The 44,821-nt window shown below is 42.3% G+C and carries 42 protein-coding genes; 27 read left to right on the top strand and 15 right to left on the bottom strand.

The genetic code is table 11. From position 1 onward, the window contains the following. Positions 1-400 precede the first annotated feature (400 nt). Positions 401-1,390 carry a 3-dehydro-L-gulonate 2-dehydrogenase gene (yiaK, locus tag AC1DQW_RS23255; protein ID WP_477456235.1) on the bottom strand — a complete coding sequence of 330 codons (990 nt, stop codon included), beginning with the start codon at positions 1,388-1,390 and terminating at the stop codon, positions 401-403. Between the two features lie 217 nt (positions 1,391-1,607). Here yiaK and AC1DQW_RS23250 point away from each other — a divergent pair, with 217 nt between their 5' ends. Continuing rightward, positions 1,608-2,129 (top strand): lipocalin family protein, encoded by a 522-nt coding sequence (locus AC1DQW_RS23250; RefSeq protein WP_477456234.1) that lies wholly within the window; start codon positions 1,608-1,610, stop codon positions 2,127-2,129. Between the two features lie 113 nt (positions 2,130-2,242). After that, positions 2,243-2,821 (top strand): phosphoribosylglycinamide formyltransferase, encoded by a 579-nt coding sequence (gene purN, locus AC1DQW_RS23245; RefSeq protein WP_477456233.1) that lies wholly within the window; start codon positions 2,243-2,245, stop codon positions 2,819-2,821. Between the two features lie 232 nt (positions 2,822-3,053). Here purN and AC1DQW_RS23240 read toward each other — a convergent pair whose 3' ends face one another. Then, positions 3,054-3,617: a hypothetical protein gene (locus AC1DQW_RS23240; protein WP_477456232.1), complete on the bottom strand. Its 564-nt coding sequence runs from the start codon at positions 3,615-3,617 to the stop codon at positions 3,054-3,056. Between the two features lie 248 nt (positions 3,618-3,865). Beyond that, positions 3,866-4,774, bottom strand: a complete 909-nt coding sequence (locus AC1DQW_RS23235; RefSeq protein ID WP_477456231.1) for a serine hydrolase — start codon at positions 4,772-4,774, stop codon at positions 3,866-3,868. A 206-nt stretch (positions 4,775-4,980) separates the two neighbouring features. Here AC1DQW_RS23235 and lpxK point away from each other — a divergent pair, with 206 nt between their 5' ends. The 3 genes from lpxK to AC1DQW_RS23220 are packed head-to-tail and all read left to right on the top strand — an operon-like array spanning position 4,981 to position 8,919. Next, a complete protein-coding gene (gene lpxK, locus AC1DQW_RS23230) occupies positions 4,981-6,024 on the top strand; it encodes a tetraacyldisaccharide 4'-kinase (protein WP_477456230.1) in 1,044 nt (347 codons plus the stop codon). Beyond that, positions 6,008-6,823, top strand: coding sequence for a purine-nucleoside phosphorylase (locus AC1DQW_RS23225; protein ID WP_477456229.1), 816 nt, complete (start codon positions 6,008-6,010; stop codon positions 6,821-6,823). The genes lpxK and AC1DQW_RS23225 overlap by 17 nt, the downstream gene beginning before the upstream one ends. Then, positions 6,823-8,919, top strand: coding sequence for a putative porin (locus AC1DQW_RS23220; protein WP_477456228.1), 2,097 nt, complete (start codon positions 6,823-6,825; stop codon positions 8,917-8,919). Before AC1DQW_RS23225 ends, AC1DQW_RS23220 begins: the two co-directional genes overlap by 1 nt. A 159-nt stretch (positions 8,920-9,078) precedes the next feature. On the opposite strand, the gene AC1DQW_RS23215 is transcribed toward AC1DQW_RS23220, so the two are convergent. Continuing rightward, positions 9,079-10,260, bottom strand: a complete 1,182-nt coding sequence (locus tag AC1DQW_RS23215; RefSeq protein WP_477456227.1) for an asparagine synthetase B — start codon at positions 10,258-10,260, stop codon at positions 9,079-9,081. 10 nt (positions 10,261-10,270) lie between these two features. Here AC1DQW_RS23215 and AC1DQW_RS23210 point away from each other — a divergent pair, with 10 nt between their 5' ends. The 3 genes from AC1DQW_RS23210 (at position 10,271) to AC1DQW_RS23200 (ending at position 11,645) form a co-directional block, all read left to right on the top strand. Then, positions 10,271-10,498, top strand: a complete 228-nt coding sequence (locus tag AC1DQW_RS23210) for a hypothetical protein (protein ID WP_477456226.1) — start codon at positions 10,271-10,273, stop codon at positions 10,496-10,498. Between the two features lie 109 nt (positions 10,499-10,607). Continuing rightward, on the top strand, positions 10,608-11,045 hold the full coding sequence (locus AC1DQW_RS23205) for a peptidylprolyl isomerase (RefSeq protein WP_477400805.1): 438 nt from the start codon (positions 10,608-10,610) through the stop codon (positions 11,043-11,045). 84 nt (positions 11,046-11,129) lie between these two features. After that, positions 11,130-11,645 (top strand): DUF5606 family protein, encoded by a 516-nt coding sequence (locus tag AC1DQW_RS23200; protein WP_477456225.1) that lies wholly within the window; start codon positions 11,130-11,132, stop codon positions 11,643-11,645. A gap of 62 nt (positions 11,646-11,707) precedes the next feature. On the opposite strand, the gene AC1DQW_RS23195 is transcribed toward AC1DQW_RS23200, so the two are convergent. The 5 genes from AC1DQW_RS23195 to rlmH form a co-directional block, all read right to left on the bottom strand. Beyond that, entirely contained in the window at positions 11,708-12,823 is a 1,116-nt protein-coding gene (locus AC1DQW_RS23195; RefSeq protein WP_477456224.1) for a hypothetical protein, read from the bottom strand. A 27-nt stretch (positions 12,824-12,850) separates the two neighbouring features. Then, positions 12,851-13,264, bottom strand: coding sequence for a Dabb family protein (locus AC1DQW_RS23190; protein ID WP_477456223.1), 414 nt, complete (start codon positions 13,262-13,264; stop codon positions 12,851-12,853). An 87-nt stretch (positions 13,265-13,351) separates the two neighbouring features. Then, entirely contained in the window at positions 13,352-13,546 is a 195-nt protein-coding gene (locus AC1DQW_RS23185; protein WP_477456222.1) for a hypothetical protein, read from the bottom strand. 177 nt (positions 13,547-13,723) lie between these two features. Further along, positions 13,724-14,653: a cation diffusion facilitator family transporter gene (locus AC1DQW_RS23180; RefSeq protein WP_477456221.1), complete on the bottom strand. Its 930-nt coding sequence runs from the start codon at positions 14,651-14,653 to the stop codon at positions 13,724-13,726. Positions 14,654-14,801: 148 nt separating this feature from the next. Next, positions 14,802-15,275, bottom strand: a complete 474-nt coding sequence (rlmH, locus tag AC1DQW_RS23175) for a 23S rRNA (pseudouridine(1915)-N(3))-methyltransferase RlmH (RefSeq protein WP_477400811.1) — start codon at positions 15,273-15,275, stop codon at positions 14,802-14,804. A 67-nt stretch (positions 15,276-15,342) separates the two neighbouring features. On the opposite strand from rlmH, the gene AC1DQW_RS23170 reads away from it, so the two are divergent. Further along, positions 15,343-17,151 (top strand): MutS-related protein, encoded by a 1,809-nt coding sequence (locus AC1DQW_RS23170; RefSeq protein ID WP_477456220.1) that lies wholly within the window; start codon positions 15,343-15,345, stop codon positions 17,149-17,151. Between the two features lie 114 nt (positions 17,152-17,265). Here AC1DQW_RS23170 and AC1DQW_RS23165 read toward each other — a convergent pair whose 3' ends face one another. The 3 genes from AC1DQW_RS23165 to leuS all read right to left on the bottom strand — a co-directional run bounded on the left by AC1DQW_RS23165 (position 17,266) and on the right by leuS (position 24,007). Continuing rightward, positions 17,266-19,809 (bottom strand): TonB-dependent receptor, encoded by a 2,544-nt coding sequence (locus AC1DQW_RS23165; protein WP_477456219.1) that lies wholly within the window; start codon positions 19,807-19,809, stop codon positions 17,266-17,268. Between the two features lie 121 nt (positions 19,810-19,930). Continuing rightward, positions 19,931-20,878, bottom strand: coding sequence for an acyltransferase family protein (locus tag AC1DQW_RS23160; RefSeq protein ID WP_477456218.1), 948 nt, complete (start codon positions 20,876-20,878; stop codon positions 19,931-19,933). A 324-nt stretch (positions 20,879-21,202) separates the two neighbouring features. Continuing rightward, entirely contained in the window at positions 21,203-24,007 is a 2,805-nt protein-coding gene (leuS, locus tag AC1DQW_RS23155) for a leucine--tRNA ligase (protein ID WP_477456217.1), read from the bottom strand. Between the two features lie 264 nt (positions 24,008-24,271). Here leuS and AC1DQW_RS23150 point away from each other — a divergent pair, with 264 nt between their 5' ends. The 3 genes from AC1DQW_RS23150 (at position 24,272) to AC1DQW_RS23140 (ending at position 26,996) form a co-directional block, all read left to right on the top strand. Next, positions 24,272-25,057, top strand: a complete 786-nt coding sequence (locus AC1DQW_RS23150) for a hypothetical protein (RefSeq protein ID WP_477456216.1) — start codon at positions 24,272-24,274, stop codon at positions 25,055-25,057. Between the two features lie 285 nt (positions 25,058-25,342). Then, positions 25,343-26,569 (top strand): C4-dicarboxylate transporter DctA, encoded by a 1,227-nt coding sequence (dctA, locus tag AC1DQW_RS23145; RefSeq protein ID WP_477456215.1) that lies wholly within the window; start codon positions 25,343-25,345, stop codon positions 26,567-26,569. A 241-nt stretch (positions 26,570-26,810) separates the two neighbouring features. Further along, positions 26,811-26,996 carry a hypothetical protein gene (locus AC1DQW_RS23140; RefSeq protein ID WP_477456214.1) on the top strand — a complete coding sequence of 62 codons (186 nt, stop codon included), beginning with the start codon at positions 26,811-26,813 and terminating at the stop codon, positions 26,994-26,996. Between the two features lie 43 nt (positions 26,997-27,039). On the opposite strand, the gene AC1DQW_RS23135 is transcribed toward AC1DQW_RS23140, so the two are convergent. Both AC1DQW_RS23135 and AC1DQW_RS23130 read right to left on the bottom strand, forming a co-directional pair. Then, complete coding sequence (locus AC1DQW_RS23135) at positions 27,040-27,522, bottom strand: N-acetyltransferase family protein (RefSeq protein WP_477456213.1); 483 nt, start codon at positions 27,520-27,522, stop codon at positions 27,040-27,042. Positions 27,523-27,552: 30 nt separating this feature from the next. Beyond that, positions 27,553-28,554, bottom strand: a complete 1,002-nt coding sequence (locus AC1DQW_RS23130; RefSeq protein ID WP_477456212.1) for a hypothetical protein — start codon at positions 28,552-28,554, stop codon at positions 27,553-27,555. A gap of 295 nt (positions 28,555-28,849) precedes the next feature. On the opposite strand from AC1DQW_RS23130, the gene sucD reads away from it, so the two are divergent. The 9 genes from sucD (at position 28,850) to AC1DQW_RS23085 (ending at position 37,574) form a co-directional block, all read left to right on the top strand. Beyond that, positions 28,850-29,728 (top strand): succinate--CoA ligase subunit alpha, encoded by an 879-nt coding sequence (sucD, locus tag AC1DQW_RS23125; protein WP_477456211.1) that lies wholly within the window; start codon positions 28,850-28,852, stop codon positions 29,726-29,728. Positions 29,729-30,055: 327 nt separating this feature from the next. Then, entirely contained in the window at positions 30,056-30,292 is a 237-nt protein-coding gene (locus AC1DQW_RS23120; RefSeq protein ID WP_477456210.1) for a UPF0175 family protein, read from the top strand. A 114-nt stretch (positions 30,293-30,406) separates the two neighbouring features. Further along, a complete protein-coding gene (locus AC1DQW_RS23115; RefSeq protein WP_477456209.1) occupies positions 30,407-31,957 on the top strand; it encodes a serine hydrolase domain-containing protein in 1,551 nt (516 codons plus the stop codon). A 182-nt stretch (positions 31,958-32,139) separates the two neighbouring features. After that, entirely contained in the window at positions 32,140-32,508 is a 369-nt protein-coding gene (locus tag AC1DQW_RS23110; RefSeq protein WP_477456208.1) for a methionine-R-sulfoxide reductase, read from the top strand. 575 nt (positions 32,509-33,083) lie between these two features. Beyond that, complete coding sequence (locus AC1DQW_RS23105) at positions 33,084-34,055, top strand: ribonucleoside-diphosphate reductase small subunit (protein WP_477400829.1); 972 nt, start codon at positions 33,084-33,086, stop codon at positions 34,053-34,055. Between the two features lie 47 nt (positions 34,056-34,102). Then, positions 34,103-34,471: a four helix bundle protein gene (locus tag AC1DQW_RS23100; RefSeq protein ID WP_477456207.1), complete on the top strand. Its 369-nt coding sequence runs from the start codon at positions 34,103-34,105 to the stop codon at positions 34,469-34,471. A 39-nt stretch (positions 34,472-34,510) separates the two neighbouring features. Continuing rightward, positions 34,511-36,883: a ribonucleoside-diphosphate reductase subunit alpha gene (locus AC1DQW_RS23095; RefSeq protein ID WP_477456206.1), complete on the top strand. Its 2,373-nt coding sequence runs from the start codon at positions 34,511-34,513 to the stop codon at positions 36,881-36,883. Positions 36,884-37,110: 227 nt separating this feature from the next. After that, positions 37,111-37,320, top strand: a complete 210-nt coding sequence (locus AC1DQW_RS23090) for a cysteine-rich CWC family protein (RefSeq protein ID WP_477413511.1) — start codon at positions 37,111-37,113, stop codon at positions 37,318-37,320. 26 nt (positions 37,321-37,346) lie between these two features. Beyond that, on the top strand, positions 37,347-37,574 hold the full coding sequence (locus AC1DQW_RS23085; protein WP_477456205.1) for a hypothetical protein: 228 nt from the start codon (positions 37,347-37,349) through the stop codon (positions 37,572-37,574). Positions 37,575-37,901: 327 nt separating this feature from the next. On the opposite strand, the gene AC1DQW_RS23080 is transcribed toward AC1DQW_RS23085, so the two are convergent. Beyond that, complete coding sequence (locus AC1DQW_RS23080) at positions 37,902-39,656, bottom strand: DUF885 domain-containing protein (protein ID WP_477456204.1); 1,755 nt, start codon at positions 39,654-39,656, stop codon at positions 37,902-37,904. 143 nt (positions 39,657-39,799) lie between these two features. On the opposite strand from AC1DQW_RS23080, the gene AC1DQW_RS23075 reads away from it, so the two are divergent. The 6 genes from AC1DQW_RS23075 (at position 39,800) to rpsJ (ending at position 44,400) form a co-directional block, all read left to right on the top strand. Continuing rightward, positions 39,800-39,922: a hypothetical protein gene (locus AC1DQW_RS23075; RefSeq protein WP_477456203.1), complete on the top strand. Its 123-nt coding sequence runs from the start codon at positions 39,800-39,802 to the stop codon at positions 39,920-39,922. 140 nt (positions 39,923-40,062) lie between these two features. Next, positions 40,063-40,245: a hypothetical protein gene (locus AC1DQW_RS23070; protein WP_477456202.1), complete on the top strand. Its 183-nt coding sequence runs from the start codon at positions 40,063-40,065 to the stop codon at positions 40,243-40,245. Positions 40,246-40,779: 534 nt separating this feature from the next. Beyond that, a complete protein-coding gene (gene rpsL / locus AC1DQW_RS23065; protein ID WP_067190071.1) occupies positions 40,780-41,202 on the top strand; it encodes a 30S ribosomal protein S12 in 423 nt (140 codons plus the stop codon). 19 nt (positions 41,203-41,221) lie between these two features. Next, positions 41,222-41,689, top strand: coding sequence for a 30S ribosomal protein S7 (gene rpsG, locus AC1DQW_RS23060; RefSeq protein ID WP_076377343.1), 468 nt, complete (start codon positions 41,222-41,224; stop codon positions 41,687-41,689). Positions 41,690-41,838: 149 nt separating this feature from the next. After that, entirely contained in the window at positions 41,839-43,950 is a 2,112-nt protein-coding gene (fusA, locus tag AC1DQW_RS23055; protein ID WP_477405420.1) for an elongation factor G, read from the top strand. Positions 43,951-44,094: 144 nt separating this feature from the next. Next, on the top strand, positions 44,095-44,400 hold the full coding sequence (gene rpsJ, locus AC1DQW_RS23050) for a 30S ribosomal protein S10 (RefSeq protein WP_022830652.1): 306 nt from the start codon (positions 44,095-44,097) through the stop codon (positions 44,398-44,400). Positions 44,401-44,821 lie beyond the last annotated feature (421 nt).

The raw sequence follows: 44,821 nt of genomic DNA, 5'->3' as shown, positions 1-44,821 counted from the left end.
GGAATACTATATAGAAATTAATTAACAAAGAAAAAAGAAGTAAATCACTTTGCGTCTTAGCGTCTTTGCGCGAGATAAATTCAGATCTCGGCCTACAATCCGTCAGCTTGATTTTAATCACAAGTTAATACTGTGGCTTATAGTGTTGATTATCAGCCACATAAGCGTTCCACTCCTTGTTGATTTTTAAAAAGCTTAAGTTGTTGATAATCAGCCACAATGCGTTCCAAAGCGTTCGGGGTGTTCCACTGCACTCAAATGGAACACTTAATAAATCAAATTTAAACAGCTTCTAAGTATTTTCTTTGCTATAACTCTCAAAGCATTTTCTTTAAACAAATATAAATAAAAAGTTCCCGAATTGGGAATTTATTATTTTTATTGCGGCATTGAAATATTCTCACAACCCCTTCACTACTTCCCAAATCCGTTCATCCACCAAAACACCTTCACTTAAACTCTTTGCGCGGGTTTTAATAGTATTTTCTCCCGGATAGGATATTAATCCGTCTTCGTGCACGGGGGTGCTTGTTTTAGTATAAGCAATAATCTCTTCAATGAGTGCCGCGGTTTGTTCATCCCCGTTAGGTTTTATGCAGATAAAAACCTGCGATACGCCCGATTCTGCGCCGCTTTTGGTGATTTTAACCGTAGAATTACCCCCACTTAAAATTGTAGCCAAAAGATCGAGAACTAAAGACAGGCCAGATCCTTTCCAGAAACCAACCGGCAACAACCTTTCTGATTTAAGTATGGCCGCGGCATCTGTACTTAAGTTACCTTTGTTATCATAACCACCAGGCAGAGGCAGGGTTTCATTATTTGATTTGTACTGCTGTAATTTGCCTACAGCATATTGGGATATGGCCATATCCAGCACCACATGCCCCCCTTTACGCGGCACAGCTATAACGATTGGATTATTCCCTAAACGTGGGTCAAGGCCACCCCAGGGCGGCAGGTTGGCAATGGTATTGGTGAAGCAGATCCCGATACACCCCGCTTCGGCAGCCTGCCAGCCGTAGGTACCTCCGCGCATCCAGTGGTTAGTGTTTTTTATGGCTACGCAGCTTATTCCATTCTCATTTGCCAGGGTAATTGCCCTGTTCATACAAAAAACAGCGTTTAATATTCCTGGTCCGTAATTACCGTTCCATTGTTCTATCGCACCTAAACCACCCTCTGTTGTTGGTTCCAGATCCGGCTTTACCAAACCATCTTTTACATGCCCTACAAAAACCGGGAACCGGTTAAGTCCATGCGTATATACGCCATCCCGGCTATTACCCGCAAAAATGGCAGCACATTGTTCAGCCTTGTCATTCGTAAAATTCAGGCTTAGCAAAACACGGTTAAATTCGGCTTTGAGTTGGTGGAAAGGGATACGCATATTTTTAAATTAAAAAATCAAAAGTAAAAATCCTTTCGCATTAATGCCATTGCAATTCGCCCTAATCATACATCCATAATMTTCATTTACAAATTCAAATTTGTACCTTGCCCTGGCAGCATGTGGGGGTATGTAATATTTTTTTATTAAAACAGTTATAAATGAATCCTGATAGCCAACTAATAAGCAGGAATTTTTATTTTTGCGACGACGTTCAATGAAAAACAAGCTTCCATTACTTTTTATACTTGGTTTAGTTACGATTAACCTGCTCAGCAATTCATGTAAAAAGGAAAATAGCAGCAATATCCCCCACCTGCTCACTACCGGTGTTTGGCAACTGGCCTCTATACAGGTTTACAATTATGTTGGCAATGCGCAAACAGGCGATCCGGATACTTTAAATACCGACTGTGACAAAACACAGTTTTTTACCTTTAAATCAGACAACACCTGCTCATACACCAATTTTGATTGTCTTGATCAAACCTCAACCGGTACATGGACGCTTACCGAAAACAAGTTATATTTTAATTCGGATATGGTTTGCACCGATACAATTGCAGGTGGCGGTACCAGTACAGTTACGCCGTTTAAAAACACACAAATATCTAACCTGGGCACTTACTCGATGGTGTTGCAAACCGGTGATGTAGAGCCTAATTATTCGTCGACCAAAAGGCGGCAGATAGTACGATATGGATTTGTAAGGCAAAATGCAACAACAAATACTAATTAAAATGCGTAAAAATTTATATTTGGACTATAGATTGACCAGTTCATTACTTAATTACCGGGAACATAAAAATACTACCGGTACCTTCATAACCTTTTGAAAAAGCATAAACTTTAATGAAGAAACGAATTGCTATTTTTGCTTCAGGTTCAGGATCAAACGCTCAAAAGTTAATGGAGCATTTTAAACGCAATCCCGAAGCCGAAGTTGTTCTGATACTCACCAACAACCCGCAGGCCTACGTATTACAGCGTGCCGACAATTTTGAAGTGCCATCGCACATATTTACCCGCCATGAATTTTTTGAAACCGATGACGTAATCCGCCTGCTAAAAAACCTGCAGGTCGACCTCATTGTACTGGCTGGCTTTTTATGGCTGATACCCGGATCTTTACTTAAGGCATTCCCCAATAAAATCATCAACCTGCACCCCGCCCTGCTGCCCAAATACGGGGGGAAAGGCATGTATGGCGATCACGTGCATAAAGCCATTATGGAGGCAAAAGAAGAAGAAAGCGGTATCACCATCCATTTTGTGAACGAGCAGTTTGATGAAGGCGAAATTATTCATCAATCGAAATTTAAAATAGAGGCGGGCGATAACCTGGAGATGATAAAATTCAAAGGCCAGCAACTGGAACACTTACATTTCCCCAAGGTGGTTGAGGCATTATTGAAGAAGATGAAGAGCTAACACGATTTTCAGGATTGACAGGGGGTTTTTGCTGTTGCTTTCGCAACAGGTGAAACAGTGAAAAATTACATCTATCTGACAATCAATAAATTGCGAATTGTCATATTTTACAAACCGCAACAAAACCGCAACCGTAAAAGGCTAAGTCCAGGCTATCGGCGTAATTAAATTGATCTTTGTTCAGAAGTCTTCCCCGAATCAAGTCTTGATACTTGATACTAACTACTTGATACTAATTCAAATACTCCTTCGGTATGGGATTATCCTTCCGTTCCCCATCAAAAAACCAGGCAAGGATCCAGAAACGGGTGCCATCGTTAAATAGTTCGATACTGTTGATTCCGCGCTCAATCACTGGTCCGTTTTTAGTGTTGCGCGATTCGTAGGTGCTGAAAACGTGGTAGATGCTGCCAAATTTTTCAACTTTGCGGGATATTTCTCTTTCATCAAAACCATCGCGTGATAACGAAGCGTCCGACCGGCGGTGATACTCCTTCAGGGTCATGTAAGCAAACCTTTGTTTCCCCTGCTTATCAATATATCCCGAACCTACGCGGACATCGGCTATATGCAGCAGGCTATCGCGCTCATAGCTAATTTTTCCCCCTTTTTCCACCGTCACCACATCGTAATATGCCTTCATGATGCCATCAAGGGTACTTACGTTATCGCCATATTTGGTGGGTACCTGCGCCTGGGCTGATTGACTAACCAGGGTTAAAACAGCAAGGCTTATTATCAAATACACCTTTTGGACCGACGATGCTTTAGATTGTGTTAATACTTTGTGAATCATGATGATAGGTTTTAATAAATCACTCTAATTTATTAAAACTTATCCTATTTTAAAATCCTTGCTCCTTCTTCCCTTAAAAATTAGTATTCACAGATACCTCATAAGTACGCGGGTTACCAAAGTAAATTGCTCCAAAATCATAGGCGTAATCAATCGCTTTTTGCCGACATTACTTTCCCATAAAACAAGCCGATGTTTTGGTATAGATGCTAACCCACGCCTTAAAATTTACCCTATCAAAATGCAGTTTACTCGTTTAACATATACTTATCAACACCATCGGCAAGTTTCCAGTCGCTGCCAGGTTCATAGTAATACCACAGTAGTGCCGACACCTTTTTTATAAGTAAACCAGCTTCATTACCAGAGCCCCAGCTTTGGTCGGTATTATGATTGGTTATAATAGAAAATACATAGTCGCCATGCGGCGCGTTCACCAATACTGTTTCCGATCTTGATTCGTCAACTGCGCCTTGTTTGGATATGGTATGTACATATGGCGGAATCTGCGACAACGCGTGCTCATCCCAATAAATCCGGCCCATGTTGCGGTACATGCGTTCACTTGCTGCCTCACTAATTGCCCTGCCCTGCCTTATCATGGTAAACAGGCGGCACATTTCATAAGGTGTACTTACCCCCCAGCCATAAACTTTGCGAATGGCCTCGCGACCGGCTACCCTTGAATTTACACGCATCGCTTTAAAACCATTTTGCTGCAGCCAGTTATTGATATATTCGCCGCCAACCAGCTTTTGCAACCACAGGCTGGCAGTATTATCGCTCATGGTTATCATTAACATGGCTACCTTACTTAGCTGTATGGTATCCTTATCCTTAAAAGATCCCAAAATGTCTTCCCCGGCATATAAAAGTGAATCGCGGTAAGTTAGTTTCTGGTTATATTTTAATTCCCCCTTTTCTATTTTATCCATCAAACCACACTGAATGCTCACCTTAATCATACTGGCTGTAGGGAAAAGTGTATCGGCATTTATGGCAACCGTTTTACCGGTGTTAAGGTTTTGAACATAGACGCCAACCTGCCCGTGAAAGCCTTTTATTGCATCCTGCAATTGGGCGGTAAGTTTTTTATCTGTTTGGGCAAAGGTGGCGGTGGTAATGAATATGAAAAAAATGAGAAGTTTGAATTTCATGTGGAATGGTATGTTGAATTACTAAGTTATTAAAATGGTCTTTAAATATTTAGATTTGTTTTTTTATAAATACAAATGAATAAAGACGTCATTGCGAGGTACGAAGCAATCCCTTACTTACAGAGCCGGATTGTATGTCCTATCTGCATATCGGGGATTGCTTCATACCTCGCAATGACAGGCTGGAGAAAGGTTTGTAGTAATATATGAAATACCTGCGCTGGCTTCTATTCCCCTTCTCGCTCATTTATGGCCTTGTGGTTATCATTCGTAACTGGTGTTATGATGCAGGCATTTTCAAAAGCCGGGCGTTTAATTTGCCGGTTATTGTTGTAGGCAATCTTGATGTGGGTGGCGCAGGTAAAAGCCCGATGACAGAATACCTGATACGCCTGTTTAAGGATAAGTATAAACTGGCGACGCTTAGCAGGGGATATGGCCGTAAAACCCAGGGTTTTTTGATTGCAGATGCTATTCCTAACGCATCGGCAATTGGAGATGAACCTGCTCAATTCAAAAGTAAATTTCCCGATATCACTGTTGCTGTTTGCGAAAAGCGTGTTGAAGGAATTGAACAGCTTAAGTATAAACATAACATCATTATTTTAGATGATGCCTATCAGCACCGGGCACTTAAACCGGGTTTTAGTATTTTATTGTTTGATTACAGCCGGGTATATGAACCACATTTGTTATTACCAGCAGGCAATATGCGTGAACCCTTTAGCGGCCGGGAAAGGGCGAATATCATCATCATCAGTAAATGCCCGGCTACGCTAACCGATGAAGAACAAACCCGGATCAGCAAACGCATAAAACCCTATCCATACCAATCTTTATTTTTTACATCAATAAGTTACCTGCCCTTGCGTAACATGGAGGGTTCAACTGTTTACCATACTATTGATGAGCATACAACTGTGTTCCTGCTTACCGGTATTGCCAATCCGGAGCCATTGTTATCACATTTAAAAAAACTAACCCCGCACATCAATCACCATAAATATCCCGATCATCACCAGTTTAGCTTAAAAAATATCAGTAAACTTGCCGATGATTTTTTTGCCTGCTCATCACAAAAAAAGATAGTTATTACAACAGAAAAGGATGCGCAGCGTTTAGGGGAACAGGAATTGCTTTCGGCTATAAAAAAGCTCCCTATTTTGGTGCTGCCTATAGGAATTAGTTTTTTAAATAAGAGCCAACAGCAGTTTGATAATTTAGTAACAACATATGTTAGACAATATTGAAAGCACCGCCCGGTATATAAAAAACCGTATTGGCGATTTTGAACCCGAGGTGGGTATTATTTTAGGTACAGGCCTGGGTGGCCTGGTTAAAGAAATAGTTGTTGAAAAACAATTGATGTACTCCAACATACCCGATTTCCCTATCTCGACACTGGAGTTCCATTCGGGTAAATTAATATTTGGTACGCTGGGCGGCGTAAAGGTTGTGGCTATGCAGGGCCGTTTACATTATTACGAGGGTTATAACATGCAGCAGATAACCTTCCCGGTTAGAGTGATGAAATACCTGGGTATTAAAACCCTGTATGTATCAAACGCCAGCGGATCATTAAACCCTGATTTTAAAAAAGGCGACCTCATGGTTATTGCCGATCATATCAACCTGCAGCCGCAAAACCCGCTTGTAGGCCGCAATTATGAAGAGCTTGGTCCGCGTTTTCCGGATATGAGTCAGCCCTACCAGCGCACGCTTATTGATAAAGCTTTAAACATTGCAGCGGCAAACAATATTACCTGCCATAAGGGAGTTTATGTTGCTGTAACCGGCCCTAATTTAGAAACCAAAGCCGAGTACACCTATTTAAAAATCATAGGCGGCGATGCGGTTGGGATGAGTACGGTGCCTGAAGTTATTGTTGCAAACCATATGGGGATACCTGTATTTGCCATATCTGTATTAACAGATGAGGGTTTTACAGAAGTGCTGGAATCCGTATCGGTTGAAGACATTATAAGAATAGCCGAAGAGGCCGAGCCCAAACTGACCCTGATCTTAAAAAATCTGATAGCAGCTAATTGATGCGTAAAAAGCTAAAATATATTTTATTATTACTGTTGTGCTTTTGCGCGCACACGGTTTTTGCACAATATGGCCAGATAAACCGTGCAAAACCACTGTCAACGCGGGATACGGTCAAAGCAACACGAAAGGTTAGCGATGATGAACTACTGGATAGTTTACGTAAAAAAGAAGATAATAAAAAAGATTCGATTGTTTTTAGCTCCAAATTTATCCGGGTTACCATGGAACGGTTCCTGAGCGATAGCACACAAACCTTTGCGCTAGATACAGGTATATATAATTTTGAAAATTACAGCCCGCTGCTTGATCCGCGTAACCCGCGTATCAGCCTGGGTTATACCGGGGTATCGCAAAGGAATTTGCTGTTTGAACCCAGTAAAACTATTGGCTTTGACGCTGGTTTGCACGCCCTTGATGTGTATGCTTTAAGGCCGCAGGATATAAAATATTATAACGCGCGGGTAGCCTACTCCAACCTTACACTTTTCAATGGTTTTGGCAGCTCGGCCGAGCAGGTGTTTAAAATAATCCATACCCAAAACATCAAACCAAACTGGAATGTAGGCTTTAACCTCAATTTCAACGGATCAAGGGGCTTTTACAGCAGCAGCGGTATTTTGCAGCAAAATGTGAGCGATGTAAACGCCACGCTATTTACGTGGTACCAATCTCCAGGCAAGCGGTATAACCTGTTGGCCAACATCATATACAATAATTTAAAATCCCCGGAAACAGGCTCCATCCTCAATGATTCGGTTTACACAAGCACCGGTAACAACCTTTTTTTTAAAAACTCGGCAGCAGTACGTCTACCCAATAGCTACGAAAAATGGAATGATAAAAGCCTGTACATTAAACAGTTTTATTATTTAGGCCGGATAGACAGCTTAAATAAAGGGAAAGACAATTCCAAGATATTACCCACGCAACGCATAGCCCATACTCTATTTGTACAAAACAGCAGTTATAATTACCTGCAAACCAACCAGCCGGATACCTATAATGTATTCCCTGATTATTATTTCATCAGTAACCGGTCAAGAGATTCGCTTGTAGTTACACATATTCAAAATGAATTTTCGTACAGTTTTTACCTCAGGAGTAAATCGGTAAAATTTGTAAAGAATGAACTTAAACTTGATCTTGGCCTGGTACATGACCTTTATCACTATGGGCAATATGTAAGCGATACCACCCTTAACCAATATGGCTACCAATACATCCGCCAGGAAAGGGTTCAAAACAATACCTTTCAGGATATCACGCTTAAAGCAAAGCTAAGCTACCGTTTTAGCGATAGGATTGGTTTGGAAGGCGACCTGAGACAAATAGCACAGGGACGCGATTTTGGCGATTATTATTATGGCGCAAAACTTACCCTTGCCGGGGGCGCAAAAGCCGGTAAGATTATTTTAGAAGCTTACTCTCAAAACAGCACGCCGCCTTTGATATATACCAACTGGATCTCGAACCACTACATTTTCCATAACAGTTTTAACAATCAAAAAACTACCAGCGCATCATTTAACTACGTGAACAATCCGTTACAGTTAGATATAAAAGCCGAGTATTTTTTGATAGCCAACTACCTGTATTTTACAGCACAGCCCGGTGGCAATGATGCTCACCCAGCCCAGTTGAGCAATGATATTAACCTGCTTAAAATTAGCATTGGCAAAAACTTAAGCTATCATAGCCTGCACTTTGATAATTACGTGGTTTATCAAAAAACAGATTACCAATCAACCTTGCGTACCCCCGAGGTTTATACTTACAGCAACCTATATTTCAGTAAAACATTTTTTAATGTATTAAAGTCGAATTTTGGGGTAAGCGTTCGTTACAATACGCCATATGTTGCGCCATCATACGCGGTGGGTATTGGCCAGTTTTATAACGGACCTGATATCACTTTTTCCTCGTACCCGGTTGCATCGGTGTATTTTAAAGCCACACTGCAGCGTACCAACCTGTTCCTGATGTATGATTATGCCAACCAGGGCTTTCAAAGCAAGGGTTATTATACCGTTAACCGATACCCGCAACAAGACCACCTGTTGAAATTTGGCGTAAGCTGGACATTTTATCAATAGGTTCGGAGTATGGGTTGCGAGGTTCGTGGAGCGGGTTGCGAATGGTGTGTCAGTTGGGATGCTCGTAAGCACACGAGGTTACCATTAAACAATTATAATGTTTGTTATGAGGTTCCCAACACCCGATCCTCGCACCCCTGAACCCGTACCCGTACCCGATCACGTTTTCTGTTTCTTCTTCTTGGCAGCCGGGAACAATACATTGTTTAATATCAACCGGTAACCGGCAGAATTGGGGTGCAGTTTTAAATCTGTTGGCGGGTCGCCTACAGCATGCTGAAAATCTTCGGGGTCGTGACCGCCGTAAAAGGTCCACTGGCCTTTGCCGTATTCGCCGTGAATGTAGCGGGCCTCGTTGGCTGTTTTCATTTCGCCCATGATAGTAACACCCGGTTTTAGCATACTTTTGTTATAAGCTGTGGTAAGGCCCATAAAACCTTTGATCACCTTGTCATGATCCTGCGTGAGCATACTGGGCACTACATCCCATTTGGCCGAAAAATCAAACAGCGTAAAAAAATCGTGCGGACGATCAACCTGCCGGGTAGTAGTTACATCGATATTACTGAACTGGTGCGACATGGGGTTCATATCAAGCGTAAAATTCTGAAAGGCAAAGGTCTGGCTAAAATCCAGTTTCGATTGCGCGTCCGGGTCGGCTGCATCACCATCAAACATGCGCTCACAAATATCTGTATTAGCCGATGCCAGCGCAATGTCAAACGTATCGGTGCCCGAGCACATGGCAAACAAAAAACCTCCGCCCGCACAAAAATTGCGGATGTTTTTGGCTACGGCCAGTTTCATTTGCGATACCTTTTTAAAGCCCAACTTATGGGCAAGGGCTTCCTGTCCTTTTACATCGTCATTGTACCATTGCGCAAATCTGAAGGCTCCGTAAAATTTACTGTATTGACCTGTAAAATCCTCATGGTGCAGGTGCAGCCAGTCGTATTTAGGCAGGTCGCCTTTTATTACTTCTTCATCATAAACCACATCATAAGGAATCTCGGCATATTTTAAAACCAGCGTTACGGCATCATCCCAGGGCAGCTTATTCTTGGGCGAATAAACAGCCATTTTGGGAGCTTTCTCCAGCTTAACCAGGTCCATATTTACCGACGGATCACTTACCTCGGTAATTATCTCGTTTACCTTAGCATCGGCCAGTACCTGGTAACTAACCCCACGGATCTTGCATTCCTCCTCCATTTTTTGGTTGTACTTCATCATAAAACTGCCGCCACGGTAATTAAGCAGCCAATCAACTTCCTCGCCATTCTTCAAGGCCAAAAAAGCGATGCCATATGATTTCAGGTGATCCTTTTGCTCATCATCCATAGGGATGAGAATGGAAGCAGCTTTTGCGAAAAAAGGTAAAAGGAGAAAGGCGAAAGGCAAAAGGCTTTTTAACGGCAAAAAGCGAAAGGTGAAGGACGAAAGGCGGAAAAAAGACAAAGGACAAAAGATTAAAGATAAAGGATATTGTCTATGCGCTTTGTTGACCACGGTATATAATATTTATTTCGATGTCGATTTATCAAATGTAACGAATAAACAGCTAATGTTATTACCATGAATGGTGGGGCTTTTATCTTGCGGCTATTGTCTAAAAAGCTTTCAGCCTTATGCTTTTAGCTTTATGCTTTTTTATTACCTTTGCCAACTGTTTTTAAAAAAACAAAGAAATGAGCAAAGCAATAATTAAAACTGAAAAAGGCGATATGACCGTAGAGTTTTACGATCAGGATGCCCCAAATACTGTAGCTAACTTTAAAAAATTAGCAAAATCAAACTTTTATGATAACGTTATTTTTCACCGCGTTATCCCTAACTTCATGGTACAAGGTGGCGATCCAACCGGTACCGGCGCTGGTGGCGCCGGCTACAAAATTGATTGCGAATTAACAGGTGACAATCAATACCATGATCGTGGCGTACTTTCAATGGCACATGCCGGCCGTAATACAGGCAGCTCACAATTCTTTATTTGCCACAACCGCGCTAACACCGCTCACTTAGACCGTAACCACACTGTTTTTGGTAAAGTGATTGAGAATGTTGACGTAGTTGACGCTATCCGCCAGGGCGATAAAATTTTAAGCATCGAAGTAATAGAAGATTAAGTTATTGGTTGATTGAGTGAGTAGTTGATTAGGTTTAAAACTCAATCAACCATTCACTTAATCAACCTAATCAACCAATAAAAAATGAATTTACAAGGAATTGTAGCTGTATCGGGCAAACCGGGCTTGTGGAGAGCGTTAGCGCAAAATAAAACCGGTTATGTACTGGAAAGTCTTGATGCTCAAAAAACCAAACTGGTAGCCAACCTTTCAACCGCCAAATTAGCTGCATTAAGCGAAATCACCATTTTTGGTGTCGATGATGATATCAAACTTACGGACGTTTTTGAGCAAATGAAAACTGCCTCAAATATTCCGGATGCCAAGGCCGATGGTAAAAAACTTAGGACTTTTTTTTATGAAGTAGCGCCGGATCATGATGAGGAGAAAGTATATGCCTCTGATATGAAAAAGATCATTTCATGGTTCCAGATCCTGAAAGACCTGCCATTGTTTAATGAGGCAGATCCAACCCAGGCACCTGCCCCTGAAGCTGAGCCAACCGAAGAGCCAGTCGCCGAAACAGTTGCAGTAGAGCCGGAAGCGGTTGCAGAAGTCCCGAAACCAAAAGCAAAAAAAACTCCTGCTAAAAAAGCATAAATAATTTGTCATTACAAATAGAAAAGCTCCGGTACTTTACCAGAGCTTTTTGCTTTTCCTCTTTATTTTAACGATCGTACAAATTTGATACGGGCGTAACTATAGTTTAAATTTGGCCCCTTTCCTTCCCTTCCGCTTTTGTCTGTTGCTAAATAAGCGCCATATGGCACAAACGGAAAGTAAAAGCAGCCGTCGCTTCCCCAAAAAAAGTCGGTACTCGCTAAAGCAGGCATCCAATATTGAAAATGATTGCCCGCCATATATATTACCGTATCATTTTTAATAACATATAAATTGATATCGCCGCGATCATCCGCATTATCGGTACTAACACTTACCACATATTTTTGATTAGCCGACAAATACGGAAAGCCTGTGAAGGAGTTAGCAATGGTTTTCCCGGTGTTCTGATCAACAAAAAACACATCGCCCGATTCATTATAGGAACCGGCGATTACCAGTTTATGTATAGAAGTATACTGGCCCAGGTACGTATAACTCTGTTCATCTTCCCCGTTTTGCACATCCTTAAGTTTTAAGGTTTTTATTTTCGTTTTTAAAGAGAGTACACCATTCTTTTTCGGGAACAGGCCGGCATCTGCCCTGAAGTTAGTCACCCCGGTATTCTTCTGTTTTAAAAATTCACTTTTACTAATCCTTTCCAACACAAACTCTGCAAGCTTGGTAGTATCTGGCACACGACTTCCTTCAGCATCGGTAACTGTTGGGTCGTAATAAGTGGTATTCAGATCGGCAGTATTTAGCAGAAAATTAGTGGCTGGTGCGGCACACGCGCAAGAGCTGAGAATAAACTGCGATGCGCAATTATGGCATTCGTCATTAGTTATTTCCATCCAGCCCTTTTTGATGCTGACGACGCCAACACGTGTACCAAAAGCAATGCTGTTATTGGTATTTGAATTACCGGCTGCAGAATCTGGCTGAGTCCACGTGAATATACCATCTCTTGAGATGATGTACAGCAACTGGCGTGCATACGAAACAGCGGCGAACGCCTTGCTTATCGGCAGCTTAGCCCCAGTGTCTGCTTTTTTTTGTTGCCTTACTTTAACCGCTGTTTTATTAACGGGATGTTTGCATCCCGCTAAGGAAAAGAATAACACAATAACAAACAGCCGACAACCATTTATCCGCAGTTTTAACCTCGTGTTATTCATCACTTATCCCCGGGAAAGTAAGTATCCTTAAGCAGCATCCACCGCATCATATACAATAACCTTTTCCCAAAGGGGGCTGCAATTTTTAATGAACTCCAGGTGGATGGGGTGGATTTGATAAGTGGCCTGTCCGGCAAGGTCACTGAAGAACATCAGCTCTGATACTGCCCAGCTGTTATCAACCACATCGCGTTTTTCGGTACTGGCTACCACCCCTACACGCAGCTTGCGCACAGTTTCAATTTTCGAAAGGGTTTTAAGACCAGCTATCAGCTTATCACGGTCTTCAACCGAGCCTGGGTTTTTAAGCCAGAAAAATACGTGATGTATTACCGGCCATTCTTCTTTTGCTTGTACTAAAGGAAATGCTGATGCTGCTACTGTACCTGCGGCAAGGGCAGCCGTTGTGGTTATAAATTTTCTTCTGTTTGAGTTGCTCATGGTAGGTTAAATAATGAGCGTTAAATTAGGAAGAATTATTTGAAAAACGGGTAGCCCTTGAAACTCGCACAGTATCCTGTAAGTCTACTACAGCGAATATCCTTCGAGTTCCTTACTCAATACAAAATCGTTATCGTTTTCTGAAATACCTTTGGTATGATAAGGATCACCGGAAAAGTAGAACTTCCCTTCAGTCTCAAAAAACTTCAACTCTTCCACGTTATAAAAGTTGTGTTTATTGTTATGGTAAAAACCATATTCAACAACATCTTTAAAGATCAAAAGAACCGTTATGTCGGCTTTCGTACGGCGACTTAAATGAAACTTTATACTTATCTAAAACATGATCTAACTCCTGTATTTCAAATTTGTTTATTGTTGCATCGAGCAACGTTAAATTCCCACTCAGGTAGTTTATCACTTCTCTGTTCTTTCCTATAAATTTCACTTACAGCCCTCCTATGCACACTCCACCTGCTTGCATTTTTCATCGGCAAACTCCGGTTCAAAAGTACTGTGATTAATATCCAGGTGTTCCAGCCGATGACGAAGATCATGCTTGATGCTGTCGAAATCGGCAATAGCTTCGGGTTTGATGACCAGGTGAGCGGTAAGGGCATTTTCTGTAGTACTTAACGCCCAAACGTGCATGTGGTGCACATCAACAACACCTTTGGCTTTCATTAGTTCATTTTTTATTTTTTCAAGGTCTATCTCTTTTGGCACGCCATCCATCTCAAGGCGCAGACTATCTTTTAAAAGCCCCCAGGTGCCACGAAGTATCACAAAGGCTATAACAATACTCACAACGCTATCTATCCAATACAGGCCTGTAAAATAAATAATAACGCCCGATACAACCACCCCAAAGGATACCATGGCATCTACGGCCATGTGCAGGTACGCACCTTTTATATTAAGGTCGGTATCTTTATCTTTTACAAATAACCATGCTGTAAGGCCATTAATGCCAATACCTATAAAAGCTACCCAGGCCATTGTTCCGCCTGATACAGTTTCGGGATTCATGAAGCGCATCACAGCCTCATAAACTATAAAGCCTACCGCCACAAACAGGATAAGGGCATTAAAGAAAGAAACAATAATGGTTGATCGTTTATAGCCGTAGGTATATTGGTTATTAGCGCTCACCTTAGTCAATTTAAAGGCCAGCAGGGCTAAAGCCAATGAAGCAACATCGCTCAGGTTATGTCCGGCATCTGTTAATAACGACAGCGAGTGCGTTATAAAACCCGCAACAGCCTCCACAACCACAAACACCGAGTTTAATATAATACCGATGATGAATGCGGTGTTCAAATGATCTAACCGGGGGGCATGATCATGGTGATGATGACCGTGTGCATGTGAATGATCGTGACCTGACATAATAACAAAGATATGATTTTTGATGTGCAGATATGCAGATTTCAGGTGTGCAGATGTTCGTCTTAATCAAAAATTCATCTGAACCGGGATTAAGGGATTGTCACAATCATCTGCACATCTGAAATCCGAAATCTGCACATCTGCATATCTATTCATGATGATACGGCTCCCCCTTCATTATTGTATAGGCCCGGTACAACTGTTCAACAAAAAACAGGCGGACCATCTGGTGCGAGAAGGTCATTCTCGACAGGGAGATCTTATCGTTTGCCCGGTGATATACCGATTGATCGAATCCATAGGGGCCGCCTATAATGAACACAAGGTTGCCCGATAAGCTGATCTCCTTTTTGTTGATATAGGCTGCGAATTGGGTGGATGAATATTCGGCACCTTTCTCATCCATCAGGATCACATGATCAAGCGGGTTTATTTTTTTGAGGATCAGCTCGGCTTCTTTAGCTTTTTGCTGTTCGGCACTGAGGGCCTTGGTGTTTTTCAGTTCATTAATTTCAACCAGCTCTAATTTAGTATAATGCTTCAGGCGCTTTATATATTTATCAATGCCTTCTTTTAAATAAGCATCCTCGGTTTTGCCAACTGTTAAAAACGTGATCTTCATATCTGAAACAAATAAACGTTTATTTGAAATATATGTGTTTATTTAGCCTCAACTTTTTTACCAAAAAATGGAACAGGATATTATCAACGATTATACTCAACGGGCCGATGCCGCGCAGCAGGAAGCCACCAAATATAAAAAACTGGCCAATACCTATTCGCTGCTCAGGCTCAGCATTTTCGCGCTTATTGTTGTAGCCATTAGCATTGCAGTACGGCAGGATACCTTTAGCATTGTGGCGGTAGCTTTTATTATATTGGTTTTCGCTTTTGCCTGGCTCGTATCGCGCCAAAGCCAGTTCGAAAAGCTGAAACAATATTTCGACGATCTGCAAAAGGTAAACCTTAACGAAGTTGCCAGCATACAAACCCACACCAATATTTATAACGATGGCGCCCGCTTTGCCAGCGAAAAACATTTTTATACTGCCGACCTGGATATTTTTGGCAACGCATCCCTGTATCAGCTGGTAAACCGCACCGCTACTTCAACCGGTAATACCAAACTTGCCGAGTGGTTTGATAAGCCAACGGCAAAAGAAGTTATTTTACAGCGGCAGGAAGCTATCAAAGAGATAAGCATCAAAAACGACTGGAAACTGGAGATCCAAACCCGCCTGCTGTTTGCCATACAGCAGGATGTTAACCAACTTAAAAACCTGTTTAAATACCTGCACCTTCCGCTTGATATGCCCGGCGAAAAATGGCTTACGCTATATGTCAAAATTGCTCCCTGGTTATTTACGGCAACATTAATACTGGCATGGTTTATCCCCCAGGCAAAGCTGGCAGCTATTATAATTGGGATAGCCAATATGGGTATCGTTTTCTCTAAAGCCATGTACATCAGCAAGGCCGATATAATTGCCGGTAAAATAGGTGATACGCTGGCTAACTACGCCAATGTGTTTAAACGCATTGAAGAAGAGCCATGGCAGGCTAACTATAGTGCTTCGCTGGCAGGAATATTAAAAAACGGTAAAACCTCCAACAAAATAAAGGAACTCGCCGCGCTTATCAACAAGCTCAATTATCATTTAAATATGATAGTAGGTTTTGTTTTGAACCTGTTTTTTTTGTGGGATATCCGCCAGGTGATTGCGATAGAAAACTGGAAACGCCAGAACACCGAAAGTCTGGAAGCCGCCTTTGATGTAATTGCTGCGGTTGAAGCCCTGATCAGCCTTTCCGGATTGGCGATTAATTATCCCGCCTGGGCATTTCCTCAAATTGAGGACAAACCCGGCTACACACTAATTGCCCAATCACTTGCTCACCCGCTTATTGATGCCGGCAAACGGATCGAAAATGATTATGAACTGGATGATACCTTTAAAATTGATATCATCACCGGATCAAACATGGCAGGTAAGAGCACTTTTTTACGTACCATAGGCATCAACACCGTCCTGGCCCTTTGCGGGGCCCCGGTATGCGCTAAAAGCATGCGTGTTTCGGTAATTACCATGATTAGCTACATGCGCATCAAAGATTCATTGAACGAGAGTACCTCCACCTTTAAAGCCGAACTCGATCGACTGCAAATGCTGCTGGCTGCTGTGGAGAATGAGCCTAAGATCTTTTTCCTGATTGATGAAATGCTGCGCGGCACCAACTCGGTTGATAAATACCTCGGCTCAAAAGCGGTAATAGAGCAGCTGATAAGTAAAAACGCGGTTGGGCTGGTAGCCACCCATGATCTGCAGATTGCCCGCCTGGAAGATAAATACCCTGAGTATGTACGCAACTTCTACTTCGATATACAGGTAAAGGATGGCGAAATGCTGTTTGATTATAAAATTAAACATGGCGAGTGCAAAACCTTTAACGCTACCTTATTATTGAAACAGATAGGGATTAATGTGGAAGTGGAATAGAAGTAAAAGCAATGACATTCTTTAAAAATAAAAAGAGCCGGAAGATCGAATCTCCCGGCTCTTGTATTTTTCAATCTTGCTACTTGATACTAACTACTTGATACTAATCCCTTACTATCTACCGCCCGCTGGTGTATTACCCTGGCCACCCTGATCGCCTTGTTTAAGGTCATCGTTGTTTACGCCTTTTTTCTGTTGCTGCGGATTGCTAAAGCTTAGCTTACCAAAGTTATAGCTAAACGTTAAACCGAAAGAACGGAAAGGGAATGCAGTTGAGCTGGTTTGTGTAAACGAAGCATTGCTGATATTGGAGTTAAAGTGTTTATCCCTGGCAAATGGCTGTACGGTATTAAAGCCAATAGCCAGTTTTTTATCCATAAATTGTTTCTTCAAACCAAAAGCGTATATGCCAAATGCCGGGTTGGTACCCTGGATTGTTCTGCGTGCCGAATTGGTAAAGCCAAATAACTCCATCAGTATATTATGGCTAAACTGGTATGAGGCGCTTCCGAAAGCAGTATACTGGAAATAAACACCTGTTTTTGAGGCTGCAATATCATACTGCGGGAATATTGTTGGATTATAAGTGAAGCCGTTAATACTTGCCCGTATGGTAAGTGCCTTTACCGGGTTTATCGACCCAAAGAAACTTGCACCAAATGAATTGTTTTTACCAACATTTTGGTAAGCGGTACGGGTTCCGTTTATTACCTGGCCATTTATAGTCTCGGTTAAAGGACTTGCAATACCCTCTATCAGGTTATTGGTATGCTTGTAATAAACCGAGAAGTTAAGCACAGATGATTTAACAAACTTATTTACGTTTAACTCTACAGTTTGTGAAACCTCGGGCGCAAGGTTCACGTTACCTACGGTTTGGCTTTGCACATTGCTGCGGTTAATAAACGGATTTAAAAACTGCAGGCTTGGCCTCTGGATACGTTTGCTGTATGATAACTTAATAGTTTGGGTACCCAATTGCTTTTGGATAGTTAAACTTGGCACATAAGTAGTGTAACTTGATGTAAACGGTTTTAAATCCTGGTAAAGGTCGCCTACTTTCTCAGGATCCTGGAAAGGATTTTGCGGATCGCCTTTTATCCTGGTATTTTCAACACGGCCGCCTACAAGTAACGAATAGCTTTTTGGCAAAGTGAAAGTTAATACCGCATAACCGGCATATACATTCTGATTATAATCATACAGGTTTGAGTTCAATGAATCACGTACCGCGTTATTACCCAAACTATCGGTATTGAAGATATCGTAATTACTGTTTATGCGGCGTTGTATGGTTTTACCACCGGCCTCAATTTTTATTACTTTATTTAAAGGCAATGTATAATCGGCCTGGAAGGTATATTCATTGTTTATACCATTATTATTACCCATTTGGCTTGGGTTAACCGCGGTAAACCGGCTGGTATAATCAGTTTTTATATCGCTATGGCTCCATTGCCCGGATAAGGTGAATTCCTCACCCTCTTTTTTAAACTTATGCGTATAATCAAGGTTCCAGTCAAATCCGCTAAATTTATTATGCGATTTGGTGGTGCTGGTATATTGGCTTAGTACACCCCCTAAATCAATATTGTTAATTCCGTTTCCTTCAATATTAAAACCACCATCATTAAGCCTGAGCGTACTGTTAAAGCTGTTAAAAGCATTAACCTCATAACCGGCAGTAACAGAGCCTATAGCACCATGCCTTTTAATGCGGCTTGAAGAATTATTATAATTATGGCGGGTAACCGTACCATTGGCATCCCTGAATACCTGGTCGAAAGTGGTTGTAGATGTTTGCGGCCAGGTTAAGTTGCCCCCAGCGTTAATACCCAGGCTAAACCTGTTTTTGTTATAGTTAAAGTTTATGTTGCCATTATTTTGACGGGTACCCACACCACCGCTTACAGAACCGCTTACGCCCGAAACATTTTTTTGTTTGGTGATGATGTTGATAATACCTCCAGAGCCCTCTGCATCATATTTTGCTGATGGAGAAGTTACCACCTCAATACTTTTGATCTGGTCGGCAGGAATAGTTTTTAACACATCCGCTAAACTGGCCGATGTTGCGCCCGATGGCTTACCGTTAATCAATACACGAACGTTTTGATCGCCGCGGATAGATACGTTACCGTTGATATCAACAGCAACCAAAGGCACTTTTTGCAATACATCTGTAGCGTTACCGCCTGCAGCGGTAAGGTCTTTTTCGGCATTGTAAACAATCTTATCTATCTTGTTTTCAATCAGCGGCGCCTGTCCTACTACATTAACCGTTGCCAATGCTTTTGCTCCCGGGGAAATAAAAACACTGCCCACTTTATTATCGGGTTTTGAAGCCGTGGTAGTAATTGGCTCAATTGTTTTTGATGGATAACCAATAAAAGATACTATTAGTTTATAAGTACCTGGCTTTACATTATCAATTTTAAAATTTCCCTTTTCGTCGGTTACTACACCGTTTAAGGGCGATTTGCCACCGCTGCGGTATAAACCCACAGTAGTATAATCCATTGGCTTTTTTGTAATTGAATCAATCACTGTACCAGATATACGGCCAACAATATTTGGCCCGCCACCGCCCACATTGAACTGGGCTTTAGCCGAAAGAGCAAAACAAAAAAGTGCTATAAGTATGTAAAAACGTTTCATTTGTAAGTATTTTCGTAATTGGAGGCGAAAATAGTTTAAATGTTACACCGTAAACCTTTCTTTTTTTACTAAAGTGCAAATTGTCATGTATATGTTACACTAAGAAGATAATAATGCAAAACTACCGTTTATAAACTATTTGTTTGGAAAGTTTTAAGCAAGGCGCTTCTACCAATAACCAGAACAGCCATGCAAACAAAATGCTCACCATAAGCCCGGTCATAAATTCCAATCCTTTAAAAAACAACGTTTTAGGCAAAAGCATGCCTAAATACACAACCAGGTTGCTGCCTATCATATCATGAGTGAGGTAAAGCGAAAACGATATTTTTGAAAAGAAGGTGACTACCGGGTAACTTTTTAAAGGTAACAGCAGCAATCCCAAAGCAAACAACGCGGCACAGGTTTGCAGCCAGCCAACGGTGTATATACTGCATGCGGTTATCAAAACCCCTAAAAAAAGTATTTCCTTTAAGTTTTTACCTTTTATCAGGTACAAATAATACAAAATACCCAGCGCAAACACCGAAAAGTAATTTGCTAAATTGGTTCCCGGTATTTTTATTATTAGCGGTAAAATACTTAAAAGTAATAACAGCCATTGCCCCCATTTACCGGTAAACCAGGGGAAGCATAGGGCCACAAATAGGTAAAACTGAAACTCGATACCCAATGTCCAATAAACGGGACTAAGATAAGGCTGACCTACAAAGCTATTGAGGTATGCTAAATGGCAAACAGCGTTAAACCAGTCGGGCCTGTAGTTCGTAACCCAAAAAAATTTCACGATGATAGCCAGGGCGATGGAGGTGATATAGGGAGGCTCGATGCGGGTAATGCGTTTTAAAATGAAGCGTCCGCTCAGTTTCCAGGTATAATTTTGCGGTATGGCCCAGCAGATGATAAAACCCGATAGCAGGAAAAACATATATACCCCAAGCCAGCCATACTTCAAAACCGGCAGGGTTTTGCCTCCCAAATGAAAAAGCGCTACGGCCACTGAAGCAATCGCCCGGATATAATCAACCTGCTGTATGTGTGGTTTTTGTTTTATACTGATTGGGGTCATTGGCTTAGCACATATGCTTAAACGAGGTTAACAAAAAAACGCCATTGCGAGTACCGACCAACGCAGCTGGAAAAAACAGAAATATATGGATACAGAACCGCCTCGTGATCGTCATTGCGAGGAGGTACGACGAAGCAATCCCCAAAATACAGATCGGATTTGCACAGTTACTCTGTAATTCGGGGATTGCTTCGTACCTCGCAATGACGGGAAAGAGGTCTATTGTAAAAAATACATATTGATAATCAATAACTTACAATCACATCATTATAAGGCACGAAGTAAGGACATGGTTGTTGGGTTGACGAATATTAAACCGGCTACCTACACCACCATATTAACAATCCTGCCTTTAACTACAATCACCTTTTTAGGCGCTTTACCATCGAGGTATTTTTGTACATCGGTGTTGGCTAAAACAGTAGTTTCTATTTCCTTTACGTCAAGGCTCAATGAAATATTGAGGTTCATTTTCATTTTACCGTTGATAGATATCGGGTAAGCAAATTCATCCTCAATTAAATAAGCGCTGATGAACTTAGGGAACGACGCATACGATAAACTACCAGCCGGGTTACCCAATAATGTCCATAATTCCTCGCAAATATGCGGAGCATAGGGTGACAGGATGATCACCATATCCTGCAATATCGCGCGGTTATTACATTTCAGATCGGTTAATTCATTTACCGCGATCATGAAGCTGGAAACTGAAGTATTGAACGAGAAACGTTCAACATCTTCCTCCACTTTGCGGATGATTTTGTGTAATGATTTCAACTCCGCTTTTGAAGGCCCGGCACCGGATACGCTAAACTCCCATGCCTCGTTATGGAACATTCTCCAGAATTTACGCAGAAATTTGAACACGCCTTCAATGCCATTGGTGTTCCAGGGCTTGCTTTGCTCCAATGGACCAAGGAACATTTCATACATGCGCAGGGTATCGGCGCCGTAACGGCTAATAATATCGTCCGGATTAACTACGTTGAACTTGGATTTTGACATCTTTTCAACCTCGACGCCACAAATATATTTACCATTTTCCAGTATAAATTCCGCAGTATCAAATTCAGATCTAAACTTTTTGAATTTCTCTATGTTCAGGATCTCATTTTCCACAATGTTCACATCAACATGCAATGGCGAAGTTTTATATTGCTTAATAAGGCCATGAGAAACAAACGTGTTCGTTCCGCGTCCTTCCTCATCAATCAAACGATATACAAAATTACTCCTACCCTGTATCATCCCCTGGTTAATCAACTTTTTGAAAGGCTCCTCCTCAACCACTTTACCAATATCCTTCAAAAACTTGTTCCAGAAACGGCTGTACAGCAAGTGACCGGTAGCATGTTCGGATCCGCCGATATACAAATCCACATCTTTCCAGTACTCAATAGCTTCTCTTGATGCAAACTCCTTATCGTTTTTCGCATCCATGTAACGGTACCAATACCAGCTTGATCCCGCCCAACCCGGCATGGTCGAAAGTTCGTACTCCCCTTCCGGATGTTTCCATCCTTCAGCTCTTCCCAATGGTGGTTCACCACTTTCGGTAGGTAAATATTTATCAACCTCAGGTAACAGTAATGGCAGATGACTTTCTTCAATTAAATGTGGCAAGCCCTCTTTAAAATAAACCGGCACAGGTTCGCCCCAGTAACGCTGGCGGCCAAAAATAGCGTCGCGCATCCTGAAGTTCACTTTTGCTTTACCGGCTCCAATCTCTTCCAGTTTGGCAATAACGGCTGCCGTACCTGCTTTATAATCCAACCCGTTCATAAAGTCGGAGTTGATGTATTTACCTTCCTTGGTCGGGTCGGCTTCGGTTTCAATATTTTGGGTATCAAGGATAGGTACTATCGGCAGGTTAAAATACTTGGCAAACAAATAATCCCGCTGATCGCCCGATGGCACGGCCATAACAGCCCCCGTACCGTATCCGGCTAAAACGTAATCGGCAATCCAGATCTGGATCTTTTCGCCATTCAATGGATTCAATACAAAGCTTCCGGTAAATGCGCCCGAAACAGTTTTGGCATCAGCCATCCTGTCAAGCTCCGATTTCTTTTTGGTTACAGCTATATAGGCATCAATATCTGCCTTTTGCTCAGGTGTGGTTAAAGTAGCCACCAACTCATGCTCGGGCGCTATCACCAAAACAGTAACGCCGAAGATGGTATCTACGCGGGTAGTGAAAACCTCGATGTAATTGTGAGTGGTGAGTGATGAATGGTGAGTGGTTTTGTCAAGCGGAAATTTAACTGACGCTCCCGTACTTTTACCTATCCAGTTCCTTTGCATTTCTTTTAGTGGCTCGGGCCAGTCGATGGTATCCAATCCATGCAATAACCTTTCGGCATAGGCGGTGATGCGCATGCTCCATTGCATCATTTTCTTTTGCTCAACGGGGAAGCCGCCGCGCTCGCTAAAGCCGTCTTTTACCTCGTCGTTTGCCAATACGGTTCCTAAAGCGGGGCACCAGTTTACGGTACTTTCGCGCAGGTAGGTAAGGCGGTATTTTAATAGTTCGGCCTGCTGCTCCTGGTTGCTAAACGCTTTCCATTCACCGGCAGTAAAACTCAATATTTCTTCATCGCATACAGCGTTGATTCCGGCTGAACCTTTTTGCTCAAAATGCTCAACCAGTTTGGCAATTGATTCGGCTTTATCAGCATCCTTATTATACCAGCTGTTAAACAGCTGCATAAAAATCCACTGTGTCCACTTATAATAATCCGGCGAGCTGGTGCGCACTTCACGGCTCCAATCAAAAGAGAAGCCTATCTGATCTAACTGGCGGCGGTAGGTGGCAATATTTTCTTCGGTGGTTACCGCAGGGTGCTGCCCGGTTTGTATGGCGTATTGCTCTGCCGGTAAGCCAAAGCTATCGTAACCCATGGGGTGCAGCACGTTAAACCCTTTTAAGCGTTTGTAGCGTGCAAAAATATCAGATGCGATATAACCCAGCGGGTGACCAACATGCAGCCCCGCACCAGATGGGTATGGGAACATATCCAGCACATAATACTTGGGTTTGGCGCTTTTATCTTCGGCTTTAAACGTTCCGTTCTGTGCCCAAAACTGCTGCCACTTTTGCTCTATATCCTTAAATTGATAGTCCATTTTGTTGTTTACGCGTATGAGGTTGCGAAATTAAGAAAATCTCTATTAGTATGATAGTTTATTGGCGATTAGTTGATTATAGTATAGCCCACCCATATAAACCGCCTATACAGTTTATTCCATACTATGCTATATTGCATGTGCCTGGTGCACAAATAAATAACAGATCGACATTGATATTATTTGATATTAATTATTTAGTCCGCTTATTTGTAATTAACTATATATGCATTAAATTTGGCAACACTTTCTTAAACCTTAAACATGAAGCACAATTACAAACTCATCCTTTTGGCCTTTATAGGTATAGCATTTACCTGGTCGGCCTGCAGCAAATTAAAAAACGATGCCAATACCAGCACGGTAAGCACCAAAATAGTAAGCACACAAATGGCTGCCAGTCTTAGTGAATCTTTGTACGGCGAACAGGGCGGCTTTAGCATCGAAGATGGTATCGACTATCCAAGTAACCTTGATTTTGCACACAAAGGCAAAATCAAAGTTCAATCAAACCATCACGTGGGCTGCGGTTTTAAAATTGATACAACCTTTTCGGTTAACTTTGATACCGATAGTGCAAAACTTGATCTGTGGGAAAAAATTAAATACGAGGTTTTATGCACCAACAACATACCATCAAGCGTAAATGTTAATGATAGCTTACATTTAGTTGTAGTTGGCGGCGGCGTTAACCTTACAGAAAAATATGGCAAAAGCTTTTTATTAAAAAGCCTTAACCCCGGCCAAACAGGTGCAAAGCTTCAGCTGGATGGTAAATTGAATCTATCTATAAACGGAAGCTACAAAGAAAACAACGCTACAAAAACCATTGCGGGTTCATACAGTTTTACTTTATCTGCGTTGGTTATTGACCGCTCTGCAGGTGCCGATATTATAAGCGGAAACGGAACATTTGCCACCAAAGGAACTTATGATAAAGGCACCTGGAACTATTCCGGAACAATTGTATTCATGGCTGGGCATAAAGCCAAGATCACCATTAATGGCGATGTTTATACCATTAATGTTAAAACCGGGCAGGTGTTATAACCGATTTATAAGATATTCATATTCTCCGCTTACTGACTGAACAGATAAGGAATTGAGCGCGGGGTGAGGAGAAACTGTTTCTTGAGCACAGCGAAAAATCTACACCCCGCTCTAAAATTATGCATACCTGAATGTATGTCATAGGAGTTTTCTCACCGCCCCCCTTTGCTTTAACAGGAAGTTTCCCGAGGGAACTTTTTTGTTATAATCAGAACTAATAACTTATTATATTGGCAAAGTAAAACCTTTTGCTCCCCCTTTAGGGTGCTGGGGGTTTGCTTAACAATGAAACGTCTATTCTCAAATCTTTCCTTCCAGGTTCTTATCGCTATTGCCCTCGGTGTTGTCGTCGGACTAAACTTTAAGGGCTTTGCCTCCACTGCCGAACTCATCAGCAAAACGTTCATCAGCCTTATTACTATGCTGATAGCGCCTATTATATTTTTCACCATTGTACTGGGTATTGCCGGCATGAGCGATATGAAAAAGGTTGGCCGTGTGGGTGGCAAGGCACTGCTTTATTTTGAAATAGTTACCACATTTGCCCTTATCATAGGTGTTACAGTGGCCAATATCCTTAAACCCGGCGCCGGTTTTGTAAGCCATGCCGTTGCAGATACCAGCAAGCTTGCAGTGTATGAAAAAGCTGCTGCCGAAATGCACTGGGGCGATTTTATTGCCCACATTGTACCCGGCAATGTGTTTGATGCGTTTGCCAAAGGCGATATATTGCAGATCCTGTTCTTCGCTATTTTGTTTGGCGTTGGGTTGAGCCGCATGGGCCAAACCGGTCAATCGGTTATCCAGCTGTTTGATAAGCTCTCCAAAGTGTTCTTCAACATCATGAAGATTGTAATGAAAGTAGCACCTTTAGGCGCGTTTGGGGGGATGGCATTTACCATCAGCAAGTATGGGTTAAAAACCTTACAGCCATTGGCGCTGCTGATGGGTTCTGTTTATTTAACTATGCTCCTGTTCATTTTTGTGGTGTTGAATATTATTTGCCGCATCTATAAATTCAGCCTGTGGCAATACCTCAAATACATCCGGCAGGAAATACTGATTGTGCTGGGTACCTCCTCTTCCGAATCTGCATTGCCGGCCATGATGGAGAAAATGGAAAAATTTGGCTGCTCCAAGTCGGTTGTGGGTTTGGTGATCCCTACGGGGTATTCCTTTAACCTGGATGGCACTACCATTTACCTATCCATGTGCGTAATATTTTTGGCACAGGTATTTAATGTACCTTTATCACTTGCCCAGCAATTAACCATTATTGGTATATTAATGATCACCTCCAAAGGCGCCGCAGGGGTAACAGGCAGTGGTTTTATAGTGCTTAGCAGCACACTTACCGCAATAAAAATTATCCCTGTTGAAGGTTTGGCTATATTGATAGGTGTAGACAGGTTCATGTCCGAAGCCCGGGCCATCACCAATGTAATTGGCAATGGAGTGGCAACTATTGTGATTGCGAAAAGTGAGGGAGAGTTTAGCCCCCCGGCGCCCTGAAGGGGGAGTTTTTTGATTGGTTTATTTACAAATACGAATACGTTTCTTTTTCCAATTGAATTATTAGCTTTCATAATATCCGGGCGTATCCCGCTGATAGAAGCGGGCCGGGCTTTCCCCTCATACGCCTGCAGGCATTCCGCGCGGGCCGGTATCCGGTACAATCCCTTACGCGAGAATAGTGATAAACAAAAACGAGGATGAAAACAAACATCCAGGCTTTATAAATTCAATACTTACCATGCAAGAAAACAAATATTCAGGAATGACAGTAAACGAAAGGCTTTATATAAGCGGTTTAATGAATGAGTTTGACAAAGCAGTTAGAGAGAAAAATATTGAAAAGATTAAATCTATTTTCAAAGAAGTAGAATTAACAGATGACATAACGATCATTGCTATTTTAAAGCAAATAGGATTACAATAAATTCTCACGGCTACGCCAATTCGCACGAGTATGTATTTGAATATCACAAGGGTCTATACATAATATAAGTATCTACAAGCCCCAGTTGAAGATGCCTGAAACCATTGGGGGTAGTGCCAATAATGGTAAAGCCATTTTTTTGCCAAAGCTTTACCGCCTGGTAATTGGTTGAAACCACTATGTTAAATTGCATAGCCTGGTACCCCTGTTCTGTAGCTATTTGCATAGAGTGCCGGCAAAGCAGGCTTCCTATACCTTTGCCCCTGGCATCGGGATGCACCATATAGCCGCAATTGGCAATGTGGTTGCCCAGCCCCACCTGGTTGGGCTTCATGATGTAAGTGCCCAGTATTTTAAGATCCTCTTCGGCAACAAACGTTTGGATTGGACTTGCAAACCAATGTTTTTGTAAATCGGCTTTAGGAGTTTCAGGATCAAACGCGTACGTATCCCCTGTTTGTATAACTTTTGAGAATATCTCCCAAATGGAATCATAGTCCTCTTGAGTAGCTGGTCTTATTTTCATAACCTATAAACTTCCGCTATAGTTGTGGTATTACGGATTACAAATTGTTTTTAGTTTTTTACTGTAATCGGCATTTAGCGGCTCGTTGGTTTGGGCAAGGCGCTGTGATCCTACGTTGGCGGGGCAGGCAATACCTTTGGGGCCGTCATAAACCAGGTCGGGTTTGATGCTGATCAGTTCTTTAGGTACATAGACCTGTACCCTGGTAACAGGATATCCGCTCGGGAAATAACGAACATAATAACCATCCGGGTGTAAAGACCATATGCCCGATGGCACTTCCGGATCGGGTTGCGGAGCAATGCCGGCCAGCATGGCGTATTTTTCCATGTCTTCGTATGATGCATTGCCCGATGCAGCCAGCTGGCGGATATTATTTTCGGCCTCAAAAACGCTTTGGGCGGCGGCCGGCAGCTGGTCTTTGGCCTTTGCCACCAGGCTCGCCGGAAGTACACCCAATGCACCACCCTCCAGCATAAGCAATTCCTGCGGCGATAATAAAGTGGTTGCTGTTAGTTTGATATCTGTGCCAAAATCGGCAAAACGGGTACGGGCAACTATTGCCCAAAGTAATACCTGGATACTGCGCTGTTTTACGTCGGGATGCTTTTCGGCATTTTTAAGGATCAGTATTACCACATCGGCCTTAGGCCCCAATACCGGTGCCAGCATATAGCCATCGCCGGTGCTTGGCCCGCGTGTACCGGCGTGCAGGCAATAACTTTTGTTGGTCATTTCAAAAAAACCGGCGCAAAGTTTAAAACCGCCGCCGGGTGCTTTGGGTAAAAGGTACAAAGGCTCGGGTTGCTGTCCTTCAATAAATGATGGCGGTTTGGAACCTGTTTTGTTTACATCTTTAAAACTGGTTGTAATGGCCTGCGGCTGTTTCAGGATCTTGCTTAAACCACCACCCGAGGCGATGTCGGTGCCTTTTTCCAATAATTTTTTACCAAGCCCGCCAAATTGGGCCTGGGCGGCAGTAATGCAAAACATAAATGCAATGAGCGTAGCAAATCTTTTGTGTGTTTTCATAAGTAACAGGATGTTTAGATGCTGCTAAATTAACTAAAACAATACTAATCGGGGGTTACAATTAAGTCTGTTTTTTTTGGCAGCTTTCGAAGGGTATATGACCTGTGCTTTACAGTGGGCTTTTCACTGCAATCCTTAACGCAGGTTACGGGAGGAAACGCCCAAAACCTGCCTGTTAAAGCAAATTATTTAATACCATAAAGTCACTTTTATGTTAACATATAAAATTACCTGCGCCGGGGGTTTGACATTCGGACAAAAACTTTAGCTTTGCCGTACTAAACGAAAAAAACCAATGAGTGTTCTCGTAAATAAAGATTCAAAAGTTATTGTACAAGGTTTCACCGGTAAAGAAGGCAGTTACCATGCCGAGCAAATGATTGCTTATGGTACCCAGCTTGTTGGCGGTGTTACACCAGGTAAGGGCGGTCAGTCGCATTTAGACAGGCCTGTTTTTAACACTGTTAAAGATGCCGTTGACCAAACGGGCGCCGATGTATCTATCATTTTTGTACCTCCGGCTTTCGGCGCTGATGCCATTATGGAAGCTGCAGAGGCCGGCATTAAGGTTATTGTTTGTATTACCGAAGGCATCCCTACAAAGGATATGATTGCGGTAAAAGAATACTTAACCGATAAGGACGCACGCCTTATTGGCCCTAATTGCCCTGGTATTATTACTGCTGATGAAAGCAAAATTGGTATTATGCCAGGCTTTATCTTCAAAAAAGGTAATGTTGGTGTTGTTTCAAAATCAGGAACTTTAACTTATGAAGCGGTTGACCAGGTGGTTAAAGCCGGTTTAGGTATCACTACCGCTATAGGTATTGGCGGCGACCCTATTATTGGCACCCCAACCAAAGAAGCTGTTGAACTGTTAATGAATGACCCTGATACACATGGCATTATCATGATAGGCGAAATTGGCGGAAGCATGGAAGCCGAAGCTGCCCGCTGGATCAAAGAATTTGGAACTAAACCGGTTGTTGGTTTTATTGCCGGCCAAACCGCGCCTCCGGGCCGCAGGATGGGTCACGCTGGTGCAATTGTTGGCGGTGCCGACGATACAGCTGCTGCCAAAATGAAAATTATGGCCGAGTGCGGGATCCGCGTAGTAGAATCTCCTGCAGAAATTGGTGCTGCTATGGCAGAAGAATTGGCGAAAATAGCTTAAGGCTGAAAGCCTAAGGCCTAAAGCTTTTGGAAGTGAAAGCTTGATAAGCAATCGATATATTTAAAATCCCGATCAGTTTTGGCCGGGATTTTTTATTTCCGCTTTCTTAGAAGCCGTCTAAATTTGATTTATTAATGTTTTTATACTTCTAATGAAGGCCATCCCCACGCGTCATTGCGAGGTACGAAGCAATCCCCGCCTTACAGAGTAGCTTTGCAAATCCGATCTGTATAGTTTGGGATTGCTTCGTACCTCGCAATGACGGTCTGTTTATCTATTTTTAAACAGCTTCTTACATAATTTTTAACTATTTGTATATTTACGGATATGACAACGATCACCATAGAAGTTCCCGACAGCCTTGGCGAGTATCAGAAAGATACTGTTCGCTTTATAGCTGCCAAACTTTATGAATCCGGCAAACTATCTCTCGGACAGGCCGCTGTTATGTCGGGGCTTACCAAACGTACTTTTGCCGAACTGCTTAATGAGTACGGTGTTTCCTACATCAATTATTCAGTTGAAGATCTGAAAGATGAGCATGACGGCATTGGCGAAGTATAATATCGTTATTTACATCTCTTCCACTCAATAGCGTATCTTCTAAAAAGCAGTTCCTTACTTTCATGTCAGCTATAAATTTTCTATTTTTAGAAAGTCACGCTTCAAAACACCATCATGATTGCAAAACGTCTGCATAAAATATTCAGCATAATTTTATTATCAGCCTGTTGCGCAACAGCCACAGCCCAAACCTACAAACCCGCCGCCTTTACCGATCCCGACAGGTTAAAAAAAATAGAGGCCACCTTCCCCATTATCGACCAGATTTATAAGGACTACGCCGAAAAAAATCATTGGCCGGGCACTGCCTATGGTATCATTGTAGATGGTAAACTGGTGCATGTAGGCGGTCTTGGCTATACCGATGTTCCGGATAAGATAGCAGCTACCCCAAAATCCGCTTTCCGCATTGCATCTATGACCAAAAGCCTCACCGCCATGGCCATTTTAAAGCTACGCGACGAGGGCAAACTGAAACTGGATGACCCGGCCTACCTGTACATCCCCGAGATGAAGAATACCAGGTACCTCACCAAAGATGCTACCCCTGTAACTGTAAGACACCTGCTCACCCACGCTGCCGGCTATCCCGAAGACAACCCCTGGGGCGACAGGCAACTGGCCGTTAGCGATGATGAGCTGATAACGCTTTATAAAAAAGGCGTTTCCTTTTCCAACAACCCGGGTTTGGGTTATGAGTATAGTAACCTGGGCTTTGCTACGCTGGGCTATATCATCAAAAAAGTATCCGGCAAAACCTATGAAACTTACATCAACGAAAATATTCTGAAACCTTTGGGCATGACACATACCTACTGGGAATATACCAAAGTACCCAAAGAGCAATTGGCGCTGGGCTACCGCTGGCTGGATGATAAATGGGTGGAGCAGCCCTTACTGCACGATGGTGCCTACGGCGCCATGGGCGGCCTTATTACTACTATAGAGGATTTTAGCAAGTATATGTCGCTTCACCTGGACGCCTGGCCACCGAGGGATGATGCCGAAACCGGCCCCATAAAACGCAGCTCTATCCGCGAAATGCAATACCCCTGGGATGTAAATTATTTAACGCCGAATGCCAAAACCACTAACGGCCGCCCCTGCCCCAATGTGAGCGCTTATGCTTACGGTTTGCGCTGGGCAAAGGATTGTGATAACCGGGTTTATATTGGCCATACAGGCGGTTTACCGGGCTTTGGAAGCCAATGGAACATCATGCCCGATTATGGTATAGGTGTGGTTTCATTCGCCAACCTTACCTATGCGCGGGCCGGGTATCCTAACACGCAGGTGCTGGATACCATTATGGCATTAACTGGTATAAAACCCCGCCAGTTGCCGGCCTCGTTAATATTGGAGCAGCGTAAAAATGACCTCCTGAAAGTTATTGCCGACTGGAGCAAAGCCAAAGAAAGCGGCATCTTCGCCGACAATTTTTTTATGGATTACTTTCCCGAAAAACTAAAAGCAGCGGCCGCTGAAGCTTTTGCAAAAGCAGGCAAAACGGCAAGTATTGGTGATGTGATAGCAGAAAACCAATTGAGGGGATATTTTATTATTAAAGGAGAGCATGCCAATATCCGGGTGAGTTTTACACTAACGCCGGAGAACCCGCCTTTGATACAGGAGTACCATTTGGATATAAGCCCACCGGCCCCCTGAAGGGGAATTCAGCGGTAAAAGTGTCTTTCTTCGCACCGTCAAACCAATGTAAACATCCCCCTCTAAAACATTTAATGCCCTCAATTTGTCGTATCTTTATGTAGGTAAAAATCGGGTTGTTATCGGTAAAATCAATAATCAACTGGTGAAATCACCCTAACAATCAGTGTAATCATAAATAAATGGAATACAACAAATTAACGCCCGAAGAAGAAAGGGTAATACTATACAAAGGTACCGAGCGGCCATTTACGGGCGCTTTGCTAAATAATGATGCCCATGGTTTATATGTTTGCAAACGCTGCGATACGCCACTTTACACTTCCGAATCGAAATTTGAATCGCACTGCGGCTGGCCAAGTTTTGACGACGAGATCCCGGGAGCTGTAAAACGCGTACCCGATGCCGATGGCCGCCGGGTTGAAATTGTTTGCGCAAATTGCGGCGCGCATTTGGGTCACGTTTTCGAAGGCGAATACCTCACTCCAAAAAATACCCGCCATTGTGTAAATTCTGTGTCGATGAAATTTGTATCGGCCCAAAATGTTTAAATAATTTTAACCCATTCAGGAATATCCGGGTAATGATTATCGTCCCGGATATTTTGTTTTTCCACATCCGGGTTTTGAGATCGTATTTGAGGCCGATTTTCGAAATCCCTATCAACCCTTAGCAAAGGTGTTATGTATTTTTCAATAACTGTCGGTGTTAAGTAAAGTAATTTATAATGTTAAATTATTGTATCTGGCAAGTTTTTACACTATGCATTTTAGTGGTTATTTTTAATTAGCTGTAATCAAGTTCATTAATTTTCTGTTTCGTTGAATGGTTTAAAAAGTTATTTTACTAAGTGTTAATAACTCGGGCCTTTGTTAAAAACTATCATTAACAGCTTTCCAAAGCAAACATTAACTTTGTTGTACAAGGCAATAAAAAAGTATTCAACAGACAGCCGGATGCACTCGTCATCCAACAATACAAACACTTAGCTGTCAGAGATTTACATACTAAACCATTGTGGTTAACCAAACCAAATCACAAAAACTCGAGAGCTTTATGTATAATAAGGCTCGCTTTGGTGTCTGATGGCGCTACGTAAAAATTAAACGAAAAAAAACAGGTACCAATGATACAGGAAGACGAAATATTACTGAAAGAGAACAAAGACAGGTTTGTGATACTACCAATTAAGTATCCGGCCATTTGGGAGATGTACAAAAAGGCTGAAGCCAGTTTTTGGACAGCCGAGGAGATCGATCTTTCGGATGATATGAAGCATTGGGAAAACCTGAATCCGGGCGAGAAACATTTCATTTCGCATATCCTGGCTTTCTTTGCAGCAAGCGATGGTATAGTGAATGAAAACCTGGCCGTGAATTTTATGAGCGAGGTACAGTTACCGGAGGCCCGTTGCTTTTACGGTTTCCAGATCATGATGGAGAATATCCACTCAGAAACCTATGCCCTGTTAATTGATACGTATATAAAAGACCCGGCCGAAAAAGACCGCCTGTTTCATGCTATTGATACTATACCATGTGTAACCAAAAAAGCAGAATGGGCGCTGCGCTGGATAAATAATGGCAACTTTGCCGAGCGTTTGGTGGCTTTTGCAGCTGTTGAAGGCATCTTCTTCTCGGGTAGTTTCTGTTCTATCTTCTGGCTTAAAAAACGCGGCCTGATGCCGGGATTAACCTTCAGTAATGAGTTAATCTCGCGTGATGAAGGTTCGCATTGTGAATTTGCCTGCCTGCTGTACAAAATGCTTAACAAAAGGTTAAGTGCCGATGCCGTTTTAAAGATCATTACCGACGCGGTTGAAATTGAAAAAGAATTTGTAACCGATGCATTGCCGGTTAACCTGATTGGCATGAACGCCAAAATGATGGGCCAGTATATTGAATTTGTGGCCGACAGATGGCTGGGCGAGCTGGGTTACGAAAAACACTACGGTGCAAGTAATCCGTTCGACTTTATGGAGATGATATCCCTGCAGGGCAAAACCAACTTCTTTGAAAAACGTGTTGGCGATTACCAGAAAAGCGGTGTATTAAACAACGCCGAGAGCAAGGCGTTTTCATTGGATGAAGACTTTTAAATAGTAAGTGGTGAGTTGGCAGTAGTGAGTTTTAAATAATTAAAAACATGTTTTTACAATTAGGCCATACTAAATTAGATGCTTACACTGTTACCAGGCAATTTGTAAAAGAATGTTACTTAGCTGTATGCCAATTCCCCCACGAAGAGAAATTTAATTTAACACAACAAATAAAACGAGCTGCCCTTTCTGTTCATTTAAATCTGGCAGAGGGAAGTTCAAGAAAATCTGATATTGAAAGAAAAAGGTACTACGAAATAGCCAGAGGATCCATTATCGAAATTGACGCTGCATTGGATGTAGCTTCAGATTTAGGATATTGTTCAACGGATAGTTTAAACGCTCTTGGCAATGCGTTGATTAAGTGTTTTAAATATCTAAGCGCCCTTATTAATTCAATCAGTATAAATCAATGACAATTAACACTCACCATTCACAACTCACAACTCACTGACATGCTTGTAGTAAAAAGAGACGGTAGAAAAGAATCGGTAAAATTCGACAAGATCACAGCACGTATCGAAAAACTGTGCTATGGGTTCCAGCTGGTTGACCCAATTGATGTGGCAAAAAAGGTAATTGAAGGTTTATTTGATGGAGTAACCACATCAGAACTGGATAACCTTGCTGCCGAAACTGCCGCGTCACTAACGACGAAGCATCCTGATTATGCTTTGCTGGCATCGCGCATCGCGGTATCAAACCTGCACAAAAACACTATCAAGTCGTTTTCAGAAACCATGCGTATCCTGTACAACTACGTGGATGGCAAAACGGGCAAAAATGCTTCACTTATAGCCGATGACGTATGGGAAGTTATTGAGGCCAATGCCGAACTGCTGGATAGCACCATCATTTATGACCGCGACTTTGGTTTCGATTACTTCGGTTTTAAAACCTTAGAAAAATCATACCTGTTAAAGGTTGACGGTAAAATTGTTGAGCGTCCGCAACACTTGTTTATGCGTGTATCGGTAGGTATTCACAAGGAGGATGTAGAAAGCGCCATCAAAACTTACCATTTAATGAGCGAGCGCTGGTTCACACATGCTACGCCTACGCTGTTCAACGCAGGTACACCAAAACCACAAATGTCGTCATGCTTTTTATTAACTATGAAAGATGATAGCATTGATGGTATTTATGATACTTTAAAACAAACCGCTAAAATATCGCAAAGTGCCGGTGGTATCGGTTTAAGCATCCACAATGTAAGGGCTACAGGCTCATACATCAGCGGTACAAACGGTACAAGCAACGGCATTATCCCAATGCTGCGCGTATTTAACGATACCGCCCGTTATGTTGACCAGGGCGGCGGCAAGCGTAAAGGCGCTTTCGCTATTTACCTTGAGCCATGGCACGCAGATATATTTGAATTTTTAGACCTGCGCAAAAACCACGGTAAAGAAGAAATGCGCGCCCGCGACCTGTTTTATGCCCTTTGGGTATCCGACTTGTTCATGGAGCGTGTTGAGGCCAACGAAGAGTGGAGCCTGTTCTGTCCGCACGAAGCACCAGGTCTGGCCGATTGCTTTGGTGCCGAATTTGTTGAATTGTACACCCGGTACGAAAAAGAAGGTCGCGCACGCCGTACCGTTAAAGCACAGGAACTTTGGTTTGCCGTATTGGATGCCCAGGTTGAAACCGGTACACCATACCTGCTGTATAAAGATGCTGCCAACAGCAAATCGAACCAGCAAAATTTAGGTACTATAAAAAGTTCAAACCTTTGTACCGAAATTATGGAGTACACCGATGCCAATGAAATAGCGGTTTGTAACCTTGCTTCATTAGCATTGCCACGCTATATCAGCAACGGTGCGTTTGATCATAATAAACTGTATGATGTAACTTACCAGGCCACTTTAAACCTGAATAAGATCATCGATCATAACTACTATCCGGTTAAAGAAGCCGAATACTCAAACCTGCGTCACCGCCCTATTGGTTTAGGTGTACAAGGTTTGGCCGATACTTTCATTCAGCTGCGTATGCCGTTTGAAAGCGACCAGGCAAAACAACTGAACAAAGAGATTTTTGAAACCATTTACTTTGCTGCCATGACGGCTTCAAAAGACCTGGCTATAAAAGATGGCGCTTACGAAACGTTTAAAGGTTCGCCATTGTCAAAAGGTAAGTTCCAGTTTGATCTTTGGAATGTATCGCCTGCCAGCACCCGTTGGGATTGGGAAAACCTGCGCCTTGATGTAATGAACCATGGTGTACGCAACTCACTGTTAGTTGCACCGATGCCAACTGCGTCAACCTCACAAATATTGGGTAACAACGAGTGCTTTGAGCCATACACCTCAAACATTTATACCCGCCGTGTATTAAGTGGTGAGTTTATCGTGGTAAACAAATATTTGCTGCGCGATTTGGTTAACCTTGGCTTATGGACCCCTGCTATGAAAGATAAGATCATCACAGCAAACGGATCTGTACAGGATATCGCTGAAATACCTGCCGATATCAAAGAACTGTACAAAACAGTTTGGGAAATTAAGATGCGTAACATTATTGATATGGCTGCTGACAGGGGTGCTTATGTTTGCCAGTCGCAATCATTAAACCTGTTCATCAACTCGCCAAACGCTTCCAAACTTACTTCAATGCACTTCTACGCATGGAAGAAAGGCTTAAAAACAGGTATGTATTACCTGCGTACACAAGCCGCTTCGCAAGCTGTTAAGTTCACCGTTGAAAACCAGGGCGGATCAAACATGGAACCAGTTATTCCTGAGCATGTAAACCAGCTTGCTGATAACGTTCCGGAAGGCCCAAGCTGCTCAATGGAAGAAGGTTGTGTTACCTGCTCTGCGTAATCCTTTAGACAAAGGATTTTTGGACAAAAGATAAAGGACTATAGAAAAAGTCCATAAGCCGCAGGGTTTATGGATTTTTTCTTTTGATGCATTTTTGGGGATAACGAATTGCATCATACAGCACAATTGTTTATATTTAATGACACTGATGTTTTATTAATTATTTCAACTTTCTCTACCTTCGTACATAACCATGGTCTATGGACCATTGACCACGAACTAAAAAGATGCACCCAAAACACGAGATCATCCGTTGCGAACGCTGTGAGGCCCCTTTTGAATGTAAAGCAAATTCATTCACCAAGTGCCAGTGCAGCACTGTGCAGCTTACCCTTAACGAGGTGCAGTATGTGAGCGAGCTTTACGAGGGATGCTTATGTGCCAATTGCCTGCTGGTTGTTCAGCAGGAGTATCGGGTTGGCATGGGGTTGGTTTAATTGTAGATAATAATTATATTTGATGTATGACCACAATAACCATACAAGTTCCTGAAAAAGCCAGGGGAAAATTGTCGGCAATTGTAAAAGAATTGGGTGGCGAGATAATTTCTATTTCTTCGGATAAGGCAGCAGCAAAGAAGGCTAAGCTTTTAAACGAGATAAAAGAAGGGTTGAAAGAAGTAAAGGAGATACGTAAAGGGGAAACAAAATCTTATTCGATGTCTGACCTTTTCGATTTCACCCTCGCATAATTCCAACCGGGCGACTGTTAAACCCATCCAAAGTCTTGCCGAATTTATTTCGGCATTCGCCCAAAGCGGACAGGTAACCGGCATGATGTTCAATTAGCAAGTGGGATGCTGAAACAAGTTAAGCAGGACTTATTTTCAAAAAAACCTTTTGTCATCCTGAACGGAGTAAAGGATCTACTCTCCGCCATGCTTCTTCGCCCTGTACAGTCTGCGAATAGATCCTTCACTCCGTTCAGGATGACAAACTTTTCAAACGTCATTTCCCCTTTAGAGTTTCCCGAAATTTCACCTCTCAGCATGACTTATTTTCTATTGCACGCTCTCCCCCTACAACGCATCCCCCCAAATACTTTTATCCTTTAGCATAATTTCGCGCAGCATACCAATCTCGGGCATGCCGTGGTCGAGTACTTGGTCGTGAAATTTTTTGAGGGAGAAGCTGGCGCCCTCCTGTTTTTTGTAATCCTCGCGCAGCTTTAGTATTTCCAGCTTGCCAATGGTGTAAAACAGGTATCCGGGATCGAAGGTACCGCGCAGCGCTTCCTGCCTCGATGGTTTATCGCCCTGATACCAGTTATCCATAAAAAATTTGGTGCCCTCATCAACACTCATGCCCTGGGTGTGGGTTTTGATGGATACACACAAACGGCAAAGCCTCAGCAATGCATCTCCCGATTGCGCCAGGCGATACTTAGCTGCCTTTACCGAATCGCCGTTATGACCATAACCCTCATCGGCCATCATTTTTTCGCAATAGTGCGCCCAGCCTTCTACATAGGCGTAGCTGCCAAAGATCTTTTCAATTTTGGTAGCCGATGACGCGTTGAGGTGCAAAAACTGGGTATAATGGCCTGGATATGCTTCGTGAATGGTCACGTTATCGGTAGTATAATAATCAAACTGCTTTAGCCAATCTTCTTTTTGCTGCGCTGTCCATTTTGAATCAACCGGTGTAATATAGTAGTAAGCCTCGGTTGCCTTTGTTTCAAACGGACCGGGCGTATCCATAGAAGCTGTGCCGGTAGCGCGTGCATATTGCGGGGTCTCTTCCACCTTAACCCTTACCGCCGATGGCATGGTTACAATGTTTTTATCGATCAGGAACTGCCTGATCTGCTCCAGGTTCTTTTTGGCATCGGGAATCAGGCTTTGGGCAGTTGGATGGTCTTTTTGTAAATCGTGGTACACATCAACCGGTTTTTTATTGGGGTTGATGATCTTCGCGGCGGCATTAAATGATTCCTGTTCTTTTTTTAACTGCGTTAAACCTATCTGTAATACCTTATCTGGCGTAAGTTTAATGCCCTCGCTATACAGCAGCATTTTTTGGTAGCTGGCTGTGCCAATGGCATATTTATTATTTGCCTTGCGCAGCTTTTCTTTCTTCAGGAAATCAGCAAAATCATTAACCGCTACAATGGCTGCCGCGTTAACTCGGTTGAAAGTTTTCATCAGCGTATCGTTCTTCACATCTTTCAGTGCTACTTTCAGGTCGCCGCCTAAAAATGCCGCTGAGCCTTGTGCTATCTGGATAGCGGTTTCTACATACGGTTTGGCTAAAGTATCGTTGAGGTTAAGCCTGGCATCGGCCAATAATCTGGGTGCCTGTTTTTCTATGGCGATGATGGATTTTACCCGCTCTTCTATCGGTGCAAAATTACGTTTCACATAAATGCTTACATCAACTATTCCCGCGTAGGTCATGGGATTTTTGGTGTAGGCCCCCAGGTCCTCAAAAGTCCAGATCTCGCCTTTTATAGCCGAACGCAAAATGCGGTAATCATAAAACGCCTTTGGGCTCAAGGATGCAGTATCCGCACTGCTTAACTTCGCATCAAAATCTTTTAAACGGGCCAGTTCCTTATCTAAAGAAGCTTTGCTGATATCCGTGACCTTACCATCATACTGGTGATATCCCAAAGCAACACCATAAGCCGGTCGCCAGGCCAGGTAGCCGTCAAGATAATCATCGGCCAGTTTTTGAAACGCGGCATCGCCCGAAAGCGCACTATCGCCGGAAGATTTAGGCTTACAGCTAATGAGGATACAAAAAGGAATGATCAGGAAGGCTAACTTTTTCATACAGAATAGATTTGGAAAAACCTAAGATAATAGTTTACCGGGGATTGGGCAAGGGTGCAATCGATACATAAGTGATTTAACTGAAAACCAATTGCTTAAAACAATTATCAGCCAATATTATTATGTATATAAAACATACCACTATGAAAAAGAAATTCACCTCCATACTATTGCTTGCTGCAATGGTTGCTACTTTAGCCATAAGCTGCGCACCGCCAAAGAACATGCCGCACCCACCCAAGCCACCAAAACCCGCAGCGCCATAAATATTGGGCCTTTAGCTTTAAAAGTTAAAGGCCTTTTTGTTGAATAACAAAATAATCCCTGCCAGATTAATCCTTTTCATTAAAAATGTATCATACATATATACATCTTAATATTAGATGATGCATTAAAAATATATATCATGAAAAAGAGATTTGTTGCATTTGCACTATTAATATCAGCAGCAGTGGTATCAGTAACCTCGGGTTGCGTGGTACGCGATGGATACGGACACCACAGAGGTCATCATGACAGGTACTACCATAACGGATATAATAATGGCGGCGACCGTGGCCATGGCCATGATGGTTATAACCATTACTAATTTTTGAGTGTTGTTTTAGAGTGATTGATAGCAAGGCGGTGATCGGTTGGATCATCGCTTTGTTTGTTTATAGAATATTGTAAACGTTCATTTAAAAATCTGAGAGGAATACATACTTAGCCCGGCTATCTGCAAAAAGACGGCCGGGCTATTTGGCTAAAAACAGGGCCGGGACTTTGAAATTTATGCCGTTAAGTTTTATCATACTGAAAATAAGCCGGCTAAAACTTTTTAAATTACTATTGATGTTAACTTATGTTGATAAAACCTCGCTTAGTTTTACACACCTATTATAAAAATGGTATTTATCTCGATTTAAATAGATTTTTTTTCGAAAAGGGTCATTTTAAAAAGTATCGGCTACAGTATTCAAAGTTATTTAAAGAAGCATTTTTCGGGGTTATTGAGCCCTTCCCTCCACCCAATCAATCATTTACAAAACTTTTTCTACCCAATCCCTTGAAAATCAAAAAATACTCCGTACCTTTGCAGTCCTTAAAATAAGGATAAAACTGTAAATACAAAAAGGAAAAAATGCCTACTATTCAGCAATTAGTTAGAAAAGGTAGAGTAGCTCTGGTTGACAAGAGTAAGTCGCCAGCGTTGGACAGCTGTCCACAGCGAAGAGGAGTATGCACACGCGTGTATACCACTACCCCTAAAAAACCAAACTCAGCAATGCGTAAAGTTGCCCGTGTGCGCTTAACCAACGGAAAAGAAGTAAATGCTTACATCCCGGGTGAAGGTCACAACTTACAGGAGCACTCTATCGTTTTGATCCGCGGTGGTCGTGTTAAGGATTTACCAGGTGTACGTTACCACATCATCCGTGGCGCGTTAGATACATCAGGTGTTGCCGGCAGGAACCAACGTCGTAGTAAATACGGAACAAAACGCCCTAAACCAGGTCAGGCAGCTGCACCTACAAAAGGCGCACCAGCTAAGAAAAAGAAATAATTAAGGAGGATAGAAAGCAATGAGAAAGTCAAAACCAAAAAAAAGAATTATCCTTCCTGATCCAAGGTTCAATGATACCCTGGTTACAAGGTTCGTAAATAACATGATGTATGATGGTAAAAAATCTACCGCATACTCTATATTTTATAATGCAGTTGATATTGTTGAAAAGAAAACCAGCGAAAGCGGTTTAGAAACCTGGAAAAAGGCTTTAAACAATGTTATGCCAGCTGTTGAAGTAAAAAGCCGCCGTGTAGGTGGTGCAAACTTCCAGGTGCCAACAGAAGTTCGTCCGGAGCGTAAAATAGCTTTGGGTATGAAATGGCTGATCAGCTATGCCCGTCGTCGTGGTGAAAAAACCATGATGGAGAAATTAGCCGGTGAGATCATATCAGCAGCTAAAGGTGAAGGTGCAGCAGTGAAAAAGAAAGAAGATACGCATAAAATGGCTGAAGCCAACAAAGCGTTCTCTCACTTCCGTTTTTAATTAAAGGATTACACCGATATAAAAAGGATTACACCGATTATATATTAAGGTTACACTGATTCAGTAAGATTACACCGACAAGCGGTGAGATCGAAAATAATCAGTGTAATCGTTTTTTAAATAATCAGTGAAATCATAAAATAAAAAACATGTCAAGAGATCTTAGATTTACAAGAAATATAGGTATTGCCGCCCACATTGATGCCGGTAAAACCACTACTACCGAACGTATCCTTTACTACTCGGGCGTAAGCCACAAAATTGGTGAAGTGCACGAAGGTGCTGCTACCATGGACTGGATGGCACAAGAGCAGGAACGTGGTATTACCATTACATCTGCTGCTACAACAGTTAACTGGAACTACAGAGGTCAAAAATACCATATCAACATTATTGACACACCGGGTCACGTGGATTTTACCGTTGAGGTAAACCGCTCACTGCGTGTATTGGATGGTTTGGTATTCCTTTTTAGTGCTGTTGATGGTGTTGAGCCACAATCAGAAACCAACTGGAGACTTGCCAACAATTATAACGTTGCCCGTATAGGTTTCGTTAATAAAATGGACCGTAGCGGTGCCGACTTTTTAAATGTTGTAAAACAGGTAAAAAGCATGTTAGGCAGTAACGCAGTACCATTGCAGTTACCTATTGGTGCTGAAGAGCACTTTAAAGGTGTAGTGGATTTGATTAACTGGAAAGGTATTGTTTGGAATGAGCATGATAAAGGTATGACCTTTACTGAAGTGCCTATCCCGGAGGATATGATTGAAGAAGCTACCGAGTGGAGAGAGAAATTATTGGAATCAGTTGCTGATTACGATGAGAGCCTGATGGAGAAATTCTTTGACGCTCCTGAAACAATTACTGAGCGTGAAGTGCTTGATGCTTTACGTAAAGCTGTTTTAGATGCCAAAATTGTTCCTATGGTATGTGGTTCATCTTTCAAAAACAAAGGTGTACAAACCATGCTTGATTACGTGATGGAATTATTGCCTTCACCTATGGATGTTGAAGGTATCATCGGTCATCACCCAGATACCGGCGAAGAAATTTTACGTAAACCATCTGAAAAAGAACCATTTGCAGCATTAGCGTTTAAAATTGCTACCGATCCTTTCGTAGGTAGGTTGTGCTTTATCCGCGTATACTCTGGTAATTTAGAGGCTGGTTCATATGTGCATAACATGCGTTCAGATAATAAAGAGCGTATTTCACGTATATTCCAGATGCATGCTAACAAGCAAAACCCTATCCCTAACGTAGGTGCAGGTGATATTGCTGCGGTAGTAGGCTTTAAAGATATTAAAACTGGTGATACCCTGTGCGATGAGAAATTCCCGATCATTCTTGAATCGATGAATTTCCCTGACCCGGTTATCGGTTTGGCTATTGAGCCTAAAACTCAGGCTGACGTTGATAAATTAGGTATCGCTCTTGGTAAATTATCTGAAGAGGATCCAACTTTCCACGTAAAATCTGACGAAGAAACCGGTCAAACCGTTATTAGCGGTATGGGCGAGCTTCACTTAGATATCATCATGGATCGTTTGAAACGTGAGTTTAAAGTAGAGGTTAACCAGGGCGCGCCACAAGTTGCTTACAAAGAAGCAATTACAGGTACCGTTCAGCACCGCGAAACTTACAAGAAACAAACCGGTGGTCGTGGTAAATTTGCCGATATCCAGGTTATACTTTCTCCAAACGATGAAGGTAAAGAAGGTTTACAGTTTGTGAACGAAATCAGCGGTGGTTCAATCCCCCGTGAGTTTATCCCATCTGTTGAAAAAGGCTTCGCGGCTTCAATGGCAAACGGTGTATTAGCCGGCTTCCCGTTAACCAGCTTAAAAGTACGTTTAATTGATGGTTCGTTCCACGCGGTCGATTCAGATGCGCTATCTTTCGAGTTAGCAGCTAAGATGGCTTACCGTGAGGCATTGCCAAAATGTAAACCAGTATTGCTTGAGCCGATCATGAAAATCGAGATCCTTACCCCTGAAGAAAACATGGGTGATGTTATCGGTGACATGAACCGTCGTCGTGGCCAGCTTTTAGGTATGGATTCACGTGCAGGTGCACAGGTAATTAAAGCTACTGTACCACTTTCAGAAATGTTTGGTTATGTAACCCAGTTACGTACCATCACATCTGGCCGTGCTACTTCAACCATGGAGTTTGATCACTATGCTGAAGCGCCACGTAACGTACAGGAAGAAGTAGTTGCCAAAGTAAAAGGCAAAAAAGCTGCTGCAAACGCGTAATAATAATTTGAAGATTGGGTGATTTGAAAATTTGAGGATGCTTTTTTAATTTTCAAATCTTCAAATTACCAAATTTTCAAATACAACAATAAACAATCAATTGCCCTAATAAATAGCTCTTAGGGTGGTTAAAATCAAATTAACATGAGCCAAAGAATCAGGATCAAATTAAAATCTTACGATTACAACCTGGTAGATAAATCTGCCGAGAAAATCGTAAAAACAGTAAAGCCAACAGGCGCTGTAGTTAGCGGACCACTTCCGTTACCAACCGAAAAGAAAATTTTCACCGTTTTACGTTCACCACACGTAAACAAAAAGGCACGTGAGCAATTTCAATTATGCTCATACAAGCGCTTATTAGACATTTACAGCTCGAACTCGAAAACTGTAGATGCCCTGATGAAGCTTGAGTTGCCAAGCGGCGTTGAAGTTGAAATCAAAGTTTGATAGATGCCCGGCCCACTGAAAGGTGTGGGACAACATAAAAAAACACCATCCGGTTTCGGGTGGTGTTTTTTGTTTTTGCAGATTATATCTTTCGCCCACCGTCGAGTACCGATCAGCCAAGCTAAAAAAAACAGTAATGACATGTATGGGTACCACAATCACCCCGTGATCGTCATTGCCTTTGGTCTAACAAAAGAAAAAACAATAAAGATTGCTGTTGTTAGAATGGGGGGTGCAGGGGGGTGTTAAGAACTAAAAACTTTGTGGAAAACGTTATTGTAAAAGGCAGGGTGAACTTTTGTCATTGCTAGTCTAAAGGACTTAAACTCGTATTAGTTCCCTGCCTTTTATGATTGCCCAAGGCCCAGCTATAATACTTTCTTTGTACCATCAAAGGTTATTGGCGCAAAAGGCAATCTTT

Source organism: Mucilaginibacter sp. P5_A4, from assembly GCF_056400605.1.
Note: the sequence above shows the minus strand (reverse complement) of the source record. Positions and strands in the feature narration are given on the sequence as shown.

Bases quoted from the DNA above. Each gene is read 5' to 3' on its own strand.
- yiaK (WP_477456235.1), bottom strand. From the start codon at position 1,390: ATGCGTATCCCTTTCCACCAACTCAAAGCCGAATTTAACCGTGTTTTG.
- AC1DQW_RS23250 (WP_477456234.1), top strand. From the start codon at position 1,608: ATGAAAAACAAGCTTCCATTACTTTTTATACTTGGTTTAGTTACGATT.
- purN (WP_477456233.1), top strand. From the start codon at position 2,243: ATGAAGAAACGAATTGCTATTTTTGCTTCAGGTTCAGGATCAAACGCT.
- AC1DQW_RS23240 (WP_477456232.1), bottom strand. From the start codon at position 3,617: ATGATTCACAAAGTATTAACACAATCTAAAGCATCGTCGGTCCAAAAG.
- AC1DQW_RS23235 (WP_477456231.1), bottom strand. From the start codon at position 4,774: ATGAAATTCAAACTTCTCATTTTTTTCATATTCATTACCACCGCCACC.
- lpxK (WP_477456230.1), top strand. From the start codon at position 4,981: ATGAAATACCTGCGCTGGCTTCTATTCCCCTTCTCGCTCATTTATGGC.
- AC1DQW_RS23225 (WP_477456229.1), top strand. From the start codon at position 6,008: ATGTTAGACAATATTGAAAGCACCGCCCGGTATATAAAAAACCGTATT.
- AC1DQW_RS23220 (WP_477456228.1), top strand. From the start codon at position 6,823: ATGCGTAAAAAGCTAAAATATATTTTATTATTACTGTTGTGCTTTTGC.
- AC1DQW_RS23215 (WP_477456227.1), bottom strand. From the start codon at position 10,260: ATGGATGATGAGCAAAAGGATCACCTGAAATCATATGGCATCGCTTTT.
- AC1DQW_RS23210 (WP_477456226.1), top strand. From the start codon at position 10,271: ATGGAAGCAGCTTTTGCGAAAAAAGGTAAAAGGAGAAAGGCGAAAGGC.
- AC1DQW_RS23205 (WP_477400805.1), top strand. From the start codon at position 10,608: ATGAGCAAAGCAATAATTAAAACTGAAAAAGGCGATATGACCGTAGAG.
- AC1DQW_RS23200 (WP_477456225.1), top strand. From the start codon at position 11,130: ATGAATTTACAAGGAATTGTAGCTGTATCGGGCAAACCGGGCTTGTGG.
- AC1DQW_RS23195 (WP_477456224.1), bottom strand. From the start codon at position 12,823: ATGAATAACACGAGGTTAAAACTGCGGATAAATGGTTGTCGGCTGTTT.
- AC1DQW_RS23190 (WP_477456223.1), bottom strand. From the start codon at position 13,264: ATGAGCAACTCAAACAGAAGAAAATTTATAACCACAACGGCTGCCCTT.
- AC1DQW_RS23180 (WP_477456221.1), bottom strand. From the start codon at position 14,653: ATGTCAGGTCACGATCATTCACATGCACACGGTCATCATCACCATGAT.
- rlmH (WP_477400811.1), bottom strand. From the start codon at position 15,275: ATGAAGATCACGTTTTTAACAGTTGGCAAAACCGAGGATGCTTATTTA.
- AC1DQW_RS23170 (WP_477456220.1), top strand. From the start codon at position 15,343: ATGGAACAGGATATTATCAACGATTATACTCAACGGGCCGATGCCGCG.
- AC1DQW_RS23165 (WP_477456219.1), bottom strand. From the start codon at position 19,809: ATGAAACGTTTTTACATACTTATAGCACTTTTTTGTTTTGCTCTTTCG.
- AC1DQW_RS23160 (WP_477456218.1), bottom strand. From the start codon at position 20,878: ATGACCCCAATCAGTATAAAACAAAAACCACACATACAGCAGGTTGAT.
- leuS (WP_477456217.1), bottom strand. From the start codon at position 24,007: ATGGACTATCAATTTAAGGATATAGAGCAAAAGTGGCAGCAGTTTTGG.
- AC1DQW_RS23150 (WP_477456216.1), top strand. From the start codon at position 24,272: ATGAAGCACAATTACAAACTCATCCTTTTGGCCTTTATAGGTATAGCA.
- dctA (WP_477456215.1), top strand. From the start codon at position 25,343: ATGAAACGTCTATTCTCAAATCTTTCCTTCCAGGTTCTTATCGCTATT.
- AC1DQW_RS23140 (WP_477456214.1), top strand. From the start codon at position 26,811: ATGCAAGAAAACAAATATTCAGGAATGACAGTAAACGAAAGGCTTTAT.
- AC1DQW_RS23135 (WP_477456213.1), bottom strand. From the start codon at position 27,522: ATGAAAATAAGACCAGCTACTCAAGAGGACTATGATTCCATTTGGGAG.
- AC1DQW_RS23130 (WP_477456212.1), bottom strand. From the start codon at position 28,554: ATGAAAACACACAAAAGATTTGCTACGCTCATTGCATTTATGTTTTGC.
- sucD (WP_477456211.1), top strand. From the start codon at position 28,850: ATGAGTGTTCTCGTAAATAAAGATTCAAAAGTTATTGTACAAGGTTTC.
- AC1DQW_RS23120 (WP_477456210.1), top strand. From the start codon at position 30,056: ATGACAACGATCACCATAGAAGTTCCCGACAGCCTTGGCGAGTATCAG.
- AC1DQW_RS23115 (WP_477456209.1), top strand. From the start codon at position 30,407: ATGATTGCAAAACGTCTGCATAAAATATTCAGCATAATTTTATTATCA.
- AC1DQW_RS23110 (WP_477456208.1), top strand. From the start codon at position 32,140: ATGGAATACAACAAATTAACGCCCGAAGAAGAAAGGGTAATACTATAC.
- AC1DQW_RS23105 (WP_477400829.1), top strand. From the start codon at position 33,084: ATGATACAGGAAGACGAAATATTACTGAAAGAGAACAAAGACAGGTTT.
- AC1DQW_RS23100 (WP_477456207.1), top strand. From the start codon at position 34,103: ATGTTTTTACAATTAGGCCATACTAAATTAGATGCTTACACTGTTACC.
- AC1DQW_RS23095 (WP_477456206.1), top strand. From the start codon at position 34,511: ATGCTTGTAGTAAAAAGAGACGGTAGAAAAGAATCGGTAAAATTCGAC.
- AC1DQW_RS23090 (WP_477413511.1), top strand. From the start codon at position 37,111: ATGCACCCAAAACACGAGATCATCCGTTGCGAACGCTGTGAGGCCCCT.
- AC1DQW_RS23085 (WP_477456205.1), top strand. From the start codon at position 37,347: ATGACCACAATAACCATACAAGTTCCTGAAAAAGCCAGGGGAAAATTG.
- AC1DQW_RS23080 (WP_477456204.1), bottom strand. From the start codon at position 39,656: ATGAAAAAGTTAGCCTTCCTGATCATTCCTTTTTGTATCCTCATTAGC.
- AC1DQW_RS23075 (WP_477456203.1), top strand. From the start codon at position 39,800: ATGAAAAAGAAATTCACCTCCATACTATTGCTTGCTGCAATGGTTGCT.
- AC1DQW_RS23070 (WP_477456202.1), top strand. From the start codon at position 40,063: ATGAAAAAGAGATTTGTTGCATTTGCACTATTAATATCAGCAGCAGTG.
- rpsL (WP_067190071.1), top strand. From the start codon at position 40,780: ATGCCTACTATTCAGCAATTAGTTAGAAAAGGTAGAGTAGCTCTGGTT.
- rpsG (WP_076377343.1), top strand. From the start codon at position 41,222: ATGAGAAAGTCAAAACCAAAAAAAAGAATTATCCTTCCTGATCCAAGG.
- fusA (WP_477405420.1), top strand. From the start codon at position 41,839: ATGTCAAGAGATCTTAGATTTACAAGAAATATAGGTATTGCCGCCCAC.
- rpsJ (WP_022830652.1), top strand. From the start codon at position 44,095: ATGAGCCAAAGAATCAGGATCAAATTAAAATCTTACGATTACAACCTG.